The sequence below is a fragment of the Thioclava indica genome, from assembly GCF_000714545.1.
GTDB lineage: Bacteria > Pseudomonadota > Alphaproteobacteria > Rhodobacterales > Rhodobacteraceae > Thioclava > Thioclava indica.
In genome coordinates, this window is sequence record NZ_AUNB01000095.1 from 56,940 (window position 1) to 114,610 (window position 57,671).

Consider the following 57,671-nt stretch of genomic DNA (forward strand, 5'->3'; position numbering starts at 1 on the left):
ATATCGGCTACAAGATTGCGCAACGTCTGGGCGGTCTGAACGCGATCGGCCCGATCCTTCAGGGACTGGCCTATCCCGCCAATGATTTGTCGCGCGGCTGCACTGTCGATGATATCGTCGCTGCTGCCGCCATCACTGCCGTTCAGGCCACGGGGGCCTCGGCTTCGTCGCGCCACATGGTTGCGTAACTATCGTCGCGCGAAGCCTGCGTGATGAGGTCTGCGCAGAAGAGGGCAGGCAATCGCCAGATCAGGCCCTCGACTCGTTGACTATGCCCGTCACGAGACGACACAGGGTCGGGGAGTGCTCTGAATGAGCGCTCCCCTGTTTTTTGATCACAAACTGTCAGAGACGGTTTGATCCCAGCGTTCAAGTGTCTTGTCGTCGCTTTCATTCAGGTGAAGCAGGGTAAACCGGCGCCACCCCGGATGTTGCTCGATGCTACGTCGATCATGGTGACAACACCTGCAGCCTCACAAAATGGTGTACATTCGGGGCTGCTTGCGGCCCCTGAACGGTTCGGGCCGCTTACAGTTCAAAAGATTGTGACTGTCGATTGATTGCCGCTCGGGAGCACAGGGGTTAGTATCGCCGCAATCGTTGAGCCTTCCTTTAGCTTGCCTGCGCGCCGCCGGCTTTCGGCGATTTATCGAGCATGATCCTACCGGGGCAGCCCCCGTTGCGTGGGGTCGTGCGGTCGAATTGCGCGCAGGATGAACGCTGCTTGAACGATCGCCAATATCCTCAACAGAGAGAGACGAACGATGCGCAAGACTTTACTTCTCGCCGCAGCAGGCATGACCGCGATGTTTGGCGGCTTTGTGGCCCAGACGGGCACCGCCCGCGCGGCAGAACAGTGCGGCGATGTTTCGATCGCACAGATGAACTGGGCGGCCGCAGAGGTCACCACCAATATCGCAAAGTTCCTGCTGGATCAGGGCTACGGCTGCAACACCACTCTCGTTAAATCCGACACGATCCCCGCGATCACCTCGATCGCCGAAAACGGGCGTCCTGATGTGGTCACCAATCTGTGGCTGAATTCGGCGGGCGATGCCTATTTGAACCTTGAGAAAGAGGGCAAGATCAAGCGCGTCGCTAAAACGCTTGTTCCGGGTGGTGTCGAGGGGTGGTGGATCCCGACCTATCTCGCCAAAGAGCACCCCGAGCTCACAACCATCGAAGGCGTGATGGCGCATCCCGAATGGGTCGGAGACCGCTTTAACAACTGCCCGGATGGCTGGGGCTGCCGCGTTGTGAGCGACAATCTGGTCAAGGCGCTGAACCTTGAAAGCTCGGGGATCAAGGTGTTCAACCACGGGTCCGGTCAGACGCTCGCATCTTCGATCGCCTCCGCCTATGCAGACAAAAAACCGTGGTTCGGTTACTATTTCGGCCCGACCGTGATCATGGGCAATTACGATATGACGCGCGTGAAGCTGGGCGCATATGACGAGGCCAAGTTCGCCAAGCTGCAAAACAAGGACACGCCGAACCCGCAGGTTTCCGATTTTCCGGCGGCTCCCGTGTTGACCGCGCTGACGCCTGCCTTTGAAAAAGATCATCCGGCGGAGGCCGAGTTCTTCTCGAAGATGAGCTTGAAGACCGCGACCTTGTCGGGATTGCTTGCATGGCAGGACAAGAACAAGGCATCGGCCGAACAGACTGCGGTGTATTTCATCCAGACCTATCCGGACACCTGGAAGACCTGGCTCTCGGAAGATGCCCAGAAAAAGCTGTCCAAGCTGATCAATAAATAACCGGATGCGCGCCGCGTGCGCGCCCGCTGGATGGGGTCGTAACGGCCCCATCCTTTTTCGATGAAACACCGCAATGACATATAGGCAGGCCCGCCTCGACGCGGCCTGAGGGACGAATGGCAGCATACGAAAATTTCTTCAACGCAGTCGGGCTGAAAGAGTGGTGCTCGGCGGGCGACGACGGAGGTGGCGGTATGATGTCGATGGCCGACCTCATTTCGCAAACAGATGGCACCAGCAACCAGGGCCCGACGCTTTGGAACTGGCCCTTTCCCTCGCTTGATACCTTGCACAAGGCCTGTTCGGCGATCCCGCCCTCGCGCGACGTAACGCAGGGGATCGAAGACGGTTTTCTTGCGATCCGGAGCGGTTTGCGCGCAGTGGTCGATCCGCTGACCCAGCCGCTTAGCTGGGCATTGCGCGACATGCTGTGGGTGATGACCAACACGCCCTGGTGGCTTATGGTCATGGTGCTGATGCTGATCACCTGGCTGGTGACACGGTCGTGGAAGCTGGTGGTTTTCGTGTTGCTTTCGATCGCGCTGCTCGCCTTCATTGATCACTATGATGCGGCGATGGAAACCCTGGCTATCATCTTTGTGTGCGCGTTTATATGCGTCCTTCTCGGGGTGCCGATCGGTATCGCAATGTCGCGGAGCGACCGCTTGCAGCGTATCGTGATACCGATCCTGGACATGCTGCAAACGCTGCCGCCTTTCGTGTATCTGATCCCGCTGATCTTCCTGTTTTCGGTCACCGAGCCCAAGCTTTACGGCATCGCGATCATTCTTTATGCCATCGTGCCCGTCGTTCGGCTGACCGATCTGGGTATCCGTCTTGTCGATCCCGACGTGATCGAGGCGGCCGACGCTTTTGGCATGACCAAACGCCAGAAGCTGTTCGGCGTGCAAATTCCACTCGCGCTGCCCAACATCATGGCCGGCGTGAACCAGACAATCATGATGAGCCTTGCGATGGTTGTAATTGCCTCGCTCGTGTCAGCCCCGGGGCTTGGCGTGCTTGTGCTGCGCGGGATCCGGACGCTGGAACTGGGGGTTGGCCTCGTTGCAGGCTTCGGGATCGTGTTGCTCGCTATCTTGCTGGATCGCGTGACCAAAGCGTCTCTGGCGCGTATCGACACCAGCAAGCGGCGGAAATGAGGACACCAGAATGAACAAGACAATCAAGGTATCCATCCGCAATCTCTACAAGATCTTTGGCGATGATCCACTGGCCGCTCTGGAAGACGTCAAGGCAGGTATGGGAAAGGCCGAACTGCTTGAAACCCGCAATCACGTGCTTGGGCTGAACAACATCAATGTTGACATGGCAGAGGGCGAAATCACCGTCATCATGGGGCTTTCCGGCTCTGGGAAATCGACATTGATCCGTCACCTGAACCGGTTGATCGAACCGACTGCGGGCGAGGTGATCGTGAACGGCGTGAACATCCTCGAATACAACGAGGAGCAACTCCGCAAGATGCGCCGCGAGAATATGTCGATGGTGTTCCAGAAGTTTGCCCTTTTGCCGCACAGAAGCGTCGCCGAGAACACGGCGATGGCACTGGCAACGCGTGGCATTCCGGCGTCGCAATATACCTCCGAGGCTGAAAAGTGGCTCGAGCGTGTGGGCCTTGGCGGCTATGGCGACCACCACCCGCATCAGCTTTCGGGCGGGATGCAGCAACGCGTCGGGATCGCGCGCGCCCTGGCGTCGAACTCGGATATCATGCTGATGGACGAGGCCTTTTCCGCGCTTGATCCGCTGATCCGCACCGATATGCAAAACCTGTTGCTCGAATTGCAGGCAGAGCTGCACAAGACCATCATTTTCATCACCCATGATCTCGACGAAGCGCTCAAACTGGCCGACCACCTCGTGATCCTGAATGACGGGCAGGTGATCCAACAGGGCGAGCCGCAGGACATCTTGCTGAACCCGGCCGATCCCTACATCGAGGACTTCGTCGCCGACATCAACCGCGCCCGCGTGCTGCGCGTCCGTTCGGTGATGGATCGCAATGCGATACCCGACGAAGTTTCGGGGGATATTGACGTGAACGACAACCTAGAAAGCGTCATCGCGAAATCGCAAGGGGCGCTTGAACATTGCTATCGCGTTATGTCCGACGGCAAGCCGGTGGGCAGTCTTGCAATGCCCGCAGTCATGCGCGCATTGGTGCCTGCACATGCCTCGCACACAGGCCCGCTGTGATCGCAAAGCGGGTTATGTCCCTTATGTAGCCTGTGCTGGCGGATGCAAAACATGATCGTCTTTCAATGCCGGATTGTCAGGTTAAGTCCCTGTGCCCGCAGCTTTGCCTGTGAGGGTTCGATCAAGCCGTCATTGCAGCGGCACAATCGATCCAACGGCAAAATGCGGCTGTTCGGGTGTGGCGATATTTGCAAGCAGTCATCTTGTGGCGGCGGGGGCGCAACGTTTACATAAGACGGATTATCAGGCGAATTTCTTGATACAGCGCACTCATTTTGATGCCCAGAGGCAGCAGATGCGGCTAAAGACGCGTTTCTTCAAGCGCGGCAAGATCTTCGGTGCGTCTCTGCGTCCGGCCTGATACGACCGGACGCGGATATGTTCTGCTCAGGCGGTCTGTTCGACCTCCAGGCCCAGTTCCTCGATCATCGCATCGCGCATGACAAATTTCTGCGGCTTGCCCGACACCGTCATGGGCAAGTCGTCCTTGAACCGGATCACCGCGGGCACTTTGAAATGGGCGATCTGGTCGCGGCAGAACTCTTTGATGTTCTCTTCATTCAACTCCGCTCCGGCGCGCGGGACGATCCAGGCCGCGACGATCTCTCCGTATTTGTGATCTGGAAGACCGAAGACCTGCACCTGCGAAACATCGGGATGGGTGTAAAGAAACTCTTCGATTTCACGCGGATACACATTCTCACCGCCCCGCAGGATCATGTCTTTGACGCGCCCCGTGATGTTGCAATAGCCCTCGGCGTCGATCCGGGCGAGATCACCGGTATGCATCCAGCCCTCGCCATCAAGGGCCTCATCGGTGCGCTCGGATTCGCCCCAATAGCCGCACATCACCGAATAGCCGCGCGTCAGCAACTGCCCCTGCTCGCCGACATTGGCGAGAGAGCCGTCCTCGCGCACGATCTTCACCTCCAGATGCGGCTGAACCTGACCGACCGATGTGACCCGCTTTTCCAAGGGCGTATCGGTGGCGGATTGAAACGAGACCGGGCTCGTTTCCGTCATGCCATAGGCGATCGTCACTTCGGACATATGCATCTTGGATTGCACCTGTTTCATCACCTCGATCGGGCAAGGCGCGCCCGCCATGATACCGGTGCGCAAAGACGCAAGGTCGTGTTGCGCAAAGCCCGGATGTTCAAGCATCGCCACAAACATGGTGGGCACGCCGTAAAGCGCGGTGCAGCGCTCGGCGGCAACACTTGTCAGCGTGGCGTCGGCGTCAAACCCTGCGTCAGGCACGACGATAGTCGCCCCCTTGGTTACGCAGCCCAGCGTGCCCATCACCATTCCGAAACAATGGTAAAACGGCACCGGAATGCAGACGCGGTCAAGCTCGCTCGCCTTCATCGAATTGGTCACGAAATGCGCGTTGTTGATGATGTTGCGATGTGTCAGCGTCGCGCCTTTGGGCGCTCCCGTCGTGCCGGATGTAAACTGGATGTTGATCGGTTCGTTGCAATCAAGCCGCTCGGTGATGGCATCAAGGTCGCTTCGGTCATAGCCCTCGCCCATCGCCTCGATATCGCCAAAGCGGAAGCATCCGGGATGGTGCGCCTCACCCAGAACAATCACGTCACGCAGATCGGGCAGTTTGCGGCATTCAAGCTGGCCGGGTTGCGAGCGCGAAAGTTCCGGCGCAAGCCCGTTCACCATCGCGACATAGTCCGAGCTTTTGAACGTCTCAGCCAGCACCAGCGCGCGACATCCCGTCTTTCTGAGGGCGAAGTCCAACTCGTGCAGGCGATAGGCCGGATTGATATTGACGAGGATCACCCCGATCCGGGCCGTTGCAAGTTGGGTCAGCATCCATTCCGAGCGGTTGGGCGCCCAAATTCCAAGCCGGTCGCCATGTCCCAGACCAAGCCGCAAAAACCCCGCGGCGAGCCGGTCAATGCGCGCCGAAAACTCGCTCCAGGTCCATCTGACGCCCTCGGAGACACACACCACCGCTTCGCGCTCGGGCCAGCGGTTTGCCGTGCGCAGCAGCACCGCCGGAATGGTGTCTTCGATCAGCGGCGTATCGATCGGCCCTGCAACATGGGCAAAGCCGCGGTGCGGGATAACGCCAAGGTCTGCGTTTTCAGTCCTATTCATCTGCAATATATCCTCCTCTAACCCCATCGTCAGCTCGATGAACTAACGACCCTCCAAGGGCTGCTCACATTAAATGAACGATGGTTCAATTCTTGCAAGACTCTGGTGATGAGACAAGGATTTCATCGCGCGGTCGCGAAAGCGTGTTCATGCCGGTACGGGCGCGCCGAGACAATCGCACGCGACGGCGTTCCTGCAAGGCGGGTGGTTTTAAGAAAACCACTGTCAGGTAACAGACCACCGTTTCACAAAGCGGATCACCGCCCCGATGAGGCGCACCTCCGCGTCCTCAGCTCGGGCGACTCCGACATCAGAAAAGTTTGCGACAGAACCCTTCGCCAGTCAGGTATTAAATGCACCGCCTGAAGTCCGTCTCGGAGAGCGCGTGTCCGAGTGACCGTCGGTCTGTTAACAAGGCCTTACAACGCCATCGCGCCCCTTTAAACCCCGTAGGGCACCCAGATGTTTTTCACCTGCGTGGCGCGTTCAAGGAACAAGCGCCCCTGCCCGCCCCGACCGGCCCAGTCGCGCGCGTCATCAGCTTCGGTCCAGCTTTGCTTGAGGTTTCCCGCGCTTTGCGTTTCTACCATCTTGCAACCGGAATGATCGCCGAAATACCAGATCGCATCGACGCCATCATGGGCCGCCAGCGTCTTGGCCAGCTCGTCGCGCGGGCCGGTCACGATATTGACGACGCCGCCGGGCAGATCGGAGGTGTCAAACACCTGATACAGATCGGTCGCGGCCAGCGGATGGGCCTGCGAGGGCACCAGTACTACGCTGTTGCCCATCGCAATCGCAGGCAACACCAGCGAAATCGCCCCAAGCAGCGGCTGCGCGCTTGGCGCGACCAACCCTAGCACCCCGATCGGCTCATTCATTGCAAGCGTCACGAATTCGCTTTTCGTGCTGTGCACAGCGCCATCAAACTTATCGGCTTGCGCGGCATACCAGAAACACCGCGTGATGGCGGTTTCGACCTCGGCCTGCGCGGCCTTACGATTTCCGCCAAGACTTTCCAGCCGCTCGGTGAACTCACCTGCACGGGCCGAAAGGTTCTCGCCAATATAATAAAGCACCTGCGCGCGGTTATGGCCCGTGGCCTTGCCCCACCCCTTGGTCTTAGAGGCCGCCTCAACCGCGTTGCGGATATCTTTGCGATTGCCTAGACCAGCAAGCCCGACGACCGCCTTACTGCCCTTCACCTGATAGCTGTAGCCGCTATCGGGTCGCGCTTGCTTGCCCCCGATATACAGCTTGGCCGTGCGGTCGATCTCGCCCGATTTAATCGTATCGGCCGGGCCGGTCGCAAGCGGCTCGGGGGTGCTGCCCTTGCCTTTACCGGTCGCGGCGGCGGGGTTGCGCAGATAGGCGCGCATTCCCTCGCGCCCGCCCTCACGGCCAAACCCGCTTTCGCGATAGCCACCAAAGCCCGCACCCGCGTCAAAGATATTGGTGCAGTTTATCCAGATGATACCGGCCTTCACCTGTGCCCCGATATCAAGGCAGAGATTGACGTTCTCCGACCAAATGCTCGCGGCCAACCCGTAGCGCGTGTTATTGGCCAGCGCCACCGCATCAGAGGGTGTGCGGAACGTGGTGAGCGTCACCACAGGGCCAAAGATTTCCTCGGTGGACAGGATGCTGGCAGGCTCGACATCGGTGACGAGCGTGGGCGGGAAATAACAGCCCTGCGGCGCGCTCGCCTGATGCAATGTGGCCCCGTCGCTTGCGCCCTGTTCGACGAGATCGCGGATGCGGCTCAATTGCACGGGATGCACGATTGCGCCCACATCGGTGCTTTTATCCATCGGATCGCCGGTGCGCAGCGTCTTCATGCGCGCCCGCAGCAGGGTTTCGAACTGCCCGGCCACGGATTCCGCCACCAGAATACGCGAGCCGGCACAGCAGACCTGCCCTTGGTTGAACCAGATCGCATCCACCACCCCTTCGACGGCGGCATCCAGATCAGCGTCGCCAAAGACGATGAAGGGCGATTTGCCCCCCAGTTCCAGTGTCAGAGCCTTGCCCGAACCCGCAGTGCGTTCGCGCAAAATCCGCCCTACTTCGGTCGAGCCGGTAAAGGCCAGCTTGTCGATCCCCTCATGGCCGACAATCGCCGCGCCGGTCTCGCCATCGCCGGTGACGATATTGATCACGCCCTTCGGGATGCCGCATTCAATGGCGATCTCGGCAAAGGCCAGCGCAGTGAGCGGCGTGTATTCGGCGGGTTTCAGCACCACCGTATTGCCCGCCGCCAGTGCTGGCGCGATCTTCCAGGCCAACATCAGCAGCGGGAAATTCCACGGGATGATCTGGCCGCACACGCCATGAGCCACGTGGCCCGGCATCTCGTCTTCAAGGATCTCGGCCCAGCCTGCATGGTGGTAGAAATGGCGCGCAACCAGCGGAATGTCGATATCACGGCTTTCGCGGATCGGCTTGCCACTATCCAGCGTTTCCAACACCGCCAGCAGGCGGGAATGTTGCTGGATGTGACGGGCCAACGCGTAAAGATGCTTGGCGCGCTGATGGCCTGACAGTTTCGCCCAATCGGGCTGGGCCTTGCGCGCGGCGGCAACGGCGGCATCGACATCGCCCTGCGTGCCTTGACTGACTTGCGCCAGCACGGTGTCGCTAGCGGGATCGCGCGTCTCGAACAACGCGCCCGGTTTGGTCATCTCGCCATTGATGTAATGCCCAAAACCATCCTTATGCGCGTCAAGCCAGGCGCGGGCGTGGCTGTCATCTTCAGGGGCCACGCCATACTCCATCGTCTCGAGGATCGTTTGAATGCTCATAGGTCTTCTCCTCAGGCCAGCGCGTGGCGGCTGCTATCGGCGTAACGCCCGGTCACATGATGTTCGAGCTGGCGTTCGATATCGCCCAGCATCGAGCTGGCGCCAAAGCGGAACAGATCGGGGTTAAGCCAGTCGCGGCCCAACTCTTCTTTCATCAGGATCTGCCAGGCCAACGCCTCTTTGGCCTGTTTCATCCCACCTGCGGGCTTGAAGCCGATCATCTGGCCAGTCACCGCGCCGAAATCGCGCAGCGCACGGATCATCACCAGGCTGACGGGCAGCGTGGCGTTCACGCTTTCCTTGCCCGTCGAGGTCTTGATGAAATCGGCCCCCGCCTGCATCGCCACCATCGAAGCGGCGTAAACGGTGTTAAGTGTCTCAAGCTCGCCGGTGGCAAGAATTGCCTTCATATGGGCGTCGCCACAGGCCTCGCGCATCGCAGAGATCTCGTCGTGCAAGCCCTGCCAGTTGCCCGTCAGCGCCAATTCGCGATTGATCACGATGTCAATCTCGGCGGCGCCTTGGGCGACCGCCCAGCGGATTTCCTCAAGACGCAGATGCAATGGCATCAACCCTGCCGGAAAGCCCGTCGCGACCGAGGCCACGGGGATATTGCTACCGTCAAGCGCCTTCACCGCATGGGGCACCATCGTGGGATAGACGCAGACCGCCCCCACCGTAAGCGCGCCCGGTTTCAACCCAAGCCCTGCCTCGATATGGGGCGCAATTGGCTGACGCGCCTTGGCGCAAAGCCGCTTGACGCGCCCTGCGGTATCATCGCCCGCCAGCGTCGTCAGATCGACGCAACGCACCGCATTGACCAACCACGCGGCCTGATGTTCTTTCTTCACGCTGCGCCGCGCGGTCAGCGTCGCGCAGCGGCGTTCAGTGGCGGCACGGTTCACGTGATGGCCCTCGAACATCGCTACGTCCAGCTTCATACCGGGGTTTCGCGGATGCTCGGGATGGGCGGCGGTCGCGGGCACAAGGGCCCCTCCGCGCAACTTCAGATCTGTCTGCGTCTTCATCGCATATCTCCTAGCTCGGAGCCTGTTCGCGCGCATCGGTAAGGGCGCGGGATGCAACCCGGCCTGCTCTGCGAGAAAGGCTTGTCGGTATCAAGCAAGCGCCTGATTGGAAAGAAACGTCACAAATTCCTGATCTGTCGCATAGCTCGTCTGGGTGCCACGACGGGTAATCGACAAAGCAGCGTAGCGCGCAGCGCGGGCGAGCGCGTCATTCGCATCCACCCCCTGCCCAAGGAAATGCGCGAAACTGCCGATAAAGGCATCGCCCGCACCCGTGGTATCAACGGGGGTGACAGCGACCGGCGCGATTTCGGTGACGCTATCGGCGGTAACGCGACGTGCCCCGCGGCCGCCCAGCGTGACCACGACATTGCGAATACCGCGTGCGATCAGGCTGCGCGCGGCGGCGACGACGGCATCGTCACTATCGGTGGGCAAGCCCGTCAGCAACGCCAGCTCACTTTCGTTGGGGCAGAACCAGTCCAGCCCCTCAAGGCGCGCAATATCAAGATCGGGATGCGCGGGGGCAGGATTGAGGATCGTGCTCACCCCTTCACGCGCCCCGAACGCCACCGCGTGATATACGGTCTCCAGATCGACCTCGAGCTGAAGCAGGATCGCCGAGGCTGCGCGCAACGTCTTGGCGGCGGCATCGACATCTGACGGCGCCAGCGCGGCATTTGCGCCTTTGACGATCAGGATCGCATTCTCGCCATCGCGCTCGACAAAGATCGGCGCCACCCCCGAAGCCTTGCCCGCGACCGTGCGCACATGGGTGGTGTCGATCCCGTTGGCTTGCAGATTGGCGCGCACCTGCGGGCCGAACGCGTCATCGCCCACGCAGGTCACCATCGCGACCTGCGATCCCAGACGCGCGGCGGCAACCGCCTGATTGGCGCCCTTGCCGCCAAATCCCATCGCGAAATCCGGTGCCTCGACGGTTTCCCCGCGCGCGGGCATCCGGTCGATATAAGTCACCAGATCCATCATGTTCGAGCCGACCACGGCAATCTTGTCAGACATTTTCGCTCTCCGTCATCTCGGAAATCTTGCGCGCAAGCGCAACGGTTTGCGCTGCCGTTACATAGCCAAAGCGGGTTTCGAAACGCGCGGTTTCCCCCGCCGCAAGGCTGCGCAGGTTCCCCTTGGCTTTCTCGGCAGTATAGCCCTCGGGTTCGCAGGTCGAAGGCAAGGCAAAGGCCGCGACCGAGGCATCCTCACCCGCCAGTATCCAGCGCGCGAGATGATCTAGCTGATCGGGCCGCCAGCTCATCGCGAACCCGTCACCCTCGGGGCGTTCAAGCAATACGTGGCTTTCGCCCTGCGCATCGGCGCGCGGGTTTTCGATATACAGAACCTGCTCGGGGTTCCATTGCTCGGGGTGCTCAAGAACGGCGCTATCCTGCGGGGTCGCCGCTAGGTGCTCGATGAAATCGCTATAGGCTTGCGTGGGCTGCACATGGGCGGGCACCTCGGTGCGCACACGGGTGCGTTCGGGCGTAAATGGGGCGGCCTGATGGATGCGCCCCCCTTGCACGAAGGCGAAATTCACATGGCACATATACATCAAATCCATCGGCAAAGCCGAGCGGTTCTGCACCGTCATCGCCATCTCGATCAAGGTGCCTTCGCGCAGCGTAATCGAGGGCATCGCGCGATAATGGGGGCCAAAACCGCGGATGTAATCGACATGCCCCCCAAGACGCACAAACGCGCCCTGCCCGTCTTCGCCGATCTCCAGATGAGCCGCATCCATCACGGCGCAAGCCATCTCGCCATGCAGCGGATGATCGTCTTGCGGCCCCGGACAGCCGTTACGCAACAACCCGCTGTGATAGGCCAGACAGCCATAGGTCTCGACGATCACCTGCGCGGGGCGCGGCTCGGCAAAGGCGCTGTCCATCGTCAGGCGCACCCCGTCAAACACCGCATCCCACAGCATCTGACCCATATAGGGCAGCATCTCGACCCGACCGCGCGGGGACTCGAGTGCAAGCATCTCAATGCCAAGCCCCGTGCGCCAGCCGGTGACGGTGAAAGCGTCTGTCTTGGCCAGCACGGTAGGTGCCAGGGCGAACCGTTCTCGCGGGAGGGGAATAATAACGCTCATATTAGGATCCTTTCCGGCTGCGCCACGAATTCAGCGCGATCACCCCGATCAGGAAGCCTCCCCAGACGAAATCGATCAGGTGGTTGGACACGCGCATCATCTGGAAACCCGAGGACAGGAGTGTCAGCGAGATGAGCGCCAGCGCCACGCCCAGCACATTGCCGCGACCACCCGCCGGGTTGGTCCCGCCCAACACCGCGATCAGCACCGCCTGCAGCAGGTAGGACGCACCGTAATCGGATTTCGCCGCATTCGTGCGTGCCGACAGCAACACCCCGGCCATCGCCGCCAGCCCTCCCGTCAGCATGTAGGAATAAAAGATCATCTGGCCGCGCTTGACGCCTGCATAGACCGCTGCCTTCGGATTGGTCCCGATCAGCTTGAGCCGCAGCCCGAAAGAGGTGCGTGCCAGCAGCACGGACAGCGCAATGCAGATCACCACGAAGATCAACAGAGGCACCGGAATACCCAGCAGCTTGCCGTTTCCGATCGCGTTCCAACCAGGCGGAAAGCCCACAATCGCGGGGCCGCCCGTCAGCACAAGGCACATCCCGATGAACACTTGCCCGGTGCCAAGTGTCGCGAGGATCGGCGTGATCTTGAGCACCGAGATCAGAAACCCGTTCAACAGCCCCGCCGCCATGCCCACAAGAAGCGCCACGATCACCCCAAGCGTGACCGGCCCAAGACCAAGCGCCCCCGAGCCGCCATCGCCCGCCATCGCCGCAAACAGCGTGCCCGCGGTGATTCCCGCAAGGTTCGCCACGCCCACGATTGACAGATCGATCCCTCCCGTCAGCATCGCGATCATCATTGCAATCGAAAGAATGCCAAGTTCGGGCATGAAAAAGGCCATCGACTCGAAATTGTAGGACGACAGGAACATCGTCGGCCTGAGCGCCGTCATCGAGATCAGCACAAGAATGCAGACTACAGCCAGCATCAGGTTGGTCTGAGCCGTCTCCCCCTTGACCAGAGTGCGCAGGCCGGGACGGGTCACAGTCGAATTTGTATCGTTCATGTTCATCTCCTGCCTCAGACCAGCGCACGGCGGTCGCGCAGCGCCGTCACCGTAACAGCCGCGATCAGCATCGCACCTACGACGATGCGCTGCCACGTCGTGTCGATCCCCATCAGGATCAGCGAGTTCTGGATCATCACGAGGATAAACACCCCCAGAACTGTGCCAAGAACCGTTCCGCGCCCGCCAAAAATCGACGCCCCGCCCAGCACCACGGCCGCGATCACGTCCAGCTCCAACCCAACGAAATCACGCGGATTGGCCAGCCAGATCATCGAGGAATGCAGCAGGCCGGCGAAACCTGCCAGCGCGCCCGCCGTAACATAGACAAAAATCATCGTGCGCCCGGTCGAGAAACCGACCCGCTTGGCGGCCTCGGGATCGGCGCCATAGGCATAGACCGAACGTCCGATCATCGTGTGTTTCAGCACCAGATGCAGCACCAGCGCCAGACCGAGATAAATCACGATCATCGCCGTCAGCCCGTAGGTCGAGCCATTCGCGCGCTCCAGCGTGAACAGATCGGTCTTGCCAAATTCGACCAGCGCATCGGGCATCTTGTTAATGTTCACATTCGAGGTGCCCACGAACCCCAGCACCAGCCCGCGCACCACCGAAGCCGTGCCAAGCGTCACGATCAGCGGGATCATCTTGAAGCGATGGATGATGCCGGCATTCATCAGCCCCAGCAGCCCGCCGATCAGGATCGCGGACATGAACGGCAGCACCAGCCCGTTGTAATCCAGCGCCACCATCGCGCGCACCGTAAGGTACATCCCCGCCACGGCAAAAGCGGTGAACGACACGTCGATCCCCCCCGAGATCATCACCAGCAAGACGCCAAGCGCCATGATGCCGATGACCACGTTCTCCTTGAGCAGGCTGAACAGGTTGGACATTTGCCAGAAGGCCGGGTTCACGAGGCCGATGAAGATCATCGCCACCGCCAGAATCGCCAAGATGATCGCATCCGAGCTGCGCAGGAATCTCATGCGGTTTCTCCTTCGATCTCACGCGAGAGCGCGCTATCAAGCGCCTCTTCGGTCAGGGTTTCACCCGACAACTCGCCCATAATGCGGCCCTCGGTTATGCACAGCACCCGGTTGCAGTTCGCGGCCAGTTCGGGCAGGTCGTCCGAGATCATCAGCACAGCAAGATCGGATTTGCGCGTCAGCTCCTGGATGATGCCGTGGATCTGCTCTTTCGAGCCGACATCGACGCCCACGGTTGGCCCGTTCAGGATCAGCACCCGCGCCTGCGTCATCAGCCAGCGCCCGATCATCACGCGCTGCGCATTACCACCCGAAAGCGTGCCAACCGGCACATCAATTCCGGGGGCGGAAATCGCCATTTCGGCAAACATCTTGCGCGTCTCGGCGCCTGCCTTTTCGGCATCCAGCCATAGATGGGGGGCGAACCGCTCCATCGAGGACACAATCGCATTGTCGCGGATCGAGCGGGTCAGGAACAAGCCTTCCGACAGCCGGTCCTCGGGGACATAGGCCAACCCGGCGGCAATCGCCTCTGGGACGGATTTCGGCGTGACCGGAACCCCATCAACAAGCATTTCGCCGCTCATGTCTTGGCGCAGCCCAAAGATCGCCTGCGCAATCGCCTTGCGCCCGGCCCCGATCAGGCCAGACAGGCCGACGATCTCGCCTGGCATCAGGGTCAGATTGATGTCGCGTGCCTTGTCACCAACCGACACATTGCGCAATTCCAGCCGTGGCTTGCGCCCCGCTAAGTTCGGCGCAACAAAGCGGCCCTGATGCAGATCGCGCCCCGTCATTGCGCGGGTTATCGCGCGCTCGTCAAACTCCGAGATCGGACCTTCGGTGACTTTCTTGCCGTTGCGAAACACCGTCAGGCGTTCGGAAATCTCAAGCATTTCGCGCATCTTGTGGCTGACAAACAGCGTGGCGATGCCATCGGCCTGCAAGTCGCGCACGATGCGAAACAGCCGCTCGACCTCACGCCCGGTTAGCGTCGTGGTCGGCTCATCCATGATGATCAGACGGGCATCTGCCAGCATGGCGCGGGCGATCGCCACGATCTGGCGCCCTGCGGCGGGAAGGGTTTCAACCGTTGCATCCAGATCCAGCGAGACGTCGAGGCGCGCCAGAACCTCGCGCGCCATCTTGCGCGCCCGTGTCCAGTCGATCCGCGTCTTGCCCTCGCGCAGAAAGGTGTTGAGCGTAAGGTTTTCAACGACGCTCAGCGTCGGAAACAGCGAGAAATCCTGATAGATCACCTGCACGCCATGCGCGATCGAGGTCACGGGATCGAGACGATCAACCTTTTGACCATCGATGAAGATCTCACCCTCATCAGGCTGGTAGACGCCAGAGACGACCTTAATCAGGGTCGATTTTCCCGACCCGTTTTCGCCGGCAAGGCAATGGATGCGCGCGCCATCAAGCGAAAGCGACACATCGTCAAGCGCGCGCACGCCGCCAAACCGCTTTGAGATGTTGCGCAGCTCGATCAGAGGAGCGGATGTCATGGAATTCTCCTGTTGGGCAGGGGCCGCAAAGGGTGGCGCGTCAGGCGCACCACCCAGCTTCAGGCGTAGACAGCGATCAGAAGTCGTACTGATCCATGTTGTCCTTGGTCACCCCGACCCAGCCAGCGCCATAGAGCACCTTGGCATTGGCTCCATCGGCCTCTTTGAGGTCGGTGTAGCCCGGCAGGCCAAGATCGGTGCCCGCCCCGATATCAGCATGCTCTTTACCCGCGTCACGCGCTTTCAGTTCGGCCAGCGCGATCATGTTCATCGCGTAGCCTGCAGCGGCCGGATCCCAGAACTGGATATAGCTGATATCACCTTGCGAGATGTACTGACCGGCCACCGAGGGCAGGCCCGTGCCTGCGAAATGCAGCTTACCTTGCAGCCCGCTTTCCGCGATCAGACGCCCCGCGCCCGCCGAGGTCGGCATCGGACCACCGACGATCCCAGCGATATCGGGATGTGCGGTCAGCGCCTCTTTCAGCTTGTTGTAATCGGTGTTGGCGTCGTCATAGGTTTCCAGGCGTTCGGTCGCGAGCGACATCTCTGGATAGGCTTCTTTTTGACGCGCGATGGCCCCGTCTATCCACTCGTTTTGCGACTTCGAGGTGAGCGAGCCGACAGTGGCGACATATTGCCCCTTCTCGCCCATCTGCGCGGCGAGGTGATCCATAAGTTCGGCGCCATAGGCGAGGTTGTCAAAGGCTTCGATGTCGTAATCAACATTCTTGATGTTAGAGGCCTCGTGGCTGACCACGACGATACCGCGATCGCGCGCCTTCTTGAGAACCGGCTCGACGGCCTCAACCGAGAACGGCACGACGGCAATCGCGTCCACGCCTTGTGCGATCAGGTTCTCGATGAGTTGCACCTGCGCGGCAGCATCTGCCTGCGAGGGGCCAACCATCCAAGTGTCGCTGCCGGTGTCGTCACCAAACTGCTTCACGCCGTCGCGCATCCGGTCAAACCAAGCGATGCCATCGACTTTCACGACGGTCGCGATGTGATACGTCTTGTCCGAGCTGAGCATGGCTTTGTCGACATTGCTCGTGTCGACCACTTGCTGCGCCACAACCGGGCTGGCGACAGCCATCGCGAACGCGACAGCCGGAATGAATCCGAACTTCATGGTTACTCTCCCTTGTTGCGGACCTCCTCGCCCGCAGTTCCCGATAGCGGATCGGGTCGAGACCCGCCGCACGGATTATGTTACAATCGCAACATAACCAAGGTGACCATCTATTCGAGTAACGAAACTGTCAACCGCTTTTTCAGCCGCGCCGCAGCATAAAGACCCGCCTCTGTGACAAGGCCGTCAATCTCGTGGGTGTCGCAGAATGCGACCGGTTTCGAGGCACCGATCTTGCGTTCGTCCAACACCAGAAAGCTCTGTTTCGAAAGCGAAATAGCGGCCCGCTTCAACGCCACCTCATATTGGTGTGAACAGCTGACGGTGCCGCGCTCATCAACCCCGCCGGCCGAGAGAAACGCGATGTCAATGCCCAAAAACGCCAGACGGTTTTCCGGATTTCCCGCGTGGCAGGAACGCGTGCTCGATTTGATTTCGCCGCCCAGAAACTCGACCGGAACCTGCGACCGCCCTTGCAGGATTTCGGCAGAGGTAAAGCAATGGGTAACAAGCCGCCGCGCCTTGCTATGGGCCAGCAGGCGCGCCAGATGGGGCAGCGTCGTTCCGGTATCGAGAAACACCACCGCGCCGTCCGGCACCAGTGCGCGGGCATGCTCACAGGCTGCCCGTTTCGCATCTATTGCGCGTGTCATCTGGGCGTCGAAATCATAATGCTCAGTCGTGCGGGTGGCCACGATATAGCCGCCCCGACAGGCAAAACCCGACGCTACCTGCGCCGCATCCCGGCGCAAGGTCATCTCTGTCACGCCAAGTTGGTGTGATAGATCACGCAGTCGAAGCGAAGGCGATACGTCGAGCAGCGCGCTGATTTGCGCGATCCGTTCTTGCTGGTGGCTGGGTCGAGTCACGGGCGAGCCTTGGGGCTAAATAGTGAGATAAAAGGAATGTTAACTGCGCGAATTGTCCGAAACCCAAGTGCCAAAAGCAAGAGGGCTCGTTTTTAAGCGCAGAAAACAGGTCACGCGCTTGCCTCGGCCATCGACTGGCGCACCGAACTTGCCGTGCCTTGAAGCGTCAGAAAGGCGTTGAACCGTGCTTCATGAATACGTGCAATTTCTGCCTTGGCAGGGGCAAATCGATTATCGACATGCGACATTGATCGCATCGCTTCTGTCATCTTTGCAAAGCGTCCCCCCGCCAAAGCCCCCAATATCGCCGCGCCCAAAAGGACGGGCTCGTCACATTGCGTAATCACAACGTCGACCCCCGTCGCATCGGCGATGATCTGGCGCGTGAGTTGATGCAACCCTGCGCCGCCGGAAATCGAGATCTCGGTTATTGGCGCGCCATGTTCGGCTTGCGTTTCGATGATCTGACGCAGCCCGTAGGCCAAGCCGCACACACCAGCGACGTAAAGCTTGATAAGCGAGTCGAGACCCGTTTCCATTCCCTGCCCGACGATCACCGCGCGGGCATCGGGATCGGCAAGCGGCGCACGGTTACCCAGAAATTCGGGCACCACATGGAGCGATTGCGCAAGCCGGACCGCCTCTGATGCCGAACCCGCCAAAGCCAGTGCCCGATCCGCGAGAAATTGCGGTACCGAAACGCGCGCATCTTTCGCAAGAGCCTCCGCCTCGGCTGCCGCCGGGTGCATCTGGACGAGATGTGCGATTGCGGCACCGGCCGCCGATTGCCCACCTTCGTTGAGCCACATTCCCGGTATCATCGCCGAATAATAGGGGCCCCAAACGCCGGGCACAAAGACTGGCTCGCGGGTCGACGTCATCGTGCAGGACGAGGTCCCGAAAACATATCCCAAACACTGGGCCGGATCGTCTCGCCCGCCCGAGGCCGACACGGTCCCGACTCCGCCGGCGTGCGCGTCAATCAAACCTGCCGCGACAGGCGTGCCAGCACATAGGCCAAGTGCCTGCGCGGCGTCCTCACTCAAACCTGTTCCAAGCGCGGTACCCGGCTCAACGATGCGCGCTCCAATCCGGGCGAACCCGTCCTGCGCAAGGTCGCCAAGCCCGATGGCGTGGAAATACGTCTCATCCCAGCGTCCTTCATGCGCGAGATAGGTCCATTTGCAGGTCACGGTGCAAGACGACCGCTCCAGCGCGCCGGTGGCCTTCCAAGTGAGGAAATCCGTCAGATCGAAAAACTGCGTGGCGGCATTATAGATATCGGGGCGCTCTTCCTTGAGCCAGAGTAGCTTTGGCGTCTGCATCTCAGGTGAGATCCGCCCGCCCACATAGCGCAGCACATCGTGGCGGCCCTCGTTGATCCGTTTCGCTTGATCGCGCGCGCGATGGTCCATCCAGACGATGACATCGCGCTCCGGATGGGCGCTATCGCTCACCCCAAGCCCGCCTTGCTCACCAATGACAACAAGCGAACAGGTCGCGTCAAAACCGATACCCGAAACGTTCCGAGCGTCGATCTGTCCCGCGATCAAAGCCGCGTGCACTGCAGCGCATACGGCGTGCCATATCTGCGCACTCGACTGTTCGACACGACCAAGATCGTCAGACCAGATGTCGAGCGGATGTTTGCCTACGGCTAGAAGCTCCCCTCGTGCGTCGAATACTCCCGCCCGAGCGGACCCAGTTCCAACATCGATTCCGATGAACACTTCACCCACCAAATTATCTCCCCTCGTTCGCTGCCAACATCCATAGCGACATCAACAAGCGAACGCCAACCCGTGAGCACTGGCACTCTTCATGCGGTCACGGAAATTCGGACAAGTTGTTAAGGTGGTGTTGTCACGTTAACTTCGGCCGGCATGGCCAAAGTTTTTGCCGCTTTTGACTTGGGCAACAGTTGAGGTATTAAAATACCGTCCTCAATGCCGCGCCTGAAGGGCTTTTGTCTATGGGTCAACCGGTTAGGTGCGCATTTCGTCGCCTGCATCCGCCGGGACCGCCCGCGTCCAAACGACGAATGCCACCTGGACGAGGTCGTGCTCCCGATCAACGGCGTGCAGTACTGGCTCTGGTGAGCCGTCGATGACAACGGTGATCGCTCAATTCGGCCAGCCAAGGGTCGTGATCATCGACAAGCTGGCAGCTACATCAGGCAGATCACCTGGCCCACAAGGACCTTAACAACCGGATCGAAGGAAGTCATAGGCCGACGCGGCTGCGACACAACCAGCAAAACTGCACTCCTGACCCATAACACTATTCAGCCACCAACTCGCCGCTTTCGATTTGCTCGCGCTCAATCGATTCAAACAGCGCCTTGAAGTTGCCCTCGCCAAAGCCGTCATCGCCTTTGCGCTGGATGAACTCGAAGAAGATCGGGCCGATCACCGTTTTCGAGAAAATCTGCAGCAGGATCTTCGTCTCACCGCCGCCCAGCACGCCTTCACCGTCGATCAGGATGCCGTGTTTCATCATCCGGTCTACCGGTTCTTCATGCCCTGTCACACGGTCATGGCTTAGCTCGTAATAGGCTTTCGGCGGGGCTGGCATGTAGCGAATACCGCGCTCGAATATCGTATCGGTGCTGGCGTAAAGATCCTCGGACCCGACTGCGATATGCTGGATCCCCTCGCCCTTATACTTCTTGAGATAGGAGACGATCTGACCGGTCTCGCCGCGATCTTCGTTGATCGGGATGCGGATACGCCCGCAGGGTGACGTCAAAGCGCGCGAAAACAGTCCGGTAAATTTACCCTCGATATCGAAGAACCGGATTTCGCGGAAGTTGAACAGATCGCCGTAAAAACGGAACCACTTGTCCATATTGCCCTTGAAGACGTTGTGGGTCAGGTGATCGAGATAGTAAAACCCGACGCCCTTGGGTTTTGACGTTTTCAGCCAGTCGAATTCCTCATTATAGGGCGAGGTGGCGTAATACTGATCGGTGAAATAGATCAGGCTGCCGCCGATGCCGCGAATGGCCGGCCAATCGAGCGTTTTGTCAGCGCCTTCATAGGGCTCTGCACCCATCTTCACCGCATGATCGAACGCGTGCTGCGCATCCACGACGCGCCAGCCCATTGCCGGGGCGCAGGGGCCGTGTTCTTCGACAAAGCGCGCGGCAAAGCTGTCGGGATCGGCGTTGATGATATAGGTGATATCGCCCTGCTGCCATAGCTCGACCGGCTTGGATTTATGCGTGGCGACATGTTCATAGCCCATCTTGGCAAACAAATCGCGCAGCTCTTGCGGGTCGGAATGGGCGAATTCAACGAATTCAAACCCGTCGGTGCCGGCGGGGTTTTCGTCAGAAATTGTGGCTTGCGGGGCGTCGTGCGGGAATGGTCCCATGGGTATCTCCTCCTGTTCGCTGAGGACAGTTTACATCTCAACGGCCGCGTATTTTGCGCAAAATTGGCTGACTGTGCGGCCAATACGCGGGCCACTTGCGTGAATCAGCAGAAAGATGCATCTTTCACGCATGCTGGATGACATCGACAAACGTCTCCTCGCGGAGCTGCAACAAAACGCGCAACTCACCTCGCAAGAGCTGAGCGAGCGGTTGAATCTGTCGGCAAGCCAGATCGGACGGCGGCGCCAACGCCTTGAGGCAGACGGGCTGATCCGCGCCTATGGGGCGAAACTGGATGCCGAGCGGCTGGGATTGGCGGTGCAGGCCTTTGTGCAGGTGCAAATGACGCGTCACGGGGCCGAGGCCGCGCGCGATTTTTCACGCCTCATCGCGTTGCAACCCGAGGTCGTCTCGGCCTGGACGCTAACGGGCGAGGCGGACTATCTGCTGCGGGTTTACTGCGCTGACCTGTCCGCCCTGCACCGGCTGATCCATGAGGTGCTACTGGCGCACACCACGGTTGCCCGCGTGCAAAGCCAGATCGTCATGAACCAGTTCAAACAAGACGCGCCGCTGCCGATTTAGGGCAGCGGGCGCCGCTCAAAACGCGCTACGCAAATCGCGCAGCCCGGCACCAAGCGTGCTTACATCCGTCCCAACGGCCAGAAATTCGACGCCCATGTCGCGATAGCTTTGCGCCAATGCGCGATCGGTGGTGAGGATGCCCGCAGCCTTGCCGCTCGCGCGAATGCGGCTTAGTGCGTCGCGCACGGCCGCCTGCACCTCGGGCGCGCCGGGATTGCCGAGATAGCCCATATCGGCCGCCAGATCGGCCGGGCCGATAAAGACGCCATCCACGCCCTCAACCGAGGCGATCCCCTCCAGCGCGTCCAAGCCCGCGCGGCTTTCAACCTGCAACAACAGACAGGTCTCATCATTGGCCCGCGTCAGGTAATCGGGGATCGCGCTATAGGCCGAGGCGCGCGCCAGCCCAGCCCCCACACCCCGCACGCCTTGGGGGGGATATTTCATCGAGCGCACCGCCTCGCGCGCTTGCTGCGCAGTTTCCACCATCGGCACCAGAATGGTCTGCGCCCCGATATCCAGCATCTGCTTGATCCCCGCGCGATTGTCATCGCGCACCCGTACGACGGCGTGGCTTGCGCTGCCGATCGCGCGCAGTTGCGCCAGCACATCGCGCAGCCCATTAGGCCCGTGTTCGCCATCCACCACCAGCCAGTCAAAGCCACAATGCGCGGCAAGCTCGGCAGCAGAAGGATCGCCCAGACTAAGCCAAAGCCCGATCTGGGTCTCACCTGTTTTCAGTCGGGCCTTGAATTGGTTTGTCAGCGTGGGCATCGGGTTTCCTCATTCAAAATCTATCGCAACCTGGCCGAAGGGGCCGAAATCTGCCGCAATCGCGGTGCGCGCGGGGCATTCTATCGGCGCGATGAACGAGCCGGACAAGATCACCTGCCCCGCCTCGATCCGCTGGCCGTATTGGCCCATCCGGCGCGCCAGCCAGACGATGCCGGTCACCGGATCATTCAACACCGCCGCGCCCAAACCCGTCGCCTCAACCGCGCCGTTTTTAGACACAATCGCGCCGGTCCAGCGCAAATCCACATCCTGCGGATCATGGCGCGCAGACCCCAGCACGATTCCGGCATTGGCGGCATTATCCGATACCGTGTCACAAATTATGCGCGCAACGCCCGTTGCAGGATCGCTGCGCAAGATCCGCGTATCAAGGATTTCCAGCGCGGGGGTCACATAATCCGTGGCCGCCAGCACAGCCGCGCGGGTGACCTCGCCTTCCAGCGGGGCTTTCATCACAAAGGCTATCTCGGCCTCGACCCGGGGTTGAATGAACCGGCCTGCGGGCACGGTCTCGCCGCTTTCAAACGCCATGTCATCGTAAAGCACGCCGGAATCCGGCGTCTCGATCCCCAAGGCCGCTTGCATGACCTTTGAGGTCAGCCCGATTTTCCACCCGATGATGCGCCGCCCCTGCGCCCGTTTCTGCACCATTTGCGCGGCTTGGATCGCATAGGCATCATCGAGCGTCATCTCGGGGTGGCGCAAACTCAGCAGGCCGATTTGCGCGCGCTCGGCCTCGGCGCGCAGCAAGTCGGCGGCGGCCGTGTCAATCTGGCTTTGGCTTAGCATCGCTCATCCTCGACCGTGTTGCGCAGACAGCCGATCCCCTCGGCCTCGACCTCGATCACATCGCCCGGCTTCAGCCAGATCGGCGGATCAAACCGCGCCCCGGCCCCGGTCGGCGTGCCGCACACGATTACATCACCGGGCACCAGCGTGGTAAAGGTCGAGACGTAATTCACGATATAGCGGAAATCGAAAATCATCCGCCCCGTGCGATCCTGTTGGCGGATCTCGCCATTGACGCGGGTCTCTAGCGCAATGTCATCAAGCTGCGCCCCATCGTGAAACGGCACCAGCCACGGCCCGATGGCCCCCGAGCGATCCCAGTTCTTGCCTTGCGTCACGTTGAACTTCGCATGACGCACCCAGTCGCGGATCGTGCCCTCGTTGCACAGGGTCAGCGCGGCGATGTGGTCATAGGCATCCTCGCGCGCGATCCGGCGCCCGCCCTTGCCGATCACGATCGCCACCTCGCCCTCGTAATCGAGCTGCGGGGATTCCGGCGGGCGGATCAGCGGTTGGTTATGGCCGGTAAAGCTGCGCGGAAACCGGATGAACATCGAGGGATAGGGCGGTGCCTCTTGCCCGTCCTTGTACTCGGCATTGCGGTCGGGGAAATTCACCCCGATACAGATCAGCTTTTCGGGGGCCGCAATCGGAATGAGAAATTCGACCTCGGCCTCGTTGAACGTAGGCGCGCGCCCCTCGGCAGCCGCAATGACCTCATCCAGCGCACCTGCCTCGACAATCTGCTGCAAGCCTTTGAAACGCGATCCGAAAACCGGCGTAAGATCGACGATGCCCGCATCGCGCATCACCCCGTAGCGGTCAACGCCATCGGCACGAAACGCGACTAATCTGGGAGGCGTGTTCTGGTCCATCATCTTTCCTCGGCTTGCAGGCCCAGACCGTCAAGAATGGCGGCATAGGCGATATCAATATCGGCTTCGCGCATCGCATGAGACCCGGCCTGAAAGCGGATCACAAGACGCCCGGCGACACGCGTTTGGGTCAGATAAATCCGCCCGTCGTCGTTGATCGCACTGACATGCGCGATCGTGTCGGCATCGCTTGCCCCGTCTCGGCGAAACGAGAACAGCGACAAAACCGGCGCGGTCACGATCTCTACGCCCGACGTCGCGGCCAGTCGATCATGCAGATTGTGCGCCCAACGCACATGATCGCGGATCATGCTGCGCAGCCCTTCCAGACCGTGAAAACGCAGCAGGAACCAAAGTTTCAACGCCCTAAACCGGCGGCCAAGCGGCACGGACCATTCGGAATAATTGATGATCCCGTCTTGACCATGCGTCTTGAGATATTCGGGCTGGATCGCAAGCGTGCGCACCAGCATTTCGGGATCGCGTATGAAATGCGCCGAGCAGTCGAAAGACGCGCCAAGCCATTTATGCGGGTTGAACACAACCGAATCCGCGCCCTCGACGCCCGCCCAAAGATCGCGAAACTCGGGGCAGATCATGGCCGAGCCCGCCCAGGCCGCATCGACATGGATCAGCAGGTCATGGGCGTGCGCGACCTCGACCAGCTTGGCGATGTCATCGCTCGCCCCGGTGCCCGTAGCGCCCACGCAGCCGATCACCCCGGCCGGCGTGTAGCCAGCTGCTATATCGGCGCGGATCGCTGCCTCAAGCTGCTTAGGCGGCAGCGCACCGCTTAGCGGATCTGCGGGGATCTTCACCAGATTGTCCTGCCCGATCCCGGCAATCCAGATCGCGCGATCAATCGAGGAATGCACCTGATCAGAGCAATAGATCCGCAGACGCGGCATCTGCGACAGCCCCGCGCGGTTGCCCTGCCAGTCCAGCGTGCGCTCGCGCATCATCAGCACCGCCGCCAAGGTTGCCGACGAGGCGCTGTCCTGAATGACGCCCGAAAAGGTCGCAGGCAGGCCCAGTGCGGCGCCCAGCCACTCCATCATCCGGGTCTCCAGCTCGGTCGCCGCCGGAGAGGTCTGCCACAGCATACATTGCGCCGCCATCGCGGTGACAAGATACTCGGCCACCACCGAAACGGGGGCCGCGTTGCTGGGAAAATACGCAAAAAAGCGCGGGTGCTGCCAATGCGTCATGCCCGGCTCGATCAGCGTTTCGAACTCTTCGAAAATCCGCTCCATCTCTTCGCCGGTTTCGGGCGGTTTGGGCGGGATCGCGCGATAGATCTCGCCCGGGCTGGTGCGCGCGCGCACGGGGCGGTCCGCAAGCCTGTCGCGATATTGCACGCCCCAAAGCGCGGCGCGGCGCGACCATGTTTCGAAATCCAACTTATCCATGTCTTGCCTTTCTCGGATGGCGGCGCGGCTTATGGCTCCCGCACCGTTACGGCGCGATGATCGGCGTGGCCTTCATGTCGCTTTCAACTGGCGTAACACCTTGGAAAACCGACCCGTTTTCGAACCAGCTACGCGGAGCAGGCGCGCCCCAAAGCGTCTGGCGTTGCGGATCCTTGAGATCCCATTTGATCGGTTCAAGATCGGGATCAACCGTCTGGTAATCCGAGCAGTAAATCTCGATCCGGTGACCGTCAGGGTCAAGGATATAGAGGAAAAACGCGTTGGAAATCCCGTGCCGCCCCGGTCCGCGCTCGATATTGGCGACATAGCCGGTGGTCGCCATCAAATCGCACAGGTCAATGATATTAAGCGGTGTGGGCACCCAGAACGCGGTGTGATGCAAACGCGGGCCAAGCCCGTTGGTGAAGGCGATGTCATGCACGCCGCCCTTGCGATGCGTCCAGGCCGCCCAAAGACGCCCCGTCTCCTCATCCTCGGTATATTCGGTGACGCGAAACCCGATCTGGTTGTAGAAATCGACCGCCTTGTCCACATCGCTTGCAAAACAGTTGAAGTGGTCGATCCGCAGCGGTTTGACGCCTTTATACAGCGCGTATTTCTGATGGATCGGCGTCAGGCGGTCCATCTTGAAATAGAACTCGATCGGCATTCCAAAGCAGTCCTGCGTGCGCAGGGTGCGGCCCTGATAGGCGCGCTCGACCCATTCGACGGGCAGGCCTTGGGCGGCAAACCAGTCATGCGCCTTGTCCAGCTCGCTCTCGTCATAGACCTTGAACGCCAGCGAGCGCACATCGCTTTGTTCGGATTTGACCAGGACCATGCAGTGATGGCCCCGCTCTTCCATCGCGCGCAGAAAGATGTGGTTTTCGTCCTCATTGGTGACCTGCAAACCCAGCGTATCGACGTAAAACGCCCGGCTGGCCGCCAGATCCTTGACGCCGAACACGACATGGGACAGGCGGATGATATTGAAGGGCGGATAGAGGTTCGGGGCTGGAATGGGCATATCTCTCTCCCAGAGTTTGGATCAGGTCGGGCGACCCTCCTCGGCCGCCCGAATGTTGGTTCAGCCGAGTTTCGGCACTTTGTGAATCTGGCGCGGGAACGAGACGTTGACCGTCTCCATGTAGAAATCAAACGACCAGTCGCCGCCGTCGCGCCCGATACCGCTGGCTTTCACCCCGCCAAAGGGCGCGGGCAGGTGGCGCACATTTTCGGAATTCACCCAGATCATGCCCGCGTCCAGATCATCGGTCATCCGCATCGCGCGGTTCAGATCGTTGGTCCAAAGATAGGCGGCAAGGCCATATTGCACGTCATTGGCCAGCGCGAGCGCCTCGGCTTCGTCCGAAAACGAAATCGCCGTCAGCACCGGGCCAAAGATTTCCTCTTGCGCAATCGTCATGTCATTGGTCGCGTTGGTGAACAGGGTCGGCGCGACATAACATCCCGTCTCGCCCAGCTTTTCACCCCCGGCGGCGATGGTCGCCCCCTCGGCGCGCGCGGCGTCGAAATAGGACAGCACCTTGGTCTCATGCTCGGGATGGATCAGCGGCCCGACCACGGTTTCAGGGTCAAGCGGATGGCCGACCTTGATATTGGCCGCAACCTTGGCGACGCGGGCGGTGAATTCCTCATAAATGCTATCCTGCACCAGAAGCCGCGAAGACGACGTGCAGCGCTCGCCATTGAGCGAATAGATCATGAAGCTCGCAGCATCGGCGGCGCGTTCCAGATCGCCATCCTCGAACACGATAACGGGGTTTTTCCCGCCCAGTTCGAAATGCACCCGCTTGAGCGTATCCGCCCCCTGTTTCATGATCATCGAGCCGGTGCGGCTTTCGCCGACAAAGGCGATGGCCTTGATATCGGGATGCTCGGTCAGGCGTTTTCCCGCATCCTCGCCAAACCCGTTCACAAGGTTCAGCACGCCCTTGGGCAGCCCCGCCTCTTCGGCGATCTCGACCAGCAGCTTGGCCGTCATCGGCGAAAATTCCGCAGGCTTGTGCACCACCGTGCAGCCCGACGCCAGCGCCGGTGCGATCTTCCATGTGGAGAGCATAAAGGGCGTGTTCCACGGCGTAATCACCCCCACCGGCCCGATCGGGCGGCGCGCGGTCACGTTCATCTGGTTGGCGTTACGCAGGCTTAGCCCGTCTTCCGCGCTTGGGGCCTTATCGGCGAAGAACCGGAAATTCGCCGCCCCGCGCAGCGCCGCCTTGGACATGAAGCGCAGCGCCTGTCCGGTATCAAGACACTCGGTAAACGCGATGCGCTCGGCATTGGCCTCAATCGCCTCGGCCACTTTGATCAGGATTTTGCGCCGCTCGACGCCGGGCGTTTTGGACCACGTCTTGAAGGCCTCTTTCGCAGCAGCCACGGCGCGGTCGATATCCTCGGCCCCGCCCTTGGCGACCTTGGCAAGCGGTGTCAGATCCACCGGCGAGATCGTGTTGAACGTCGCCCCCGAAACCGCAGGCACGCTTTGGCCGGCAATATGGTTTTGCACACCCGTATCGGCGAAATGGGCGATATAACCCTGCGCCCGCGCTAGATTGTCAGTCAGTTCGCTCATGTGTGGTCCTCAGCTCTTGCCCGAGAGGCGGGCATGGATCGGGGTCTGCTTCCAGCTTAGCTCCGGGTCGATCACACGGATTTCCAGCGAAAGCGCGAAATGGGGGGTGGCAAGCGGGGCTTCGAGCGCCTTTTGCGCCGCCGCGAAAATAAGATCGCCCGCGCTGCGCAGCGCGTCATTGGAGCGCCCTGCCCCGACCGACAGCGTCATCGCGGCAAAGTCGTTTTCGGCCAAACCGTCGGCAATGATCGCGTGATCGGCGCAAAAGGCGCGCACGCGAATTCCCGCAAGCGGGAAAATTCCGGCGGCGCACATCGCACCATGAACGGCCTGACACAGCGCTGCGATATCAGCGCGCGCGTCAAGCCCGCGCGAATATTCGATCCTGAGATGGGGCACGACTCTCCTCCCGTGATCCCTTTTGCTTAACATGTTAAGTTTAGCGCATCTTGTCAAGCGGGCAAAAGAGCAAGATGTTGCATCCGTTAACCCTCAGCCGTGAAAGGGCACGAAAATATGGCCGATAAGGCTCCCCCTCCGGCTGTGCGCGACGGGTTCGAACTGGATGCGGCGCAACGCTCTTTGCCCATCGCCCTGTTGCGCGCGCGCGAAATGGTGATGGAGCGGTTCCGTCCGATGCTGAACGCCCATGACGTGAGCGAGCAGCAATGGCGCGTGCTGCGGGTGTTGCGCGAAAGCGGTGCGATTGATGCGACGAAACTGGCCGAGCGCGCCTGTGTTCTGGCCCCCTCGCTGACCCGGATGCTGCGCAGCCTTGAGGCGCGCGGGCTGATCGAGACCCGGCGCGACCCCAAGGACCGCCGCCGCACGCGGGTCGCCCTTACTGCGCAAGGCGACGCGTTTTTACGCGCAGCCTCGCCGCAAAGTGCCGCGATCTATGCCCAGCTAGAGACCGAGGTCGGCGCGCAGCGCATCGCCCGCCTGCTGGACGAATTGAACGGTTTCATGGCCGCGCTGGACCAATCGCAAGGCCCGCCAAAGCGCTGACGTTGATCGTTTCATTTCATATGAAATCCTTTACTATGGCAGCACATAGATCGGATGTCGCATGAAGCTAGAAGAGTTCTTTCCCTATCGCCTCGCCATCGCCGCCGAGGCTTTTTCGCGCAACCTGCAAGATGTGTATGCGCGCGAATTCGGCCTGTCGCGTGAGGAATGGCGCCTGATGTCCATTCTCGACGGGGTTGGTCGTATCAGCTCGCTCGATATCGCGCGGCGCACAACGCTGGATAAGGTGCAGGTCAGCCGCGCCGCCGCGCGCCTTGAGTCCAAGGGTCTGATCGAGCGCCATATTCCCGACAGCGACCGACGGTTGCGCGAATATGAATGCACCGCAAACGGGCGTAAACTTTACAAAACCGCCCGCAGCAAGGTGAATGCGCGCGCGCAAACGATGCTCGATGCGATGCCCGCCGCGCAGCGCGAGGCGCTTGAACAGGGCGTGAATGCCCTGATCGAAACGCTCGCGCTGGATATCGAGACGCGCAAAGAGCCGCGCTAACCGCCCACAAGCCAGAGCGATATGATCGGAAAGGCCACGATCAGCGTGATGCGCACGATATCGGCCACCCAGAACCACAAGATCCCGCGAAACATCGTCGAAAGCGGCACGTCCGGCAGCACCGAGCGCAGCACGAACACGTTCATCCCCACGGGCGGCGTGATCAGCGAAATCTCGGTCGCAACGACCACGATCACCGCAAACCAGATCAGCGCGTTATCGGGGTTTGCCAGCACGCCCGAGCCGAAATCGAGCTGATAGATCAGCGGGTAGAAAATCGGCACGGTCAGCAGGATCATCGACAGGCTTTCCAGCACCATGCCGAGCACCATGTAGATCAGCACGATCAGGATAATCACCTCATAGCCGCCAAGGCCAAGGTTATACACCAGATCGGCCAGCGCATCGGGCAACCCCGCGAAGGTGACGAAATTGCCGAAAATCTCGGCCCCGATCACGATGGCAAAAATCATCGCCGAGGCAATCGCGGCATCAATCAGCGCGCCCCAAAGTGCCTTGAGCCGAAGCCCTCCGACCGCCGCCGCGATAACAACAGCCGCCGCAGCGCCCATGCCGGCCGCCTCGATCGGGGTGAAGAAGCCGCCGTAAATGCCCACCATGATAAAGACAAACAACGCCAGCGTCGCCAGCACGCCGACAACATCGGTGCGCTTCATCGCGACGGGTTTGCGCACCTCGGGCGCGAGCTCCGGTTTCAAGCGCACCGCCACCATAACGGCCACCAGATACAGGCCAATACCAAGGACACCCGGCACGATGCCCGCGATGAACAGCTTGCCAATATCGCTTTCGGTGAGCAGGCCGAAAATGATCATGATGACCGAAGGCGGGATCAGGATCCCCAGCGTGCCCCCTGCCGCAATTGCTCCGGTCGCAAGACTGTCGTGATAGCCAAAGCGGCGCATCGAGGGCATCGCCACTTTCGACATCGTGGCCGCCGTGGCCAGGGACGAGCCGCACACCGCCGAAAACCCGCCGCAAGACAGGATCGTCGCCATCGCCAGCCCGCCGCGCATCCGTCCGAAAACCCGATCCGCGCCGGTGAACAACCCGCTGGCGATGCCAGATCCGGCCAGAACATTGCCCATAAAGATAAACAGCGGCACGACCGAAAGCGAATAGTTCATACCCGTTTCAAACACCGCACTGCCGACCATCGACCCCGCAGCGTCCACGCCACGCATCGCGGCAAACCCCGCGCCGCCCACCAGCGCCATCGCAAACGCAATCGGGACGCGCAGGAACACCAGCGCCAGCAGAATGGCAAGCGCAATAAGAGAGATCGTCATTCGGGCCTCCGAAGGATCGCAACCACTGCGGAGACAGCAAAGCTGAGGCTGCCAATCACGCCCAGATACCAAAGCTTGATGCCAAGGCCCGATGTTGCAAGTTGTGTGTGGAACTGGTCCTGCGTCAGGATCACAAGCCGCCATGCGAAATACGCCATAACCAGCGCCGCGACCGCGCCACCGATCCGCGCAAGCGCACGGCGCACAACAGCAGGCAGCAGCGGCACCAGCAGATCAACCTCGACATGCCCGCCCTTGCCCGTGGTCAGCGGCATTGCCACAAACACCAGCGCCCCCAGCAGAACCTGCGTGATCTCATAGGCGCCGGTCAGCGGATTGTTGAACGCATAGCGGCCAATCACGTCGATGCAGGTGACGAGGATCAACCCCGTCACCAGACCTGCCGCGATCGCCTCAAGGATGAAGCGGACGCGTGCAATCATACGGAAACGCCCGTCATCTTGCGGAACTCGGCCAGTGCCGCGCGCCCGTCATAGTCGCCGTCCAGACCGTCGGACCACTGTCCTTCCAGCACGCTGGCTTGCGATTTGATCGCATCGAGCACGCCCGCAGGCGCGGTCTCGGCCACCATGCCACCCTTTTCCGCCGCCGCCTTGCCGCGATCATCTGCGCCGTTCCAAGCCTTGCCCACGCGGGTTGCAAAGGCCAGCCCGGACAGATCAGAAATCGCCTTTTGATCGGCGGGCGAGATCGCGTCCCATTTGCCGGAATTCATCACGAGGAACCAGGTGGTGTTGTAGATGCCGCCCGGAATGGTCGTGGTGTATTTCAGGTAATCGGCAAGGTTGAACGAGGCAATCGCATCATAGGGGAACGTCACCCCGTCAACGACCCCGCGCGAGAGTTTTTCATAGACCTCACCCGAGGGCGTAAAGATCGTCTCGACGCCGAAATGGCTCATGAGATCGGCGACATAGCCGCCCGGCACGCGCATCTTGAGGCCTTGCAAATCCTCGATCTTGTTAATCGGGCGCTTGTTGTTGTGAACCATTCCGGGGCCGTGGTTGAACAGGCCCAAAAGATGCGTTCCGGCGTGTTCCTTATCAGCCCCCAGCTTTTCGGTGTAGACCGTCCAGAAGGCTTCGGACATCGAGATGGCATCATTGCCAAGGAAGCTGAACTGACCGACGCGGGAATTCTTGAACCGGTCATCCTGGGTAAAGCTGTGCAGACCGTAGGTGATATCGGCAACGCCATCGCGCGCCATGTCAAAATGCGACGGCGGCGAGCCAAGCGGCTTGACCAGCACCCGAATACGCACGCGGCCTTCGGTGGCTTTCTCGATGTCCTTGGCCCAAGGCTTGATCGCCCCGACGACAATCGGATGGCGCGGCGGCAGCCAGCTTGACAGCACCAGATCGACGCCATCGGCGCGGGCCGGAATTGCCGGCAGCGCAAGGGTTGCGCCCGCCATTGCGGCGGTTCCCAGGAACGCCCGTTTGGTTAGTTTGCTCATCATCGTTTCCTCCCCTGAATGATGAATTCACGCGATTTTCGCGCCATCGTTTTTTAACTTAACCTGTTAAGTGTTTGCCGATATCGGGCGGGCTGTCAAAGGTTCATCCCCCTCTTGCCCGGCACGGCCCGCCAGCTCGAAAGCGGCATCCAGCACCTGCGCATCGCCGATATGGTTCATCAGGATCAGGATCAGGCGGGCATTGAGCGCAGCGCTTTGCGCCCCGTCCAACCCCTGATGCGCCGCGATCAGCCGTTCATAAATCCCGTCGTGATCTTGCATATTGAGATGTGTGATCAGGCTCATCGTGATCCCTCCGTGATCGCTGCAAGCTGCGCGTTGATCGTGTCCGCGTCGGCCTCGGCCCAGCGGGCGGCCACGACTTGATCGGGACGGATCAGATACAGCGCCTGCCCCGCCTGCCCCAGATAGCGTTGGCGCAACTCGGGCATCTCGGCCAGTTCCAGCACCCGCAGCGCGCAGCCTTCAGGCGCTGCGACACCAATTGCGAGCAGCGTAAAGCCCCCCGCAAGTTGCGAGAGCAGCCAGTCATTGCCCAACGGCGCATCGGGCGCGACCGAGCCGGGGCGCGACGATGCCGGCATTTGCGCGCAATCGGGTGCTGCGTCGAGCGGATAGGTGCAGGGCACCGACAGACGCCCCGAATTCACCATCGGACGGGCGAATTCGGCATGTTCCGATAGCGCCAGAACAGCATCGCGGAACCAGCGTTCGGCCCCGTCGCGCGGCGACATGAACCGCGTGGTGCGGCTGGAATTGGCGATATTCTCGTCCGAGCCGTAGGTGCGTTCCGCGTCATAGCCTGCCAGCAGCGCCGCCGGAGCCGCGCCCTCAAGCACCGCCGCCAAACGCCACCCCAGCGCGTCAACGTCTTGCAAGCCGCCATTGCCGCCGCGCGCACCAAAGGGCGAGACGACATGCGCGCTATCCCCGACAAAGATCACCCGGTCATGGACGAACTTCTTCAGCCGCCGACATTGGAACGTGTAGATCGACGTCCAGTCGAGCGTGAAATCGCTACGCCCCAGCGCCTTTTCGATGCGCGGAATGATGCGTTCGGGTTTGCGCTCTTCCTCGGGGTCGCTGTCCCAGCCCAGTTGCAGGTCGATGCGATAGATATTGTCGGGCTGTTTGTGCAGCAGCGCGGATTGCCCCGCGTGGAATTCCGGCTCGAACCAGAACCAGCGCTCGGGGGGGAAGTCAGCCTGCATCTCGATATCGGCAATGAGGAAACGTTCCTCGAACAGCACGCCCTCGAACTCAAGCCCCATCATTTCGCGGATCGGCGAACGTGCCCCGTCGCAGGCCAGCAGATAGTCTGCCTCAAGCGCATATTCACCATCAGGCGTTTCAATGGCGACGCGCGCATGATCGGCGTGCTGATCCAGCCCGACAACCTTGTTCTTGAAACGCAGATCAATCAGCGGATTGGCCAGCGCCTGCGCAACCAGATATTCCTCAACGTAATATTGCTGAAGGTTCACGAAAGCGGGCATCTTGTGGCCGTCTTCGGGGAGAAGATCGAAGTTGAACACCTCGCGCGCGCCGTGATGGGTGCGGCCGACTTTCCACGTCACCCCCTTTTGCACGCAGGTCTCGCCCACGCCCAGACGATCAAGGATCTCAAGCGAGCGTTTCGACCAGCAGATCGCACGGCTGCCGACGGACACGACGTTGTTGTCATCCAGAACGACCGAGCCAACCCCGTGATTGGCCAGCTCGATCGCGGCGGCGAGGCCAATCGGCCCCGCGCCCACGATGATCACCTTGTGACGCGGCTCGGGCGTGTTCAGCCCCGCCGGTGCCACATAGTCGAACGGTTTGTAATCATATGGCATTGGGCCCTCCTCCCTTGCTCAAGCATCTCAGCCTTGCAGCGCGTCCCACATTTCGCGGTCGCGCTCGGCCGTCCAGATGCGCGGCGTGTCGATGCCACGGGCCTCGTCATAGGCGCGCGCCACGTTGAACGGCAGGCAATGTTCATAGATCGCGTAATCGGCGAATTTCGGATCGCAAGCCGCACGCACCGCATCCCACGCCTCTTTCAGCGAGCCGCCGCGTGCGACGACTTTTTCCACCGGCTTGTAGGTCGAGCGCACGAAATCAGCGGTGTTTTCCAGCGCCTCGGCGACCTTTTCCTCGCCCACCAGCGCATCCCCGCGCCCCGGTGCAATCGCTTTGGGTTCGAACGTTGCGATATTGGCCAGCGTCTCGGGCCAGTCGTTGAAATGCCCGTCGCCGCAATAGCAAGCCGAGTGGTATTCCACGATATCGCCGGTGAACATCACCTCTTGATCGGGCACCCAGATCACGGCATCGCCCGCCGTATGAGCGCGCCCGAGTTTCATGATATCCACCCGGCGCTTGCCCAGATAAACGGTCATCATCTCCGAAAAGGTGGTGGTGGGGCGCGTCAGGCCGGGGATTTCCTCATGGCCTTGGAACAGACGCGGGAAGCGACCGAATTCGCTATCCCAATCTTCCTGACCGCGCTCTTCGACCATCGCGCCCGCAGCGTCGGACATGATGATTTCACGCGCGCCATAGGCCGAAGCGCCCAGCACCCGCACCGCGTGATAATGGGTCAGCACCAGATGGCTGATCGGCTTGTCCGTGACCGAGCGCACACAGTCAATCACCTTGCGCGCCAGACGCGGGGTGGCCTGTGCCTCCACGATCATCACGCTTTCATCGCCAATGATGACGCCGGTGTTGGGATCGCCCTCGGCCGTAAAGGCATAAAGCCCCTCGCCGACCTGCGTGAAGCTGATTTTCTTGTCTTCCATATCGCCTTGCGATGCGAATGCCTTGGCCATGTAACTGTTCCTTCTAACTTATTTCGCCCAATCGGGCAGATCGGCGGCGGGCAGGATCTGCCCCGCGCAATCGCCGAACCCGATGCGGTATCCAGTGCCTTGCGCGGCCCCGCGCAGGGTCAGCGTGTCGCCATCCTCGATGAAGCTGCGCGTCGTGCCATCGGGCAGTTCCAGCGGCTCCTTGCCCGACCACGACATCTCCAGCAGCGAGCCGCGGCTGTCCGGCGTCACGCCCGAAATCGTGCCAGACCCCAGCAGATCGCCCACCCGCATCGCACAGCCGGAACTGGTGTGATGGGCCAGTTGTTGCGCCGCCGAGTAATAGAGTTCGCGCGTGTTGGTGTGCGAAATCACCGCCTCGGTCCCGTCTTGGGGTTGCAGGGCGACCTCTAGCGAGATGTCGTAATTCATCGGCCCCGGTTCGGACAGATAAGGCAGCAAGGGACGCTCACGTTCAGGCGTTGCAACGCGGAACGGTTCCAGCGCGGCTTTGGTCACAATCCACGGGGATATCGTTGTCGCGGTCGCTTTGCCCTGAAACGGCCCAAGCGGGACATATTCCCAAGCCTGGATATCGCGCGCCGACCAGTCATTGAGCAGCACATAGCCAAAGATCATCTCATCAGCCTGCGCCACCGAGATCATCCCTTGCGAGGGCTGCCCGACGATCGCGCCAAATTCCAGCTCGATGTCGAAACGGGCCGAAGGGGCAAAGCGGGGCAGCTCGTCATTTGGCCCCTTCACCTGCCCCAAAGGCCGCGTGACCGGCGTGCCAGACACCACCACCGACGAGGCGCGCCCGTTATAGCCAATCGGGATGCTCAGCCAGTTCGCAGGCAGCGCGTTTTCCGCCCCGCGAAAGATCGTGCCGACATTCATCGCGTGGTTCTTGCCGGCGTAGAAATCGGTATATTCCGCGACGCGGAAGGGCATCAGCATTTTTGCTTGCGATTGCGCGACAAGATGCGGCTCGACCGCCGCGCGATGTGCCTCGTTTGACAGCAATTCGCTTAGACGCGCGCGCAGATCGGCCCAGAGCTGCGGCCCGGCCTCCATGACGCGGTTCCAGGCAGGCTCGGCAAACAGTGCCGCATCAAGCCCGTGATCGACTGCGCCCAGATCAAGGATCTGATCGCCAATCGCCACACCCATCCGCGCGCCGCGACCGTCGTCAAATACGCCATACGGCAGGTTCTGAATTGGGAAGTCCGTGTCGCCATTTGCAGACGCCACCCAGCTTTTCAAATCCGTCATTTGGTCCCCGGTTTTCCGTCAAATTTCTTTTCAATGCTGTCCCAGCAATCGATGTAGTCGTCCTGCAACGGTGCCTCGTTGGCAGCGAACGCCGTCAGGTGCTGGGGAAAGCGCGTCTCGAACATGAACTGCATCGTGTTGTCTTGCAGCACCGGCTTCATCGGCTCGTTGCTGGCATGTTCAAACGCGGCGCGGTCAGGCCCATGCGGCAGCATCATGTTATGCAGGCTCAATCCACCGGGCACAAAGCCCTGCGGCTTGGCGTCATAAATGCCGTAAATATTGCCCATCATCTCGGACATGATGTTCTTGTGATACCACGGCGGGCGGAAGGTATGCTCGGCCACCATCCAACGCTCGCGGAACAGAACGAAGTCGATATTGGCCGTGCCTTCCTGCCCTGACGGCGCGGTCAGCACGGTAAAGATCGAGGGATCGGGATGGTCAAACAGGACCGCGCCGACCGGACTATAGGTGCGCAGATCGTATTTATAGGCGCAGTAATTGCCATGCCACGCCACGACATCCAGCGGGCTGTGATCGATGAAGGTCTCGTGGAACTGACCGCACCATTTGATGACGACGCGGCTAGGGGCATCGCGGTCTTCAAACGCCGCGACAGGACATTTGAAATCACGCGGATTGGCGAGGCAATTCGCGCCGATCGGGCCACGCCCCGGCAGGTCGAATTTCTGCCCGTAATTCTCGCACACAAAGCCGCGCGCCGGCCCTTCAAGCACCTCGACGCGATAGACCAGCCCGCGCGGGATGATCGCGATTTCCTTGGGTTCGAGGTCGATGATCCCCAGCTCGGTGCAAAACCGCAGGCGGCCTTCTTGTGGCACAACCAGCAGCTCGCTATCGGCGGAAAAGAAATACTCGTCCTGCATCGATTGCGTGACCAGATAGATATGGCTGGCCATGCCGACTTGCGTGTTCACATCGCCCGCCGTGGTGACCGTGCGCATCCCCGTCAGCCATGTCAGCGCGGCCTCGGTATGGGGCACCGGATCCCAGCGATATTGACCAAGGCTGATCACATCGGGGTCCACATTGGGCGCAGATTTCCAATAGGGCACGTCGATCTTGGCAAAGCGACCGGTATGTTTCACCGAAGGCCGGATGCGATAGCACCAAGTGCGTTCATTCTGCCCGCGCGGCGCGGTAAAGGCGGTGCCCGAGAGTTGCTCGGCATACAGTCCATATTCGCATTTCTGCGGGCTATTCTGGCCTTGGGGCAAGGCGCCGGGTAGCGCCTCGGTCTCGAAATCATTGCCGAAACCGGGCATGTAGCCTGCATGTGTTCCGGTGGTGGTGCCGGCCCTGATCATACCCTCGGGCAAAGACTGATCACTCATCTGAATTCCTCCGTCTCATCGCCCCGACTCCCCTCGGGGTGCTTGGCGTAATCTTTTGTTGCATGCGCAACGATGTCAAGAATAATTGTTGCATTTGCAACAGGTTTGATATTCAACTGACACCAACAGATCGCTCGAAATGACGCAGGCTTCATGGACCAAGATATTGAAATAAAATCTGTTTTACCTGATTTTGAACTGGATGCTTTCCTGCCCTACGTGCTGGCGGAAGCCGCCCAGAAACTCAGTCGCGACCTTGCGGCAATTTATCGCGATTGCGGGCTAAGCACCCCGCAATGGCGCGTCATGGTACATCTTTTCTATAGCGGTCAGGTTTCGGTGCGCGATATCGAACGGCGCGTTTCAATGGAGAAATCCAAGGTCAGTCGCGCAGCGGCACGGCTTGAAACGGCGGGGCTGGTGGAAAAGCGCGCGGATCCGGCTGACGGGCGGCTTGTGGCGCTGAGCCTGACAGATCAGGGGCGTGCGCTGATGGCGCGATTGCTGCCACGCGCGCTAGAGTATCAGCGCCAGCTTGAGGGCCTGCTCGGGCCTGATCTGAACGGGTTTCGCCACGCACTGACGCGGCTATTGAACAGCGAGAAAACCGCATGATCCAACTTTTTGATTACTGGCGCTCTTCGGCAAGCTACCGTGTGCGCATCGCGCTCGGGCTGGCAGGGCTGCACTGGGACAGCGTGACGGTTAATCTGGTGAAAGGCGAACAGCGCAGCGCCGCGCATCTGTCGCGCAACCCGCAAGGGCTGGTGCCTGCGCTGGAAATCGACGGGCAGATCTTTACCCAATCGCTGGCGATTATCGAATATCTCGATGAGACGCGCGCCTTGGGTCTGCTGCCGGGAACAGCGGCGGAACGCGCCCGCCTGCGCGCGCTTGCCCAAGCCATCGCCATCGACATCCACCCTATTTGCAACCTGCGCGTCGCGAAATACGCGATTGAGCAATCCCAAGGCGCGATCACGATGCAAGGCTGGATGCAGGCGTTTATCGGACCCGGTCTTGAGGCCGTCGAGGCGATGGTAGAGGACGGCCCCTATTGTGGCGGCGCGCGCGTCACCCTGCCCGATCTGTGCCTGTTGCCGCAGATCTATAACGCCCAACGCTGGGAGGTGGACCTGAGCGCGTTGCCGAAACTGCGCAAGATTGCCGCCCAGCTTGAAACCTTGCCCGCCTTTGCCGCAGCGCATCCCGACAAGACACCGCATTAAGTCAAACGGCCCGACCCGTCAGGGGTCGGGCCGACATGTTTAGACCTGCGACAGACCGGTATCCAACCCCGCAAGGATCGTGGCGATATTGTCTTCGCTGATGATAAGCGAGGGCGACAGGATCACGTTATTGCCCGACACCCGCACCATCGTGCCCGCCTCATAGGCGCCACGGTAAATCTTGGCGATGGTCGCCTTGTCGATCGGCGTTTTGCTTGTGCGATCCGATACCAGCTCAAGCGCGCACATCAGCCCGTGCCCGCCACGCACATCGCCCACGATGTCGTATTTTTCCTGAAGCGCCTGAAGCCCCGCGAACAGTTGCGCACCGCGCGCGGCGGCATTGTCCTTGACCTGCAAGCGCTGCGTTTCCTTCAGGCAGGCAATCGCAGCCGCCGCCCCGACGGGATGGCCCGAATAGGTATAGCCCGAGCCAATCGCGCCCTTGCCACTGGTATCGCTTTCAAACACCTCCGCGACTTTGCCCGAGATCATCACCGCGCCAAACGGAAAATAGCCGTTGGTGATCGCCTTGGCGGTGGTCATCAGATCGGGCTGCACGCCCCAAAGGCGCGAACCGGACCACGCCCCCGTGCGCCCGAATGCGGTGATCACCTCATCAGCGACCAGCAGGATCCCGTATTTGTCACAGATCGCGCGCACGCCGGGCATAAAGCTGGCATGGGGCACGATCACCCCCCCTGCCCCGAGGATCGGCTCCATGATCATTGCCGCGATTGTCTCGGCACCCTGAAACTTGATCTCGTCTTCCAGCGCGGCAAGGCACAGTTGCGCCAGCTTTTCGGGGTCACTTTCGTTGAACGGGTTGCGGTAGGGATAGGGGGCGGGGATGTGATAGCAGCCCGGCATCAGCGGTTCATATTGGGTGCGGAAATTGGCGTTGCCATTCACGCTCGCGCCCAAGGTATGCGTGCCGTGATACCCCTTCTTGAGCGAGAGGTATTTCACCCGCCCCGCCTCGCCCCGGATCTTGTGATATTGCCGCGCCAGACGCAAAGCGATCTCGACGGAATCCGACCCGCCGGAGGTGTAGAAAGCCCGCTCCAACCCGTCTTCGGCAAAGAACTCGGCCAGCATATCGCCCAGCTCGATCACCAGATCATTGGTCGTGCCGCGAAAGATCGAGTAATAGGGCAGCCGCTCAAGCTGGGCCGCAATCGCGTCTTTGACCGGCTGGCATGAAAACCCCAGATTGACGTTCCACAAGCCGCCAACACCATCAACCGTCGTGTGGCCGTCGATATCGGTGATGCTAACCCCGTCACCGCCAACGATGATTTCAGGCGGGTTTTTCTGGCTATCGGCGGGATGCGCCATCGGGTGCCAGATCGCGCGGGCGTTGCGTTCCTTCAGGAAGTTCTGATCTTTCATTTTGGTCCTCGCTACATGCCCAAGAGAGCGAGCGCTTGCCCGTAGCTCTCATCAGGTCGTTTGACATTGAAGTGAACGGTTTCCAGCCCCACGGCCTGCGCGCCGCGAATGTTGCGCAGTTGATCATCGACAAAGACACAGGCGCTGGCAGGCAGGGCAAGCGCGTCGAGCACGGCGCTATAGGCGCGCGGATCGGGCTTGAGAATCTTGGTATAGGTCGCGTCGTGGATCACGTCGAACTGCGCCAGAAACGGTAGCTTGTCGCGAAACCGGGCGCCGTAGAACAGGTCAAGCTCATTGGAGAGGATCGCCAAGCGACCGCCCTGCGCACGCACCTGTTCGATCGTGTCCAGAAACTCGGGCCGGATCACATCGGCGGGGCTTGCGCCGCGCGCGGCACGCACGAAATCCGACATCTCGGCCCAGTCGCGACCGGCAAGCTGTGCCACCTCCTGCGTGCGCTGGCGCCAGTAATCGCGCTCGCTGATCTCATCTGCCTGCATCGCGCGCCAAAGCGGATCTGTCGCCGGATCGAACGGGCCGCGCCACATCAACGTCCCCGGCGCAAGCCCCAACGCCGCCTCGCTTAGGTCATGCGTTTCAAACAAGGTCCGCGAGATCACCCCGCCGAAATCAAGGATCAGCGCGCGCTCAGTCATCGGCTGTCACCTTGTGCTGATAGCTGGCAGGCAGAGTTCCGCCCACGGCTTGGGACATCCGCGCAATCCATTTGTGCAGCACCTCTGTCATGCGCGCGCATTTCTCATCGCTTGCGCGCGCGGTTGGAACCGCAATCGCCACAACCCCGACCATCTCGCCATCGGGACCGAAAATCGGCCCCGCCTGCGAGGCCACCTCATCGTCAAACCCCTGCTCGAGCCACGCAATGCCCCGCGCGCGAAACAGGGCAATCCGGGCACGCAAAGCGTCGGGTTCCGTCAGGGTCGCGGCCGTAAACCGTTCAAGCGGCCCGTTAAGCACGCGCTCACATAGCGATTGCGGACCAAAGCTGAGGATCGCAAGCCCCGAGGCCGTCGCATGCAGGGGCAACATGACCGATTCATCAAAGGCGACCTGCGTTCCGTGCTGGCGCGGATCGGCGTGTAAAACCGGCGAAAGCTGACTGCCCTGCAAGACCGAGACATGCACCAGTTCGCCAATCTCGTCGGCCATTTCCGACACCAGATCGCGCAGAACGGATCGCAAAGGCGAGGTCGCTTCGCGCACGCCGTAAAGACGCAGAATCGCGGGGCCAAGACGATAGCCCCGGCTTTTCGAATTCTGCTCAAGGAACCCGCATTCCGCCAATTCCGTAAGATAGCGATGCACCGTTGCCTTGTCGCGCGCGGCGAGGCGGACAAATTCGCTTAGCCCGATTTCAGGGCGCTGAACCGAGAAAAAGGTCAACAAATCAAGAGCTTTGGTGATCGTTCCCAAGTTACGGCTCCTTCCGCCTTCGGAAATTGGCAGGTCGTTACAATTGAAACGTTGACAGAAAAGAAAACCCGATGCAAGAATATTTGATACCGATGGTTCAAATAATAAACCACGCAACAGGAGAGTTTCATGAAACCCACCCTTCCCCTACTGGCGGGACTGCTTGGGCTAGGCCTGCCGCTTTTGGCCAGCCAGCCTGCGGTTGCGCAATATCCCGAAAAGCCCGTGGAATTCGTCGTGCCCTTCCCGCCCGGCGATCTTGAAGACGTGCTGACGCGGATGATCGCAGATGAGTTTCAAAAGACCTATGGCGTGCCTGCGGCAGTGGTGAACAAACCCGGCGGTGGTGGCGGGCCTTTCCCCGGCGCGGCTGAAGTGGCGCAAGCCCCGGCGGACGGCTACACCATCGGCTCGTTCGTGATCGACGTTCCCCTGGTCGGTCCGCAAACGGGTATTCCGGCGCTTGATCCGAACCCGTTCGAGCCGGTGGGCATTTTCCTGACCTATCCGTTCGTGATCGCCGCCTCCAAGGATGCGCCTTACAAAACGATCGACGACCTCGCCGCCTATGCCAAAGACAATGACGTGGCGCTTGGCCATTTCGGCTCGCTCCTGATCCCCACGCAGGTGACCTTTGCGCTGGCGAAGAAAAAGGGCTTTGACTTTGGCTCCGAGGCTGCGTTCGATGCGCTCGATTGCAATACGCTGGCCTCTGGCGATGCGGATGTGATCAACACGACATTGCAGTTGATCCTGCCCTGCCTTGATCAGGTCAACGTTATGGCCTCTATCGGTGAAAAGCGGATCCCGCTGATCCCCGACACCCCCACCGTGGGGGAGCTGGAACCCGATCTGGATCTGGCGCTGTGGAACGGTCTGTTCGTGAAAAATGGCACGCCGGACGATGTGCGCGCCAAGATCGCCGCCGTGGCCGAAAAGGTCATGCAGTCGGACAAGGCCAAGAAACTGGCCGAGCAAACCGGCGCGCTGATCTATTGGCAAGACGCCGAGGCGGCGCAAAAGCGGATCGCACATGACAGCGAAACGCTTGGCACGGTCGCGGGCCTGATTGATGGCAACTAAGCGCAACCCCGAACCCGCGCGCGCATTACTGGCGCGCGCGGGCGTGCGGATGACGCGTGTAATCCACACCAAGAACTTTCAGGAACTGTTCAAGCGCTATCGCCGCCCCGGCGACCTTGCCTTTGCAACCCTGTTCTTTGCGCTCTCGATTGGTTTGCTGATCTGCCTGCCCTCGCAGACGGACTGGGTGAAACGCACGAAAACCTTTGCGCAGCCCGCCTTCTGGCCGATGATCTCAATCGCGCTGATGGCCGTTTTCAGCATGTTTCACCTGCTCGGCTCGCTCGTCTCCGAACGCATCGAGGGACGTTGGCTAGAGGTCTGGCAGTGGATCCGCTCGCTGGAATATGCGCTGTGGTTCATGGCCTATGTCATGCTGGTGCCGGTGATCGGCTACCTGCCCGCGACCATCGCCTTCACCTGCGTTCTGGCGTTGCGGCTTGGCTATCGGGGCTGGCGCTGGATGCTGATCTGCACTGTCTTTTCCATCGCCGTTGTCGTGCTGTTCAAAAGCTTCCTGCAGGTAAAAATCCCCGCCGGATTGATCTACGAGGCTGCCCCCGCGCCGTTTCGCGCGATCCTGATGACGTATTTCTAAGGAGCCTCCCGAATGGATATGCTGATCTCGGGCGCTGAAATGCTGATGCGCTTTGATGTGTTGCTCGCGCTGCTGATCGGATCGGTGGGCGGGGTGATCATCGGCGCGATCCCCGGCGTCGGCCCGGCCGTCGCAATCGCAATCCTGTTGCCCGCAACCTTTGCGATGCCGCCCCTTGTCGGGTTGACGATGCTGCTTGGCATCTACGGCTCGTCGATGTTTGGCGGCTCGCTCCCGGCAATTCTGATCAACACGCCGGGCACCGCGGTGAACGCGCTGACCACCTATGACGGCCACCCGATGACGAAAAAGGGCGAGGCGTTGCGCGCGTTGGGGCTGGCCTATGGCGCGTCTTTCTTCGGTGGCATCTTGTCGATCATTGCCCTGATCCTGCTATCGCCGGTGCTGGCCAAAATCGCGCCGATGTTCGGCTCGCGCGAGATCTTTCTGGCGGCACTTTTGGGGATCGTTCTGGTGATTATTGCGCATCGCGGCCAGACTTTTGCCGCCGGGATGCTGGCCGCCTTCGGGATATTTTTGCACACAGTCGGGCTGGAGCCGGTGAAATACACGATGCGCTTCACCTTCGGGATGGATTGGCTCAATTCCGGCTTTGATCTGATCGTCGTGGTGCTGGGTCTGTTCGCCCTGTCGCAAGCCTTCCTGTTGCTGATCGAGCCGGAATCAGCGCCGCAGACGCAGCGCATCGAAGGCTCGATGGGGCGCGCGATGATGGGCGTGTTGCGCCACAAACGCGTCGCTTCGGTCGCTGCCGGGTTTGGCGTGCTGATGGGGATGATCCCGGGCGTGGGCGAATTTACGGCGCAATTCCTGTCCTACACCTACGCGCAAAAAACCTCGAAAGATCCGGACCTGTTTGGCAAGGGCAGTCCCGAGGGGCTTATTGCATCAGAGGCCGCCAATAACGCCGTTCCCGCCGCCGCGATGATCCCGCTGCTGGCGCTTGGCATACCGGGTGAGGCGCTGACCGCGATGATGCTGTCGGTGTTTTACGTCCATAACGTGATCCCAGGCCCGCAACTGTTCCAGTCCAAACTGGATTTCGTCTACGCGCTGTATATCGCCATGATATTGCTAAATATTATCGTGGTGGTCTTTATGCTGATCTCGTCCAACTGGCTGTTAAAGATCATCCGCATCCCGACCCGTTTCCTTGGCTTGATGATCCTCGTCCTCAGCTTTGTCGGCGTTTATTCCCTGCGCAACTCGATTGTTGATTGCGCGATTGCGGCGGGCTTTGGCGTGCTGGGCTTGATCCTCAAACGGCAGAACCTGCCGGTCGTTCCGATTGTGCTTGGCATGGTGCTGGGCGGGATCATGGAGACCAAACTGCGCTCGGCGATGGCGCGGGTCAAAGTGCCGATTGATTTCTTTGATCGCCCGATCGCGGCCATCCTCGGGCTGGCCATCATCTGCCTGATCATCGGGCATTTCATAGGCCTGTATCGCGAGCGCCAGAACCGCGAACCCGATAGTGACCACGACATGCACGACACGTTTCAGAGGTGACCCATGCTTGATACCGACAAGATCACAAAGCTGCGCAAGGCCCCTGTGCCCCCTGCCCTTCATCTGATCGACGGCAAGGCGCGTGCCGCCTCGGACGACGCCACGCTGCCGGTGATTTCCCCGCTCGACGGGCGTGAACTGACGACAATGGCGCGCGGCACAGCGAGCGACGGCGAGGCCGCGATTGCGGCGGCACGATCCGCCTTTGACGATGGCCGATGGAGCGGGCTTGCCCCAAGTGCGCGCAAGAAAATCTTGCTGAAATGGGCAGATCTGATTGAGGCCCACGCGTTGGAACTCGCAGTACTGGGTGTGCGCAATAATGGCACCGAGATCGGCATGGCCCTTAAGGCAGAGCCGCTATCGGCGGCGGCCACGATCCGCTACTACGCCGAGGCCATTGACAAAATCTACGGCGAGATCGCGCCCACTGCACCGGGCACTCTGGGCCTTGTGCATCGCGAACCCGTCGGTGTTGTCGGTGCCATCGTGCCATGGAACTTCCCGCTGATGATTGGCGCTTGGAAGCTTGGGCCGGCGCTGGCGGCGGGCAATACGGTCGTGCTGAAACCGGCGGAAACCGCGTCGCTTACCCTGCGCCGCATCGCCGATCTCGCGCTTGAGGCGGGGATGCCTGCGGGCGTGTTTAACGTTGTGCTTGGCGAGGGCGCGGTTGTCGGAGAGGCAATCTCGCTTTCGATGGCGGTTGATGTGATCGTGTTCACCGGGTCCGGACCCGTGGGGCGGCGGCTGATGGAAAATGCAGCGAAATCAAACCTCAAGCGGGTCTATCTGGAGCTGGGCGGCAAATCCCCCAATATCGTCTTTGCCGATGCTCCCGATCTCGACGAGGCGGTCAAAGTCTCTGCCAACGGGATTTTCCGCAACTCGGGGCAGGTCTGCATTGCGGGCTCGCGCTTGTTGGTGCAACGCGAGATTCACGATGCCTTCGTGCAAAAGCTGCAAGCCTTCAGCGAAAAGATGATCGTTGGCGACCCGCTCGATCCCGCCACTCAGGCGGGCGCGATCAATTCCGCGCGCCAGCTTGAGCAGAATCTGAGCTTCGTTGAACAAGCGCGATCTGGCGGACGTCAGGTCATCGGCGGGCAGCGCCTGCTGGAAGAAACCGGCGGCTATTTCATGCAGCCCACCATCGTGACGGGCGTCGAGGCGAGCGACCCGCTTGCACAGCACGAGGTGTTCGGCCCGGTTCTGGCCGTGATCCCCTTTGACACCGAGGCCGAGGCCATCGCCATCGCGAATGGCACGGATTACGGCCTTGCTGCCGCCGTCTGGACCCGTGATTTGAGCCGCGCCCACCGGATGATCGCGGCCATTCGCGCGGGCGTGGTTCATGTGAATACCTATGGCGGCAGCGATCTGAGCGTGCCGCTGGGCGGGGTCAAGCAGTCAGGCAACGGCCATGACAAATCGCTTCACGCCTTTGACAAATATCTCGACCTCAAGACCGCTTGGATCAAACTGTGAAAGAGGCTGACATGGCAGATCGCACCATTCTCGTCGTGGGCACATATGACACCAAGGATGCCGAACTGAACTACATCCGCGAAGTGATCAAGGCGCAGGGTGGGCGTGTCCTGAGCATGGATGTCTCGGTGCTGGGTGACCCCTCCGCCCCCACCGACATCTCGAAACATCAGGTTGCGCAAGAAGGTGGCAGTTCGATCGCGCAGGCGATTGCGAGCGGCGATGAGAACCACGCAATGCAGATCATGGCGCAAGGCGGTGCGGCGCTGGTGTCTCGGCTTTACGCGCAAGGGCGCTTTGACGCGATGATCGTGCTGGGGGGCACGATGGGCACTGATCTTGCGCTGGATCTTTGCGCAGCCCTGCCCCTTGGCGTGCCGAAATATGTTGTTTCAACGGTGGCGTTTTCGCCACTTTTGCCGCCCGAACGGATTGCTGCGGATGTGCAGATGATCTTGTGGGCGGGCGGGCTGTATGGCCTCAATTCGATCTGCAAAGCCTCGCTTAGCCAAGCGGCGGGGGCGGTTTTGGGGGCTGCGCGCGCGGTCGAATTGCCCGACCGCAGAAAGCCCCTGATCGGTATGACCTCGTTCGGGAAGTCGTTTCTGAAATATATGGTGACGCTCAAACCCGAACTGGAAAAGCGCGGCTTTGAGGTCGCGGTGTTTCACGCCACCGGCATGGGCGGGCGCGCCTTTGAAAGCCTTGCCGCACAGGGGGCCTTTGCCTGTGTTTTCGATTTTGCCACGCAAGAGGTTGGCAATCATCTTGGCGGCTCGGCCATCAGTGCCGGGGCTGATCGGTTGACCAATGCCGGGCGCACCGGCACGCCGCAAATCATCGCGCCGGGCTGTCACGACCTTGTCGATATTGTCGGCTGGCATCCGCGCCCCGAAAAATGGAAGGATCACCCGAGCCACGCCCATAACCGGCTTTTGGCCTCGATCGTGCTAGACCACGCGGAACGCCGCGCGGTCGCTGCTGCGCATGGAGAGAAACTCGGGCAGGCGACGGGGCCGACGGCCCTGATCTTGCCATTGCGCGGGGTTCATGACCTTGATCGCGCAGGCAATGATTTACACGATCCTGAGGGGCTGCTCGCCTTCTATGACGCCTTGAAATCGGCCTGCCCCGACGCGCTGGAACTGCACGAAGTGGACGCCCATATTAATGACTTGGCCTTTGCCGAGAAGGCGCTTGAGATCTTTGACACATGGCGCGCGGAAGGTTTAATTGGAGCCGTAGAGAGTGGGGCGCTAACCTGACAGCATCGCGCTATGCCACTGTGATAACAGCCATTTATCCAAGGCGCAGATTATCGGCATTGACGCAGGGATCGTGCCACCGCTGATATTGATGCGGTCCGAACTTTTCAGGATGTTGTAGCATGCCGCATAAGTTCAACGCTGATCTGGCGATTGAGCTGGGCCTGATTTTCACGCAGCCGCTGCGTCAAACTGAGGGCTTGATGCGGGCGCTTGCCAAGCTGCTAGGGGTTGAGAGCGCACCGCCTGAAATTCCAGAGCCAGAGCCATTCCCGTAAAGAAGAAGTTAGTGTGATACCCCCCTGACCACAGTCGGCACCCCTGCGGCAACGCTTTCGTGAGGTCTTTTTGCAATTCGCAACCATCGGTTGCATCTTTGCGTTTTGCACACTCTAATGGGGAGACACGCAGAGCTGTCGACCAAGCGATATCACTTCTTCGATTGTGCCCGCGGGCGCGTATGGGAACGAGAAAACGCATTTTAGCAGGAGTATCCTTATGGTTATGCGCACCACAACGCTGGACGATCTTTACGCTTTCAACGGGTCACTGCTGACGGTTGGCCAAACCTACGCCCTATCTGCGTTCACCAGTGAGCCCGATACCACTCTCACACTCGATGATGTTGACAATGACCACGTAATTGACGCGAACGAGGCTACGGAATTCGGCGGTCAAACGGTCGATGCGGTCTATAGCGGCAGTTCCACGATCGGCGTGTCGCTTTTGGGGATACAGGTCAATTTGTCTTCGCCCGCTGCAGTGAACGTCTATGAGGTCGATAACGTTTCGCATGTCGAATATATCGACACCACTCAGGCTGAACTTCTTGATGGTCTGGCATCGCAAATTCTCGACACGCCGGTGCTGTCCACCACACTCAAACTCCTTGGAATCAACAACGCAAACCAGCTTGTCAGATATCTGGAAACCAACGCGGCCGTGACGTTTGACCTCCAGTCGGGGGCCGATTTTCCGGTCTGTTTTGCCCAAGGTACGCGGATCATTACGCGTAAGGGTGCGATTCGGATCGAAAGTTTGCGCGTTGGCGACAAGGTGCTGACCCGGGATAACGGCTACAAGGTAATCCGATGGATCGGACAAAGTTCGGTCGCAGCCTATGGAAAATTCGCACCAATTCTGTTTCGCCCCGGCGCTTTGGGAAACCAGACCGAGCTGTTACTTTCAGCCGAGCACCGGGTGCTGTTGACGGGATCGGAATGCGAACTGCTCACCGGTGAGACCGAGACGTTGATCGCGGCAAAGCATCTTGTGAACAACACCTTGATCGAGCGACGTGTCGGCGGTCTGATCACCTACTATCACATCCTCTTCGATCAGCATGAAGTCGTGTTTGCCAATGGTGTTGCCTGCGAGAGTTTTTATCCCAACACCATGGCGCTGCAGGCATTGGACAAGCCAAGCTGCGACGAGGTCATCGCGTTATTCCCCGAGCTGCACCCCATGCACCACGAGGCGCCGGTCGCTGCCCGCAAGATATTGCGCAAGCACGAGGCGAAACTGCTTGCCCGCAAGTTTTTGCGCTCATCTTAAGGTCATGATATCCAGAGGTGGCCCGACAAACTGAACAGTTGAGTTGGCTGTTCAGTCCCGGCATTTCGTGGATCGGATTATAAATGCGCCTGTCTGGCTCAGATGGGTTGTGTCGGCGCTGTCACATTATCTACTTCCGATTGCCCGGTTCGCGACTTGAAGGCAGCCGGTACTGATGCAGAAACCGGCCAGTCTTGCAAGGCGCGGAAGGTAACGTGACAACACACCCGGCACAGTTACCGCCATTCCTGATGGGTCACTTTCACTCAACGCACCACAAATACCGAACAGTTCGAGTGGCGCACCACCCGCGCTGCGTTGGGGCCAAGCAGATAATCGCTCAGATCGGGGCGATGCGCGCCAAGCACGATGATATCCGCCCCGTCCTTTGAGGCGACCGAGAGAATCTCGTGATACGCAGTGCCGACGCCCACGACGTGACGCACCTTGGCGTTCATTTCCTCGCCCAAAACGTCGCCGACATAGACTCGCAGCAGCTCTTGGGCTTGCGCGCGCGCCTTTTTGGTATGGTCGCCTGAGAAGAAGCCGCCAACGACCGACATTCCGTAATCGGGAATGACGGTAATCACATCAAGCTGCGCCTCTTCCACCTCGGCCAGACGCGCCGCCCATTTCAGAACCTTGCGCTCCGGTTCGGGGCGGTTCACGTCGATTGCGCACAGTATCGTATCGGTCATGCCAGTTCTCCTTTAGCCAGAGGGGCGTCATCATCTTCCTTGCGGCGATATTGCAAGAAGGCGATGAGGGCGAGCAACAGGAAGGCGGGGATGAACATCACCTCTTTGGGCGTCTGCTCATTGGGAAGTTTCACCGCCGAAAGCGTGACCGGCGTGTTACCGTAGAAATCAAAGCCGCTGAGTTTCTTTTGCAACTCCGAGCCAAACATCGGCTCATCCGCCACAGCCTTGCCGTCCTGATCGGTAACGGACAGCCCAAGCGCATCAAGGCGCGCCTGACCGTCTGCCCCGTCTGGCACCTTGACCAGCACCGTCAGATCCTTGGGCTTCTCGGTGTCATAATCCGGCCCCGAAAAGATCAGTCGCAACTCTTTGCCCACAGGGGCCTTGTCAAGCTGCGTCGCGATCTGCGCGGGCGGAACCTCGTGATAAGGAGGCTCGAGCTTGTCCATGAAGAAGCCGGGACGGAACAAGGTGAAAGCGATCAGCAGCAGCGCCACCGTCTCCCAGATCCGCGAGCGGGTGAGGAAGAAACCCATCGTTGCCGCCGTGAACACGAGAATACCGATTGTCGCGACGATAAAGACCACAATCGCCTTATACCACGTCACATCAATCAACAGCAGGTCGGTATTGAAGATAAACACGAAGGGCAGCGCGACGGTGCGCAAGCTATAGAAGAAGGCGACAAAGCCGGTCTTGATCGCATCGCCCCCCGAGATCGCGGCGGCGGCAAAGCTCGCCAGTCCGACAGGTGGCGTTACATCCGCCATGATCCCGAAATAGAACACGAACAGATGGACCGCGATGAGCGGCACCACGAGGCCCGATTGCGCGCCCAGATGCACAACCACCCCGACCATCAGCGAACTGACGACGATATAGTTGGCCGTCGTCGGCAGCCCCATCCCAAGAATGAGCGACAGGATCGCCACCAAAACCAGCATCAGGATCAGGTTGCCCCCCGAAAGGAACTCGACGAAATCGGCCATCACCTGACCAATCCCGGTCAGGGACACCGTTCCCACGATAATGCCCGCCGTTGCGGTGGCCAGACCGATCCCGATCATGTTGCGCGCGCCGTCAATCATGCCCCCGATCAGGTCAAAAAGCCCCTCACGCAGCAAGGGCACCGTTTCGCTTTGGCCCCTGAACATCGCCTTGAGCGGCTTTTGTGTCAGCAGGATCGCGAACAGCAGGAACGACGCCCAGAAAGCCGACAGCCCCGGTGATTTACGCTCGATCATCAGGAAATAGACCAGCACCACAATCGGCAGCAGATAGTAAAGACCGGCTTTGTAGATCTTGGCCACTTCGGGAAGTTTGACGATCTCGGATGCGGGATCGTCGGGTGCCAGATCAGGCACCTTGGCTGCGACCCAAACAAGCGCCACATAGGTTGCAAGCACCAGCAGCGCGAGCACCCAAGCCGCCCCTTCCGGCACCAGCGCGGAAATCAGGCGCACCGGATATTGCGTGACATAGCACAGCGCCGCAAAGCCTGCGAAAAACATGAACATGCCAAAGGCCGTGCGCCAGACCGAGACCACGCGATCCCCGATGGTCGGCATCTTGTTTTTCACCGCCTCAAGATGGACGATATAAAACAGCGCGATATACGAAATGACCGCCGGAATGAAGGCGTGCTTGATCACCTCGATATACGAGATCCCGACATATTCCACCATCAGGAAGGCCGCAGCCCCCATCACCGGCGGCATAATCTGCCCGTTCACCGAAGAGGCGACCTCAACCGAGCCGGCCTTTTCGGCGCTGAAACCCACGCGTTTCATCAGCGGAATGGTAAACGTGCCGGTGGTGACCACATTGGCAATCGAGCTGCCCGAGATCAGACCCGTCGCAGCCGAGCCGACAACCGCGGCCTTGGCCGGACCGCCGCGCAAATGCCCCAGTGCGCCAAAGGCCATCTGGATGAAATAATTGCCCGCGCCCGCCTTTTCCAGCAACGCGCCAAATAGCACAAAGAGAAAGACGAATTTCGTGGACACGCCCAACGCGATGCCGAACACGCCCTCGGACGTGATCCACATATGGCTCATCGCCTTGCGCAAACTTGCACCGGCCCAGCGGATCTGTTCGGGGAAGATCTCGGAGGAGCCGAAGAAAACATAGGCGAGAAAGACGATCGCAAGCGCCACCATCACCGGACCGAGCGTGCGGTAAGCGGCGACGAACAACAGAAAGATACCGACGAGGGCCGCGTAAGTGTCCTGCGTATCGGCGAGACCGCCGTTATCTACGATCTTCTGGTAGAAGAAATAACCATACATCGCCGCCAAAGCGCCGCCGATGGCAAGCACCCAATCATACCAAGGCACATACTCTTTGGGGGCGGATTTGAACAACGGATAGGCCATCGCCGACAGGAAGATGGCATAGGCCAGATGGATCTGGCGGGCGTTGTTGATCATGTCGCCCGGCAACACATAAGGGCCGATGGGTGACGCCAGCAGGACCTGAAAGATCGACCAACTCAGCGCGACAACGGCGACCATGACGCCGACCCAACCACGCGGGTTGCGCGCTCCGCTATCAGAGCTTTGCACCAGTTCCTGTAACTCTTGTTCGTTCAAGGCGCGATTTTCCGCCATCGGTCCCCCCTCCAGCCTAAGCTGGCCACCCGCGTATGCGCGGCTTGTTTATCTTGTAAACGTCTAAAAAGGGCGGGCACGTCACACGCACCCGCCCAAGTTATGCGCGGCTTATTTAATCCAGCCGCGTTCTTTGTAGTACTTCAGCGCACCGGGATGGATCGGCGCGGACAGACCGGCAGAAATCATCTCTTCGGGCTTGAGATGCGCAAAGGCCGGGTGGAGTTTCTTGAACTCGTCGAAGTTATTGAACACCGAAGCGGTCAGTGCATAAACGGCATCGTCAGACACGTCTGCCGAGGTCACAAGCGTCGCGCGCACACCAAAGGTTTGCGTATCATCGGGGTTGCCGCGATACATGCCGCCCGGGATCGTCGCCGTCGCGTAATAGGGGTTGTCTGCGACCAGCTTATCCACGGCGGGACCGGTCACATTCACCAGCACCGCATCACACGAGGTCGTGGCTTCCTGGATCGAACCCGAGGGGTGACCCACGGTGTAAACCATCGCGTCGATCTGGTTGTCACACAGGGCTTTGGACTGCTCGGAGGCTTTCAACTCGGTCGCAAGCGCGAAGTCGGACTTTTTCCAACCCATCGCATCCATCAGCACTTCCATCGTGCCGCGCTGGCCCGAACCGGGGTTGCCGATGTTGACGCGCTTGCCTTTGAGATCGGCAAAGTTCTTGATGCCGCTATCAGCGCGCGCCACTACGGTAAAGGGCTCGGGGTGGATCGAGAACACCGCACGCAGTTTCTCGAACGGGCCTTTGTCGGCGAATTTCGAGTCGCCTTTATAGGCGTGATACTGCCAATCGGACTGAGCGACGCCGAAATCCAGCTCGCCATCACGGATCGTGTTGAGGTTGTAAACCGAGCCACCCGTGGATTCGACCGAGCAGCGAATGTGATATTCTTTGCGGTTCTTGTTCATCAGACGACAGATTGCGCCGCCGGTAGGGTAGTAAACCCCGGTCACGCCACCGGTGCCGATGGTGATGAACTGGTCCTTGTCCTGCGCCTGCGCGGCGGGGGCGAACAGTGCCCCTGCGACGGCGGCAACAAGGCCGAGTTTAAGGAAATTCTTCATATTTTACTCCCGTTGATCGTTTTCAGTCTTGGGTTACGGTCACACCGGATGGTTCAGCGCACATAGACTTCTTCCAAAAGCCTGTTGCGCCGCTCCACCTCGGCGACACGTTCGGTTGCGCGGGGCCCCGCGCGGCGTGCCACCATGGCCAGAATAGCTTCCAGCAGGAACATGATGGCGACATAGGATGTGTAAAAATGCGGGCTGTCGGTGGGCACGATGAAACTGTCATCGGCCGCATGCAGCCCCGGACAGGTCCGGCTATCGGTGATCAAAGTGACATAAGCCCCTTGTTCATGGGCCAGAATGGCCCCCCGGATAGACGAGCGCGCGAAGGGCGGATTGGTTATGACCAGAACGGCGTCACGCTCATCGAGCCCGGCCAGCGTGGACCCGAGCGAGGCCCCTGCCCGCGCCCCGATCTCCCAATTGTCACCCAGAAAATTCGCGATATACGCGGTATATTCGGCAATCCCGGTCGACCCGAGCGCGCCCAGCAAAATCACGCGGCGCGCGCCTGCCAGCCGCTCGGCCACCCGCTCTAACTGTTCCGGTTCGATCGCAGCGGAGAGAGCGGCGATATTGTCCTGACAGGCCATGCCATACCGCGTCAGAAAGCTCTCCTGCCGGGTCAGCGTATCTTTTTGCAACCGGTCCGCACGATCCGCGAACGGCAAGACCCGACGCCCGATCCGGTCGCGCATCGCTTCGCGCAGCGCCTCGAAGTTTTCATACTCCAACGCATGGGCAAGGCGGGTGAATGTCGCGGGCGCCAGTTTCGAATCGCTCGCCAATGCGCGCAGCGAGCGCGTGGCGATGCTGATCGGGTTGTCGGCAATATAATCGCCAGCCTGACGCAAACGCGCGCTCAGACTGCCGTATTGCGCGGCCAATCGCTGTTCGAAGCTGCCCGACAATGCCCCTCCCCAGGTTCCATCACCATTGTTCTCGTTACGGTGAGCGTTTCAGTTGTTTCATCTATTGTCAACTCATGATCCATATGTTTCACATCTGTATCAGCGAGTTTCACGCTTTCTTGTCCCGAAGGAGGGACCGACATGACCCATGTATTTCCGCGCCACACCAAAGCGACTTTGCCCATAGCCACAAGGGGCGACGGGGCCTACATCATTGATGCGCAGGGCAAGCGCTATCTGGACGGCTCGGGCGGCGCGGCGGTGTCGTGCCTTGGTCACTCTGACGCGGATGTGATCGGCGCGATCAAGGATCAGCTTGATCAGATCGCCTTCGCGCATACCGGTTTTTTCACCTCACAACCGGCGGAACGGCTGGCAGATCGCCTGATCGCTCACGCGCCCGGCACTCTGGATCGGGTCTATTTCCTGTCGGGCGGATCGGAGGCCGTGGAAACCGCGCTCAAGATGGCGCGGCAATATTTTGTTGAAAAGGGCGAGCCAAGCCGCAAGCATTTCATCGCGCGCCGCCAAAGCTATCATGGCAACACGCTGGGCGCGCTGGCGGCGGGTGGCAACGAATGGCGACGCGCAAAGTTCAACCCGCTTTTGATCGACGTCAGCCACATCGCCCCCGTGCATGAATACCGCTGGCGCGAAGAGGGCGAGAGCGCCGAGGCGTACGGCCTGCGCGCCGCCAACGAGCTTGAGAGCGAAATCCAGCGCCTTGGAGCCGAGAACGTGGTCGCTTTCATCGCCGAGCCGGTGGTGGGTGCGACGATGGGCGCGGTGCCCGCCGTTCCGGGCTATTTCAAGCGCATCCGCGAGATCTGCGATCAATACGGCATCCTGCTGATCCTTGACGAGGTGATGTGCGGGATGGGGCGCACCGGCACCTTGTTTGCTTGCGAGCAAGACGAAATCGCGCCCGACATCGTCACCATCGCCAAAGGGCTGGGGGCAGGCTATCAGCCGATTGGCGCGACGCTATGCACGGCTGAAATCTACGACGCATTTGTGCAGGGTTCGGGGTTTTTCCAGCACGGCCACACCTATATCGGCCACCCGACGGCCTGCACCGCCGCCGATGCGGTGCTGCGCAAGCTGACCGAGGGCGGGATGGTCGCGCGTTCGGCGACCCAAGGGGAAAAGCTGGATGCAGCCCTGCGCGCGGCGTTCGGTGAACATCCCAATATCGGTGACATTCGCGGGCGCGGCATGTTTCGCGGCCTCGAAATCGTCGCGGATCGCGCAACCAAAGCGCCGTTCGATCCCGCCCGCGCGGTGCACAAACAGATCAAGGCGGCGACGTTCGAAGCCGGGCTGATCTGCTATCCGATGGGAGGTACGATTGACGGGCAACGCGGCGATCACATCCTGCTCGCCCCGCCCTTCATTCTCAGCGACGATCAGATCGGCGAGTTGATCGACAAGCTGGGCCGCGCAATCACGAGCGTGTTGGGATGAGCCTGCCCCGCATCATGGTCGCGCCCAACGGCGCGCGCAAAACCCGTGCCGATCACCCCGCGCTGCCCGTCACACTCGATCAGATCACCGACACGGCGCTGGCCTGTCACGCGGCGGGCGCGGGCGCCTTGCACCTGCATCTGCGCGATGATGCGGGTGGGCATCTGCTTGATAGCGTGGCTTACCGCGAGGCGCTGGCCCATCTGCGCCCGCGTCTTGGCGACATGGCGATCCAGATCACGACCGAGGCGGCGGGGCTTTATCTGCCCGGACATCAACGCTATGTGGCGCTGAACTCGGGGGCCGATATGGTCTCGGTCTCAACGCGCGAGATGCTGCGCGACGACGCTGCGCTCGCCACCCGTTTTTACACGCAGGCGGATGCGCAAGGCATTGCCGTTCAGCACATTCTCTATAGCCGCGAAGATGGCGAGGCGCTGGCTCAGGTGCTCCCCGCGCGCTTGCTGCACAGTCCTGATCTGCAACTGATTTTCGTGCTCGGGCGCTATGTCGAGGGGCAGGTTTCAACGCCTGATATGCTGACGCCCTTCCTCGACTGGATGGCGCAGATCAAGATCGCACCGGATTGGGCGCTGTGTGCCTTTGGACAAGGCGAAACGGTGTGTCTGGAGGCCGCGCTGCGGGCGGGCGGCAAGGCAAGAGTCGGGTTTGAAAATTCCGTGCACATGGCCGATGGCAGCACCGCGCCCGACAACGCCGCGCGCGTCGCCCAGATCGCAGCGCTTGAAATCGGCACGGCATCGTCAAGCGATCGGCACGCCTGACCGGGAAAGCCGGGACGCCGGATATCAAGTCGCTGACGTGGCACTCGCGACGCGGGCGGAAGATATTCTGGACTTGATCGCGGGTAGAGAGACATGGTTGCGCCCGGCCAATGATGTGCGCAAAAATGCCCTCCCTCACGCACAAAGCGGCGTTGCGAGGAACAATACCCCGCACAAAAAACTATGCGACAGCCCCCCTTAGCCCGCCTCTTTCACCGCGCTCAGGAATTGCTGGGTGCGTTCTTTTTGCGGGTTCGAGAACAGCTCTTCGGGCGAATTTTGCTCTTCGATCTTGCCATCAAAGAAGAAACACACACGATCCGAGATGTCCTTGGCAAAGCCCATCTGGTGCGTGACCATGAGCATCGTGAGATTATGCTTGTCCACCAGATTGCGGATCACGGTTGTGACCTCGCCGATCACTTCAGGGTCCAATGCGGAGGTCACCTCATCAAACAGCATCACCTTGGGGCGCATCGCCAGTGCGCGCGCAATCGCGACGCGCTGCTGCTGGCCACCCGACAAACGGGCCGGGTGCTGGTCGCGCTTGTCGGCCATGCCCACCAGTTCCAGAAGCTCTTCGGAGCGCGCGCGGGCCGCAGCTTTTTTCATGCCCAGAACCTGCACCGGACCCTCCATGCAGTTTTCCAGCGCGGTCATATGCGGAAACAGGTTGAAATGCTGGAAACACATCCCGATCTGAGCCCGCATCTGGCGCAGATAGCGTCGGTCCGCCCGCACCAGCTTGCCGCATTTTTCCATATGGGTCAGTGGCTTGCCATCGACATAGA

At 60.4% G+C, this 57,671-nt stretch carries 52 protein-coding genes and 2 pseudogenes (2 of these 54 cut by a window edge); 19 read left to right on the forward strand and 35 right to left on the reverse strand.

The genetic code is table 11. The features are described 5' to 3' along the window. From pta to DT23_RS17930, 4 genes are all read left to right on the forward strand, one after another. On the forward strand, positions 1-188 hold the 3' portion of the coding sequence (gene pta, locus DT23_RS17915; RefSeq protein ID WP_038133569.1) for a phosphate acetyltransferase. 802 nt of this gene lie to the left of the window's left edge; only the last 188 of its 990 coding nucleotides appear in the window; its start codon lies beyond the left edge, outside the window; its stop codon occupies positions 186-188. A gap of 576 nt (positions 189-764) precedes the next feature. Continuing rightward, positions 765-1,760 carry an ABC transporter substrate-binding protein gene (locus DT23_RS17920; protein ID WP_038133571.1) on the forward strand — a complete coding sequence of 332 codons (996 nt, stop codon included), beginning with the start codon at positions 765-767 and terminating at the stop codon, positions 1,758-1,760. Between the two features lie 116 nt (positions 1,761-1,876). Next, positions 1,877-2,920, forward strand: coding sequence for an ABC transporter permease (locus DT23_RS17925; RefSeq protein WP_038133572.1), 1,044 nt, complete (start codon positions 1,877-1,879; stop codon positions 2,918-2,920). A 10-nt stretch (positions 2,921-2,930) separates the two neighbouring features. Then, positions 2,931-3,977, forward strand: coding sequence for a quaternary amine ABC transporter ATP-binding protein (locus DT23_RS17930; protein WP_038133573.1), 1,047 nt, complete (start codon positions 2,931-2,933; stop codon positions 3,975-3,977). A gap of 387 nt (positions 3,978-4,364) precedes the next feature. Here the strand turns inward: DT23_RS17930 and DT23_RS17940 are convergent, their stop codons facing one another. The 11 genes from DT23_RS17940 to DT23_RS17990 form a co-directional block, all read right to left on the reverse strand. Then, on the reverse strand, positions 4,365-6,092 hold the full coding sequence (locus DT23_RS17940; RefSeq protein ID WP_051697422.1) for an AMP-binding protein: 1,728 nt from the start codon (positions 6,090-6,092) through the stop codon (positions 4,365-4,367). 440 nt (positions 6,093-6,532) lie between these two features. Further along, on the reverse strand, positions 6,533-8,893 hold the full coding sequence (locus tag DT23_RS17945; protein WP_038133575.1) for an aldehyde dehydrogenase family protein: 2,361 nt from the start codon (positions 8,891-8,893) through the stop codon (positions 6,533-6,535). A gap of 11 nt (positions 8,894-8,904) precedes the next feature. After that, positions 8,905-9,834: a deoxyribose-phosphate aldolase gene (deoC, locus tag DT23_RS17950; protein WP_038133705.1), complete on the reverse strand. Its 930-nt coding sequence runs from the start codon at positions 9,832-9,834 to the stop codon at positions 8,905-8,907. A gap of 177 nt (positions 9,835-10,011) precedes the next feature. Further along, the gene (gene rbsK, locus DT23_RS17955; RefSeq protein WP_038133576.1) at positions 10,012-10,944 is read right to left on the reverse strand and encodes a ribokinase; all 933 of its coding nucleotides are present in this window, start codon (positions 10,942-10,944) and stop codon (positions 10,012-10,014) included. Continuing rightward, complete coding sequence (locus tag DT23_RS17960; RefSeq protein WP_038133602.1) at positions 10,937-12,031, reverse strand: DUF4432 family protein; 1,095 nt, start codon at positions 12,029-12,031, stop codon at positions 10,937-10,939. The genes rbsK and DT23_RS17960 overlap by 8 nt, the downstream gene beginning before the upstream one ends. Position 12,032: 1 nt before the next feature. After that, positions 12,033-13,052, reverse strand: coding sequence for an ABC transporter permease (locus DT23_RS17965; RefSeq protein WP_051697423.1), 1,020 nt, complete (start codon positions 13,050-13,052; stop codon positions 12,033-12,035). A gap of 14 nt (positions 13,053-13,066) precedes the next feature. Further along, positions 13,067-14,044, reverse strand: coding sequence for an ABC transporter permease (locus tag DT23_RS17970; protein WP_038133604.1), 978 nt, complete (start codon positions 14,042-14,044; stop codon positions 13,067-13,069). Continuing rightward, positions 14,041-15,555: a sugar ABC transporter ATP-binding protein gene (locus tag DT23_RS17975; RefSeq protein ID WP_038133605.1), complete on the reverse strand. Its 1,515-nt coding sequence runs from the start codon at positions 15,553-15,555 to the stop codon at positions 14,041-14,043. The genes DT23_RS17970 and DT23_RS17975 overlap by 4 nt, the downstream gene beginning before the upstream one ends. 76 nt (positions 15,556-15,631) lie before the next feature. Next, positions 15,632-16,687, reverse strand: a complete 1,056-nt coding sequence (locus DT23_RS17980) for an autoinducer 2 ABC transporter substrate-binding protein (protein ID WP_038133607.1) — start codon at positions 16,685-16,687, stop codon at positions 15,632-15,634. Between the two features lie 110 nt (positions 16,688-16,797). Beyond that, positions 16,798-17,556, reverse strand: coding sequence for a DeoR/GlpR family DNA-binding transcription regulator (locus tag DT23_RS17985; protein ID WP_156024004.1), 759 nt, complete (start codon positions 17,554-17,556; stop codon positions 16,798-16,800). 110 nt (positions 17,557-17,666) lie between these two features. Continuing rightward, entirely contained in the window at positions 17,667-19,295 is a 1,629-nt protein-coding gene (locus tag DT23_RS17990) for an FGGY-family carbohydrate kinase (protein ID WP_038133708.1), read from the reverse strand. A gap of 234 nt (positions 19,296-19,529) precedes the next feature. Here DT23_RS17990 and DT23_RS19255 point away from each other — a divergent pair. Continuing rightward, a pseudogene (locus DT23_RS19255) lies at positions 19,530-19,801 on the forward strand (IS6 family transposase); the annotation flags it as partial. 35 nt (positions 19,802-19,836) lie between these two features. Here DT23_RS19255 and hppD read toward each other — a convergent pair. Then, on the reverse strand, positions 19,837-20,931 hold the full coding sequence (gene hppD / locus DT23_RS17995; RefSeq protein WP_038133610.1) for a 4-hydroxyphenylpyruvate dioxygenase: 1,095 nt from the start codon (positions 20,929-20,931) through the stop codon (positions 19,837-19,839). A 130-nt stretch (positions 20,932-21,061) separates the two neighbouring features. Here hppD and DT23_RS18000 point away from each other — a divergent pair, with 130 nt between their 5' ends. Continuing rightward, positions 21,062-21,517: an Lrp/AsnC family transcriptional regulator gene (locus DT23_RS18000; protein WP_038133710.1), complete on the forward strand. Its 456-nt coding sequence runs from the start codon at positions 21,062-21,064 to the stop codon at positions 21,515-21,517. Positions 21,518-21,532: 15 nt separating this feature from the next. On the opposite strand, the gene DT23_RS18005 is transcribed toward DT23_RS18000, so the two are convergent. The 7 genes from DT23_RS18005 to DT23_RS18035 are packed head-to-tail and all read right to left on the reverse strand — an operon-like array spanning position 21,533 to position 28,380. After that, a complete protein-coding gene (locus DT23_RS18005; protein ID WP_038133611.1) occupies positions 21,533-22,291 on the reverse strand; it encodes an aldolase/citrate lyase family protein in 759 nt (252 codons plus the stop codon). Positions 22,292-22,300: 9 nt separating this feature from the next. Further along, positions 22,301-23,101, reverse strand: coding sequence for a 2-oxo-hept-4-ene-1,7-dioate hydratase (hpaH, locus tag DT23_RS18010; RefSeq protein ID WP_038133613.1), 801 nt, complete (start codon positions 23,099-23,101; stop codon positions 22,301-22,303). Continuing rightward, on the reverse strand, positions 23,095-23,976 hold the full coding sequence (locus DT23_RS18015; RefSeq protein WP_038133614.1) for a fumarylacetoacetate hydrolase family protein: 882 nt from the start codon (positions 23,974-23,976) through the stop codon (positions 23,095-23,097). The genes hpaH and DT23_RS18015 overlap by 7 nt, the downstream gene beginning before the upstream one ends. Next, positions 23,976-25,385: a pyridoxal phosphate-dependent decarboxylase family protein gene (locus tag DT23_RS18020; protein WP_038133615.1), complete on the reverse strand. Its 1,410-nt coding sequence runs from the start codon at positions 25,383-25,385 to the stop codon at positions 23,976-23,978. Before DT23_RS18020 ends, DT23_RS18015 begins: the two co-directional genes overlap by 1 nt. Positions 25,386-25,431: 46 nt before the next feature. After that, complete coding sequence (gene hpaD, locus DT23_RS18025; protein ID WP_038133617.1) at positions 25,432-26,412, reverse strand: 3,4-dihydroxyphenylacetate 2,3-dioxygenase; 981 nt, start codon at positions 26,410-26,412, stop codon at positions 25,432-25,434. A gap of 60 nt (positions 26,413-26,472) precedes the next feature. Then, on the reverse strand, positions 26,473-27,981 hold the full coding sequence (gene hpaE, locus DT23_RS18030; protein ID WP_038133619.1) for a 5-carboxymethyl-2-hydroxymuconate semialdehyde dehydrogenase: 1,509 nt from the start codon (positions 27,979-27,981) through the stop codon (positions 26,473-26,475). A 9-nt stretch (positions 27,982-27,990) separates the two neighbouring features. Next, complete coding sequence (locus DT23_RS18035; protein WP_038133621.1) at positions 27,991-28,380, reverse strand: 5-carboxymethyl-2-hydroxymuconate Delta-isomerase; 390 nt, start codon at positions 28,378-28,380, stop codon at positions 27,991-27,993. 117 nt (positions 28,381-28,497) lie between these two features. On the opposite strand from DT23_RS18035, the gene hpaR reads away from it, so the two are divergent. Continuing rightward, the gene (gene hpaR / locus DT23_RS18040; protein WP_038133623.1) at positions 28,498-28,989 is read left to right on the forward strand and encodes a homoprotocatechuate degradation operon regulator HpaR; all 492 of its coding nucleotides are present in this window, start codon (positions 28,498-28,500) and stop codon (positions 28,987-28,989) included. A gap of 61 nt (positions 28,990-29,050) precedes the next feature. Further along, positions 29,051-29,503, forward strand: coding sequence for a MarR family winged helix-turn-helix transcriptional regulator (locus DT23_RS18045; protein WP_038133624.1), 453 nt, complete (start codon positions 29,051-29,053; stop codon positions 29,501-29,503). Here DT23_RS18045 and DT23_RS18050 read toward each other — a convergent pair. The 8 genes from DT23_RS18050 to hmgA form a co-directional block, all read right to left on the reverse strand. After that, positions 29,500-30,813, reverse strand: a complete 1,314-nt coding sequence (locus DT23_RS18050) for a TRAP transporter large permease (RefSeq protein WP_038133627.1) — start codon at positions 30,811-30,813, stop codon at positions 29,500-29,502. The two genes, DT23_RS18045 and DT23_RS18050, sit on opposite strands and share 4 nt — an antisense overlap. Further along, a complete protein-coding gene (locus DT23_RS18055; protein WP_051697424.1) occupies positions 30,810-31,256 on the reverse strand; it encodes a TRAP transporter small permease in 447 nt (148 codons plus the stop codon). Before DT23_RS18055 ends, DT23_RS18050 begins: the two co-directional genes overlap by 4 nt. Continuing rightward, the gene (locus tag DT23_RS18060; RefSeq protein WP_038133714.1) at positions 31,253-32,290 is read right to left on the reverse strand and encodes a TRAP transporter substrate-binding protein; all 1,038 of its coding nucleotides are present in this window, start codon (positions 32,288-32,290) and stop codon (positions 31,253-31,255) included. Before DT23_RS18060 ends, DT23_RS18055 begins: the two co-directional genes overlap by 4 nt. Positions 32,291-32,356: 66 nt before the next feature. Continuing rightward, positions 32,357-32,596 carry a DUF2783 domain-containing protein gene (locus DT23_RS18065; protein WP_051697426.1) on the reverse strand — a complete coding sequence of 80 codons (240 nt, stop codon included), beginning with the start codon at positions 32,594-32,596 and terminating at the stop codon, positions 32,357-32,359. After that, entirely contained in the window at positions 32,593-34,149 is a 1,557-nt protein-coding gene (locus DT23_RS18070; RefSeq protein ID WP_038133629.1) for an FAD-dependent oxidoreductase, read from the reverse strand. Before DT23_RS18070 ends, DT23_RS18065 begins: the two co-directional genes overlap by 4 nt. Before the next feature lie 27 nt (positions 34,150-34,176). Further along, on the reverse strand, positions 34,177-35,127 hold the full coding sequence (locus DT23_RS18075; RefSeq protein WP_038133630.1) for an MBL fold metallo-hydrolase: 951 nt from the start codon (positions 35,125-35,127) through the stop codon (positions 34,177-34,179). A gap of 18 nt (positions 35,128-35,145) precedes the next feature. After that, positions 35,146-36,381 carry a fumarylacetoacetase gene (fahA, locus tag DT23_RS18080; protein ID WP_038133632.1) on the reverse strand — a complete coding sequence of 412 codons (1,236 nt, stop codon included), beginning with the start codon at positions 36,379-36,381 and terminating at the stop codon, positions 35,146-35,148. After that, positions 36,378-37,739 carry a homogentisate 1,2-dioxygenase gene (gene hmgA / locus DT23_RS18085; RefSeq protein WP_038133633.1) on the reverse strand — a complete coding sequence of 454 codons (1,362 nt, stop codon included), beginning with the start codon at positions 37,737-37,739 and terminating at the stop codon, positions 36,378-36,380. Before hmgA ends, fahA begins: the two co-directional genes overlap by 4 nt. 153 nt (positions 37,740-37,892) lie before the next feature. Here hmgA and DT23_RS18090 point away from each other — a divergent pair, with 153 nt between their 5' ends. After that, positions 37,893-38,354, forward strand: coding sequence for a MarR family winged helix-turn-helix transcriptional regulator (locus tag DT23_RS18090; protein ID WP_051697427.1), 462 nt, complete (start codon positions 37,893-37,895; stop codon positions 38,352-38,354). Continuing rightward, entirely contained in the window at positions 38,351-38,968 is a 618-nt protein-coding gene (gene maiA, locus DT23_RS18095) for a maleylacetoacetate isomerase (protein WP_038133635.1), read from the forward strand. Before DT23_RS18090 ends, maiA begins: the two co-directional genes overlap by 4 nt. Before the next feature lie 39 nt (positions 38,969-39,007). Here maiA and DT23_RS18100 read toward each other — a convergent pair whose 3' ends face one another. Genes DT23_RS18100 through DT23_RS18110 form a run of 3 tightly spaced genes read right to left on the reverse strand, consistent with a single transcriptional unit; the run spans position 39,008 to position 41,797 of the window. Beyond that, positions 39,008-40,360: an aminotransferase class III-fold pyridoxal phosphate-dependent enzyme gene (locus DT23_RS18100; RefSeq protein ID WP_038133637.1), complete on the reverse strand. Its 1,353-nt coding sequence runs from the start codon at positions 40,358-40,360 to the stop codon at positions 39,008-39,010. An 11-nt stretch (positions 40,361-40,371) separates the two neighbouring features. Continuing rightward, positions 40,372-41,019, reverse strand: coding sequence for an HAD-IA family hydrolase (locus DT23_RS18105; RefSeq protein WP_038133640.1), 648 nt, complete (start codon positions 41,017-41,019; stop codon positions 40,372-40,374). Beyond that, complete coding sequence (locus DT23_RS18110; protein ID WP_038133642.1) at positions 41,012-41,797, reverse strand: IclR family transcriptional regulator; 786 nt, start codon at positions 41,795-41,797, stop codon at positions 41,012-41,014. Before DT23_RS18110 ends, DT23_RS18105 begins: the two co-directional genes overlap by 8 nt. 129 nt (positions 41,798-41,926) lie before the next feature. On the opposite strand from DT23_RS18110, the gene DT23_RS18115 reads away from it, so the two are divergent. The 7 genes and pseudogenes from DT23_RS18115 to DT23_RS18780 all read left to right on the forward strand — a co-directional run bounded on the left by DT23_RS18115 (position 41,927) and on the right by DT23_RS18780 (position 49,315). Further along, positions 41,927-42,880: a tripartite tricarboxylate transporter substrate binding protein gene (locus tag DT23_RS18115; protein ID WP_038133644.1), complete on the forward strand. Its 954-nt coding sequence runs from the start codon at positions 41,927-41,929 to the stop codon at positions 42,878-42,880. Beyond that, complete coding sequence (locus tag DT23_RS18120; RefSeq protein ID WP_240473659.1) at positions 42,870-43,478, forward strand: tripartite tricarboxylate transporter TctB family protein; 609 nt, start codon at positions 42,870-42,872, stop codon at positions 43,476-43,478. The genes DT23_RS18115 and DT23_RS18120 overlap by 11 nt, the downstream gene beginning before the upstream one ends. 12 nt (positions 43,479-43,490) lie before the next feature. Further along, positions 43,491-45,008, forward strand: a complete 1,518-nt coding sequence (locus DT23_RS18125; RefSeq protein WP_038133647.1) for a tripartite tricarboxylate transporter permease — start codon at positions 43,491-43,493, stop codon at positions 45,006-45,008. Positions 45,009-45,011: 3 nt separating this feature from the next. Next, positions 45,012-46,496, forward strand: a complete 1,485-nt coding sequence (locus tag DT23_RS18130; protein WP_038133649.1) for an aldehyde dehydrogenase — start codon at positions 45,012-45,014, stop codon at positions 46,494-46,496. Between the two features lie 11 nt (positions 46,497-46,507). Continuing rightward, on the forward strand, positions 46,508-47,761 hold the full coding sequence (locus DT23_RS18135; RefSeq protein ID WP_038133652.1) for a Tm-1-like ATP-binding domain-containing protein: 1,254 nt from the start codon (positions 46,508-46,510) through the stop codon (positions 47,759-47,761). 140 nt (positions 47,762-47,901) lie between these two features. Next, a pseudogene (locus tag DT23_RS20120) lies at positions 47,902-48,012 on the forward strand (IS5 family transposase); the annotation flags it as partial. 247 nt (positions 48,013-48,259) lie between these two features. Next, positions 48,260-49,315, forward strand: a complete 1,056-nt coding sequence (locus tag DT23_RS18780) for a Hint domain-containing protein (RefSeq protein WP_051697428.1) — start codon at positions 48,260-48,262, stop codon at positions 49,313-49,315. Between the two features lie 266 nt (positions 49,316-49,581). Here DT23_RS18780 and DT23_RS18145 read toward each other — a convergent pair whose 3' ends face one another. From DT23_RS18145 to DT23_RS18160, 4 genes are all read right to left on the reverse strand, one after another. After that, complete coding sequence (locus tag DT23_RS18145) at positions 49,582-50,013, reverse strand: universal stress protein (RefSeq protein ID WP_038133654.1); 432 nt, start codon at positions 50,011-50,013, stop codon at positions 49,582-49,584. Next, positions 50,010-52,625 carry a TRAP transporter permease gene (locus tag DT23_RS18150; RefSeq protein ID WP_038133655.1) on the reverse strand — a complete coding sequence of 872 codons (2,616 nt, stop codon included), beginning with the start codon at positions 52,623-52,625 and terminating at the stop codon, positions 50,010-50,012. Before DT23_RS18150 ends, DT23_RS18145 begins: the two co-directional genes overlap by 4 nt. A gap of 111 nt (positions 52,626-52,736) precedes the next feature. Then, complete coding sequence (locus DT23_RS18155) at positions 52,737-53,714, reverse strand: TAXI family TRAP transporter solute-binding subunit (RefSeq protein WP_038133656.1); 978 nt, start codon at positions 53,712-53,714, stop codon at positions 52,737-52,739. A 53-nt stretch (positions 53,715-53,767) separates the two neighbouring features. Further along, the gene (locus DT23_RS18160) at positions 53,768-54,631 is read right to left on the reverse strand and encodes a MurR/RpiR family transcriptional regulator (protein ID WP_240473660.1); all 864 of its coding nucleotides are present in this window, start codon (positions 54,629-54,631) and stop codon (positions 53,768-53,770) included. A gap of 141 nt (positions 54,632-54,772) precedes the next feature. Between DT23_RS18160 and DT23_RS18165 the strand changes: the two genes are divergently transcribed. Together DT23_RS18165 and DT23_RS18170 are read left to right on the forward strand one after the other, a co-directional pair. Further along, positions 54,773-56,095 (forward strand): aspartate aminotransferase family protein, encoded by a 1,323-nt coding sequence (locus DT23_RS18165; protein WP_038133658.1) that lies wholly within the window; start codon positions 54,773-54,775, stop codon positions 56,093-56,095. Continuing rightward, positions 56,092-56,880, forward strand: a complete 789-nt coding sequence (locus DT23_RS18170) for a beta-keto acid cleavage family enzyme (RefSeq protein ID WP_038133660.1) — start codon at positions 56,092-56,094, stop codon at positions 56,878-56,880. Before DT23_RS18165 ends, DT23_RS18170 begins: the two co-directional genes overlap by 4 nt. A gap of 198 nt (positions 56,881-57,078) precedes the next feature. Here the strand turns inward: DT23_RS18170 and ehuA are convergent, their stop codons facing one another. Next, positions 57,079-57,671 carry the 3' portion of an ectoine/hydroxyectoine ABC transporter ATP-binding protein EhuA gene (gene ehuA, locus DT23_RS18175; protein ID WP_420804695.1) on the reverse strand. 226 nt of this gene lie beyond the right edge of the window, so only the last 593 of its 819 coding nucleotides appear in the window; its start codon lies beyond the right edge, outside the window; it ends in the stop codon at positions 57,079-57,081.

Coding starts and splice junctions, on each gene's coding strand:
- hpaR (WP_038133623.1), top strand. CDS start 28,498: ATGGCCGATAAGGCTCCCCCTCCGGCTGTGCGCGACGGGTTCGAACTG.
- DT23_RS18020 (WP_038133615.1), bottom strand. CDS start 25,385: ATGGATAAGTTGGATTTCGAAACATGGTCGCGCCGCGCCGCGCTTTGG.
- DT23_RS18015 (WP_038133614.1), bottom strand. CDS start 23,976: ATGGACCAGAACACGCCTCCCAGATTAGTCGCGTTTCGTGCCGATGGC.
- hppD (WP_038133610.1), bottom strand. CDS start 20,931: ATGGGACCATTCCCGCACGACGCCCCGCAAGCCACAATTTCTGACGAA.
- DT23_RS17975 (WP_038133605.1), bottom strand. CDS start 15,555: ATGACATCCGCTCCTCTGATCGAGCTGCGCAACATCTCAAAGCGGTTT.
- DT23_RS18005 (WP_038133611.1), bottom strand. CDS start 22,291: ATGCCCACGCTGACAAACCAATTCAAGGCCCGACTGAAAACAGGTGAG.
- DT23_RS18150 (WP_038133655.1), bottom strand. CDS start 52,625: ATGGCGGAAAATCGCGCCTTGAACGAACAAGAGTTACAGGAACTGGTG.
- DT23_RS17970 (WP_038133604.1), bottom strand. CDS start 14,044: ATGAGATTCCTGCGCAGCTCGGATGCGATCATCTTGGCGATTCTGGCG.
- hpaD (WP_038133617.1), bottom strand. CDS start 26,412: ATGCCCATTCCAGCCCCGAACCTCTATCCGCCCTTCAATATCATCCGC.
- DT23_RS18075 (WP_038133630.1), bottom strand. CDS start 35,127: ATGGCCAAGGCATTCGCATCGCAAGGCGATATGGAAGACAAGAAAATC.
- DT23_RS17980 (WP_038133607.1), bottom strand. CDS start 16,687: ATGAAGTTCGGATTCATTCCGGCTGTCGCGTTCGCGATGGCTGTCGCC.
- deoC (WP_038133705.1), bottom strand. CDS start 9,834: ATGAAGCTGGACGTAGCGATGTTCGAGGGCCATCACGTGAACCGTGCC.
- DT23_RS18170 (WP_038133660.1), top strand. CDS start 56,092: ATGAGCCTGCCCCGCATCATGGTCGCGCCCAACGGCGCGCGCAAAACC.
- DT23_RS18115 (WP_038133644.1), top strand. CDS start 41,927: ATGAAACCCACCCTTCCCCTACTGGCGGGACTGCTTGGGCTAGGCCTG.
- DT23_RS18055 (WP_051697424.1), bottom strand. CDS start 31,256: ATGATTGCACGCGTCCGCTTCATCCTTGAGGCGATCGCGGCAGGTCTG.
- DT23_RS18120 (WP_240473659.1), top strand. CDS start 42,870: ATGGCAACTAAGCGCAACCCCGAACCCGCGCGCGCATTACTGGCGCGC.
- DT23_RS18780 (WP_051697428.1), top strand. CDS start 48,260: ATGGTTATGCGCACCACAACGCTGGACGATCTTTACGCTTTCAACGGG.
- fahA (WP_038133632.1), bottom strand. CDS start 36,381: ATGACGGATTTGAAAAGCTGGGTGGCGTCTGCAAATGGCGACACGGAC.
- DT23_RS18070 (WP_038133629.1), bottom strand. CDS start 34,149: ATGCCATATGATTACAAACCGTTCGACTATGTGGCACCGGCGGGGCTG.
- DT23_RS17925 (WP_038133572.1), top strand. CDS start 1,877: ATGGCAGCATACGAAAATTTCTTCAACGCAGTCGGGCTGAAAGAGTGG.
- DT23_RS18125 (WP_038133647.1), top strand. CDS start 43,491: ATGGATATGCTGATCTCGGGCGCTGAAATGCTGATGCGCTTTGATGTG.
- DT23_RS18105 (WP_038133640.1), bottom strand. CDS start 41,019: ATGACTGAGCGCGCGCTGATCCTTGATTTCGGCGGGGTGATCTCGCGG.
- DT23_RS18050 (WP_038133627.1), bottom strand. CDS start 30,813: ATGACGATCTCTCTTATTGCGCTTGCCATTCTGCTGGCGCTGGTGTTC.
- DT23_RS17920 (WP_038133571.1), top strand. CDS start 765: ATGCGCAAGACTTTACTTCTCGCCGCAGCAGGCATGACCGCGATGTTT.
- DT23_RS18135 (WP_038133652.1), top strand. CDS start 46,508: ATGGCAGATCGCACCATTCTCGTCGTGGGCACATATGACACCAAGGAT.
- DT23_RS18045 (WP_038133624.1), top strand. CDS start 29,051: ATGAAGCTAGAAGAGTTCTTTCCCTATCGCCTCGCCATCGCCGCCGAG.
- DT23_RS17945 (WP_038133575.1), bottom strand. CDS start 8,893: ATGAGCATTCAAACGATCCTCGAGACGATGGAGTATGGCGTGGCCCCT.
- DT23_RS18155 (WP_038133656.1), bottom strand. CDS start 53,714: ATGAAGAATTTCCTTAAACTCGGCCTTGTTGCCGCCGTCGCAGGGGCA.
- DT23_RS18090 (WP_051697427.1), top strand. CDS start 37,893: ATGGACCAAGATATTGAAATAAAATCTGTTTTACCTGATTTTGAACTG.
- DT23_RS18065 (WP_051697426.1), bottom strand. CDS start 32,596: ATGAGCCTGATCACACATCTCAATATGCAAGATCACGACGGGATTTAT.
- rbsK (WP_038133576.1), bottom strand. CDS start 10,944: ATGTCTGACAAGATTGCCGTGGTCGGCTCGAACATGATGGATCTGGTG.
- maiA (WP_038133635.1), top strand. CDS start 38,351: ATGATCCAACTTTTTGATTACTGGCGCTCTTCGGCAAGCTACCGTGTG.
- DT23_RS18130 (WP_038133649.1), top strand. CDS start 45,012: ATGCTTGATACCGACAAGATCACAAAGCTGCGCAAGGCCCCTGTGCCC.
- DT23_RS17965 (WP_051697423.1), bottom strand. CDS start 13,052: ATGAACGATACAAATTCGACTGTGACCCGTCCCGGCCTGCGCACTCTG.
- DT23_RS18060 (WP_038133714.1), bottom strand. CDS start 32,290: ATGAGCAAACTAACCAAACGGGCGTTCCTGGGAACCGCCGCAATGGCG.
- DT23_RS17960 (WP_038133602.1), bottom strand. CDS start 12,031: ATGAGCGTTATTATTCCCCTCCCGCGAGAACGGTTCGCCCTGGCACCT.
- DT23_RS18165 (WP_038133658.1), top strand. CDS start 54,773: ATGACCCATGTATTTCCGCGCCACACCAAAGCGACTTTGCCCATAGCC.
- DT23_RS18145 (WP_038133654.1), bottom strand. CDS start 50,013: ATGACCGATACGATACTGTGCGCAATCGACGTGAACCGCCCCGAACCG.
- DT23_RS17940 (WP_051697422.1), bottom strand. CDS start 6,092: ATGAATAGGACTGAAAACGCAGACCTTGGCGTTATCCCGCACCGCGGC.
- DT23_RS17930 (WP_038133573.1), top strand. CDS start 2,931: ATGAACAAGACAATCAAGGTATCCATCCGCAATCTCTACAAGATCTTT.
- DT23_RS18000 (WP_038133710.1), top strand. CDS start 21,062: ATGCTGGATGACATCGACAAACGTCTCCTCGCGGAGCTGCAACAAAAC.
- DT23_RS18100 (WP_038133637.1), bottom strand. CDS start 40,360: ATGAAAGATCAGAACTTCCTGAAGGAACGCAACGCCCGCGCGATCTGG.
- hpaE (WP_038133619.1), bottom strand. CDS start 27,981: ATGAGCGAACTGACTGACAATCTAGCGCGGGCGCAGGGTTATATCGCC.
- hmgA (WP_038133633.1), bottom strand. CDS start 37,739: ATGAGTGATCAGTCTTTGCCCGAGGGTATGATCAGGGCCGGCACCACC.
- hpaH (WP_038133613.1), bottom strand. CDS start 23,101: ATGCTAAGCCAAAGCCAGATTGACACGGCCGCCGCCGACTTGCTGCGC.